Origin of the sequence: Listeria cornellensis FSL F6-0969 (genome assembly GCF_000525855.1) — a bacterium.
Classification (GTDB): Bacteria; Bacillota; Bacilli; order Lactobacillales; family Listeriaceae; genus Listeria_A; species Listeria_A cornellensis.
Genome location: NZ_AODE01000010.1, coordinates 1 through 57671, shown reverse-complemented (window position 1 = coordinate 57671; position 57671 = coordinate 1). Strand labels below are relative to the sequence as shown.

Here is a 57671-nt window from a genome sequence, read left to right as displayed (position 1 = left end):
TTCGCTTAGTTTTTTCGATCAGTTATCGGAGAGTGTGGCGTTTGCGAAGAAATGGCAATTCAGCAAAATCATTGATGTTAGCGAGCATACTGTGCGCGAAATCGATCCAGAAAAGGAGGTTTTGACATGAAATCACTGCAAATTGCCTTAACGAAAGGCCGCTTGGAGAAGTCTGCGGTGGCACTTTTGGAACGGGCTGGCGTGGATTGTGCGATGCTGCATGAGAAAAGTAGGAAGCTGATTTTTAAGCGTGAGGACGCCCCATATTCGTTTATTTTGGCGAAGGCCCCGGATGTGACGACTTATGTGAAACACGGTGTTGCGGATATTGGGATTGTTGGGAAAGATGTGTTGATGGAGCAGGATAAGGAGCATTACGAGATGCTCGATTTGAAAATTGGGCAATGTCAGTTTTGCCTTGCATCGACGCGCAAGTTTGACCCGAGTGACTACAGGCGCAAAATTATCGCGACGAAATACCCGGCGGTGGCGACAAAATATTTTCGCGAACGTGGCGAGGATGTCGAGATTATCAAGATTGAGGGTTCTGTTGAGATGGCGCCTATTTTGGGGCTCGCCGATGCGATTATTGATATCGTAGAAACTGGCTCGACGTTGCGTGAGAATGGCTTGGTTATTTTTGATACGATGTACGATATTTCAGCGCGGCTCATCGTGAATAAGGCCTCATTGAAACGGAATAAAGCGCAAATTTTTGAGTTGATCGATCTGTTGGAGAGAAGATTGGAGGAGGATGCGAAATGAGGTTTATTTCTGGCGATAAGGAGTCGATTTTGGAGCAGTTACATAGCGCGGCGGAATCTGATAATCAGGTGGAAACAGAAGCTGCGGTCAAGGCGATTATCGCGGATGTGAAATTACATGGTGACGCAGCGCTTTTTCGGCTGACGGAGCAATTTGACAACGTGCGATTAAGTGAGCTTCGAGTTCCGCAAGCGTTGTTGGATAATGCGCTAGACCATGTGGAGGCAGATTTTATCGATGCTTTGGAACAGGCGAAGGCGAACATCTTATCCTACCACCAAAAACAGAAACAATCAGGATTTGTGGATACGGAGAAAAAAGGCGTGATGCGTGGTCAGCTCGTTCGTCCGCTTGAAACGGCTGGCATCTATGTTCCTGGTGGCACGGCGGCTTATCCGTCTTCGGTATTGATGAACATTTTGCCCGCCAAAATTGCTGGTGTACCTCGGATTATCATGGTGACGCCACCCGGAAAAGATGGACTGAATCCGTACATTCTAGCTGCTGCCAAGATTGCGGGCGCGGATGAAGTTTACCAAATTGGTGGCGCGCAAGCCGTTGCTGCACTTGCGTTTGGGACAGCAACGATTCCAAAAGTGGATAAAATTGTCGGTCCGGGTAATATTTTTGTGGCATTGGCGAAACGGGAAGTGTTTGGTATCGTGGATATCGATATGATTGCTGGGCCTTCGGAGGTTGTCGTGGTTGCGGATGAAACGGCGAATCCTCGTTTTGTTGCGGCGGATTTATTGTCGCAGGCGGAACATGATACGTTGGCGCGCGCGATTCTTATTACGACGAGTGAAACGTTTGGCCAAGCCGTTGCTTGCGAAGTCGAAAAACAGTTGCAGGCCCTGCCACGTGAGGAGATTGCTCGTGCTTCGATTGCCAATTTTGGACAGGTGATTGTCGCTGAGTCCATGGAAATCGCGTTCGATATTATGAATGAAATCGCGCCGGAGCATCTCGAAATCCAGTTGGAAAACCCGATGGATTATCTGAGTTATGTGAAGAATGCTGGCTCGGTTTTCTTGGGTGCTTATGCCTCTGAGCCGCTTGGTGATTATTTCGCTGGACCGAATCATGTGTTGCCGACGAGTGGAACCGCGCGATTCTTCTCCCCGCTCGGTGTCGCTGATTTTTGCAAACGGACCTCGTTTATTTCTTATACGAAAGACGCGTTGGCGAAGGAAAAAGATGCGATTGTATTGCTCGCTGAAAAAGAAGGCTTGACGGCGCACGCTCGCGCTATCCAAATTCGATTTGAGGAGGACGACGACAATGAGAATAGCTAAAATAGAACGAAAGACTGCGGAAACATCGATTAAAATGGAGGTTTACTTGGACCAACCGGAGAAATGTGAGATTAACACTGGGGTTGGCTTTCTTGATCATATGTTGACTTTATTTGCGAGGCATAGTCGGATTGGATTTGTTTGTGAGGCGATTGGGGATTTGGACGTTGATTCGCATCACACGGTGGAAGATGTCGGGATTGTGCTCGGGCAATGTTTGAAGGAAGCGCTCGGTGATAAAGCCGGGATTAATCGTTACGGTTCGGACTACGTGCCGATGGACGAGTCGCTTGGCTTTGTGGCGCTGGATCTCAGCGGGCGTTCGTATCTTGTTTTTGATGCCGTGTTTGATAATCCGAAACTTGGTGACTTTGATACAGAACTGGTGGAGGAATTTTTCCAAGCGGTGGCGTTTCATACCGCGATAAACCTGCACTGCCGCGTGCTTTATGGCAAAAATACGCATCACAAAATTGAGGCGCTTTTTAAGGCGTTTGGGCGTGCTCTGCGTCAAGCAATCACGGTGAATCCTGATATTCAAGGGGTCAACTCGACGAAGGGTGTGCTGTAAATGCAGATTGCGATTATTGATTATGATGCTGGTAATACGAAAAGTGTGAGCAAGGCGCTCGATTTTATTGGGATTGAAAATACGATAACGGCTGTGAAAAAGACGATTTTGGAGGCGGATGGCATTATTTTGCCGGGTGTTGGTGCATTTCCGCAAGCGATGACGGCACTGGAAGAACGCGATTTAATTGCTGTTTTGCAAGAGGCTGTTGCGCACGGGAAGCCGCTACTTGGTGTTTGTCTTGGGATGCAATTATTGCTTGATTCTAGTGAGGAATTTGGCTATACGCAAGGACTTGGACTCATTCCAGGTCACGCGAAATTGCTACCAGACACGGCGAAAATTCCGCATATGGGTTGGAATCAGTTGGAAGTGAAGCAGGACTCGCCGTTAACGCGGAATCAAGACGGTCATTTTGTGTATTATGTGCATTCTTATTACGCGGTTTGCGATGCCAAATACGTGATGGCGTCCAGTGATTATTCTGTGGAAATTCCCGGGATCATTGCCAATGAGAACGTATATGGCGCCCAGTTTCATCCCGAAAAAAGTGGACAAGCAGGACTCGAAATTTTACAAGGATTTAAGGAGGTAATCACATGCGCATCTTCCCAGCAATAGATTTGAAAAACGGTCGTTGTGTGCGGCTATATCAAGGCGATTTCGCACAGGAAACCGTTGTAAACCCTGACCCTATCGCGCAAGCCACGGCGTTTAGCGAACAAGGCGCAACCTATTTACATATTGTCGATTTAGATGGTGCGCTAGAAGGAAAACCGATGAATCTGGACGTGATTCGCGCGATGAAAAAAGCGGCTGGGCTCCCCGTCCAAGTTGGTGGCGGGATTCGAACGATGAAGCAAATCACGTTTTACCTAGAAGAAGCGGGCATCGATCGTGTTATTATCGGCTCGGCAGCACTCGAAAATCCTGATTTAGTTCGTGACGCGGTGAAGCTTTACGGTGCCAAAATTGCGGTCGGTATTGACGCAAAAAATGGCTTTGTTGCAACATCTGGTTGGATTGACGTGAGCAAAGCGGATTACCTTACTTTTGCAAAAGAAGTCGAAAAAAGTGGCGTACAAACGATCATTTTTACCGATATCGCAAAAGACGGCACGCTAGCAGGTCCGAATTTGGAGCAACTTCAAGCGCTGCAAAAGGCAGTGGACGTTGCTATTATCGCATCTGGTGGCGTAAGTAATAAACAGGATTTGGAGCAACTTTCTGAGCTCGGTTTATATGGCGCAATTTGCGGTAAAGCTTTGTATAACGGCAATATTTCGATGGCAGAAATCACGGAGGTGGAGAATCTTGCTGACTAAACGAATCATTCCATGCTTAGACGTGACCGATGGACGCGTCGTGAAAGGCATCAACTTCGTGTCGCTAACCGATGTTGGTGACCCTGTTGAAATCGCCAAAGCTTACAATGAAGCTGGCGCGGACGAACTTGTTTTCTTGGATATCACGGCAACGCATGAGGAACGCCGCACGATGATCGATGTCGTCGCACGCACCGCGGAACAAGTCTTCATCCCGCTAACCGTCGGCGGTGGCATCCATTCTGTCGCAAATATGAAAGCCTTACTTCAAGCCGGTGCGGACAAAATTTCACTGAATTCAGCCGCCCTTAAAAATCCGGACTTAATCGCAGAAGGCGCTGCTAAATTCGGCAACCAATGCATCGTTGTCGCGATTGACGCCAAATATCACGCTGAAGATGATTCCTGGCATGTTTACAGTCGTGGCGGACGTGATGATACCGGTCTTGACGCTATCCAATGGGCAAAAAAAAGCCGTCTCACTCGGCGCCGGCGAAATCCTGTTAACGAGCATGGACGGCGATGGCACCAAAGACGGTTACGACATCGCGCTTACCGACGCCATCTGTAACGCCGTCCCAGTGCCTGTCATCGCGTCAGGCGGCTGTGGAAACGCCGATCACATGGCAGAAGTCTTCGCCAAAACGAGTGCTGACGCCGCACTCGCCGCATCGATTTTCCATTACGGCGAAATGACGATTCCAGAAGTCAAACAAATTTTGCAAGAGAAAGGAGTTGCGATTCGGCCATGACACTCGATTTTTCCAAAGGCCTCATCCCCGCGATTATCGTGGAAGACACGACCGGTGACGTCCTCATGCTCGCCTATATGAACGCCCAAAGCTATCAAAAAACGCTCGATACAGACACGACTTGGTTTTTCTCACGTTCACGTAACGAACTCTGGAATAAAGGCGCGACATCTGGCCATTTCCAGCACGTCAAAGAAATCCGCTCCGACTGCGACAACGACACGCTCCTGATCCGCGTCGACCAAATCGGAGCCGCCTGCCATACTGGCGCGCATAGCTGCTTCTTCAATCTAGAAAAGGAAGTGACCGACAAATGACGATTCTAACCGAGCTTTACAACCAAATCAACGACCGCAAAACTACGCCAAAAGAAGGCTCCTACACCAATTACCTATTCGACCGCGGACTCGATAAAATTTTGAAAAAAGTGGGCGAAGAGACGACCGAAGTAGTCATTGCCGCGAAAAATAACGATAACGCAGAACTTACATCTGAGCTCGCCGATCTGACCTACCACGTCCTCGTATTGCTAGCCCAGCAAGGCCTAACACCAGACGATATCGCACGCGAACTCGAAAAACGTGAAGGCAAAATCAGCGTCACCAAAGACCGCAACCCAATCGACGAATTATAAGGAGGCCCACCATGGTAAAATCATCCCTAAACACCCTATCTGCCTATAAACCAGGCAAACCACTAGAAGAAGTCCGCCGCGAACTCGGACTCAAAAAAAATCATTAAACTCGCATCCAATGAAAATCCGTTTGGCACATCCAAAGCCGTCACGCGCATCCTCAAAGAAGGCGCGATCGACCTGTCCTACTATCCCGACGGCGCCGGCCGAATTTTGCGCGAAAACATCGCTACTTTTCACGGCGTTCCGACAGATAATATCTTGCTCGGTTCCGGCCTCGACGACGTTATCCAAATCATCTCACGCGCCATCCTAGAACCTGGCGACAACATCATCGAAGCCGCGCCGACCTTCTCCCAATACTCCCTACACGCCACAATCGAAGGCGCCAAAACGCAGCGCATCCCAGTCGATGAAACAACCGGGAAATCCGATCTCACTGCCATGGCAAGCGCCGTCAATCCGCGCACAAAAATCATCTGGCTTTGCAATCCAAACAACCCGACAGGTACGATTTCCACCCAACAAGAAGTCCTAGCCCTACTCGAATCCGTGCCTAAAGACGTCCTCATAATCAGCGACGAAGCCTATTTCGAATACGCCACAACCGCAGAATATCCAGACACATTCGCGCTACTAGACCAATTTCCAAATCTCATCATCATGCGCACCTTCTCCAAAATTTACGGCTTAGCAGGCTTGCGCATCGGATACGCGATTATCCCAGACGCACTAAAAGAGCCCCTCAATATCGTGCGTCTCCCATTCAACACATCCAGCGTCGCCCAATCCGCCGCGACCGCCGCACTCGCCGACCAAGCCTTCATCGAAAAATGCGTCACGGCCAACACCGAAGGCCTAAAACAGTGGTACGACTTCCTAGACGCGCGCGGCCTAGCCTACTACAAATCCGACGCCAACTTCATCTTTTTCGACACCGAGCGCGACGCCACCGACCTATTCAACCAACTACTCCAAAAAGGCTTCATCGTACGCGCCGGCCTCAAACCCAATTGGCTACGAATCACCATCGGATCCAACAAAGAAAACCAAGATTGCATCCAAACTCTAGCATCCATTTTGGACAACAAATAACGCACTCTAACACGTCTCTAAGCCTGCTCTCATCACATTCTCATCAAAACAAGCCAACCTGACAAAACTGTCACATTACCGTTTCAAATTGTAAGCCAAAGCGATGTTACAACTCCCCATTTAAAGTTATACTTGTTTTATTGGAGCAAGTCATCTTTTCCCCAAGATGATGTGGCGGCGACGATAAATAAAAATGAGCTTTCTTTTAAAGACCTAATACACGCTTCAAAAGAAAACTCATTTCCTATTCAAAATAGACGAGCATTACTCGCTTTGCTCCATATGGAGAATACACCCTATACCTTAAAATTTCCCTGATATCCCTTTTATATCGTCGCCACCACACACTCCTGAAAAACTCCCTACAGGCGCACGCGGTTCCCCCCGTGTGTGCTTTTTGTTGTGGCTCTTATGAAGCGTACTTTGCTGAATTAGAGCCTCAATATGCATGCGAGCGCAGCGAGCATGTAATCCCCCAGTGGCTCTTACACTCCAAACCACGAACCACACCAATACCAGCCACAAGCCAGTTAGAGCCTCAATATGCATGCGAACGTAGTGAGCATGTAATCCCCCAGTGGCTCTTACACTCCAAACCACGAACCAAGCACCACACCAATACCAGCCACAAGCCAGTTAGAGCATGTAATCCCCCAGTGGCTGTTATGCACCAATCCACAAACCTAGTCACCCTAAACTCCACAGCGACACCAGCCAAACCAAGAACCCACTACCGCTTCCTACTAGCCACAAAGTAAAACACAAAATTCAACACCAAGCCCACCACTGCAACAATAACAACAACCAATATCAATTCTGATTTCGTATTTACATAATTAATCAAATTCAATACCAGAAGTAACGCCCACATGACTGTCAACATAACCAGATTTAATTTTGATGCATATAATCGCTTCATACCGCGCTCACATCCTTACCTAATTCTCTATCCTAAAATGTTTTCCCCGTGTTCTCCTCCACCCATTTATCTAATCCAGTCTTCGGATAATACATATAACCATCAATAGTAATACTAGGCAAATTCCCAACCTTTTGCAGTCGTTGCATCTCTTTTTCATCGATGCCTAAGTAGGACAGCAAACCATCCTCATCCAACAATTTCGTATCCGAATTTTCTATATTAACACCTATAGACGATCCATCATCCGACAGCTCGATTGGATTTGGGCTATCTTCTGAACCGGCTAAACCACTTCCAATCATAAACCCCGCTACAATCACACAAATCCCAATAATCCACGCATGCTTATTTTCCATATCATTTGTTCTCCTTATTCTAATATTTCAATTTCCGAGACAGACTTATCCACATCATATTTAGCCAAGTCACCTAGTTCTGCTGACATAACTATCCCATTTTCAAAATGTTTATCGTAAACACTAGCGCTAAAATTCAATTTTTCATCCCCGTTAGCATAGCCATCAATATAATCTGTCCCCATTGGATTTTTTCCTACATCCGTTATGGTGATATTATGTATATCTTTGTAATTATATTTAAAATATATTTCGATTCTATTTTTTTCAACTGCAATCCGATCGCTTTGTTTTTTTTTCAATTTTGTTGTTAACCATAAACACTCCCCCTATTACTATAGCTATCAGTACGCATACAAAAATACAGATCAATAACCTTTTTTTCATCTCCTCACCTCTCAGATAATTATACCATATTCCTCAATCTTCTGTTATAATAAAAATAATTGCCATGAAATGCTAACAAATTTGTCAAAGGAGAATCTGTTCAAATGATTACAGATGAAATGAATTTCGAACTTTCCAGCACAATTTATGGAAATAAATTACTAAAAATTGGCGCTAATATCAACTTGAAAAACGAAAAATGGGTCACACTAGACTCAATAAACACCAAAGATAGCCTACAAGGTGTTGCAGTTGTCCGATTAAACGAATATAAAGACTGGAAATCAGGAAAACTTAACGAATTCTCCCATATTATTTTCGCATCAAGAGGTTCTCAGGAAGCCAAGGATTTTGTTGTCGATGCAAAATTAGTTACGCAATCAAAGCCAAAAGCAGGGGATCAATTTTATGACTATAACCAATTTGTCAACAAAACCATTAAAAAATACACAACGAAAGACTACAGTTTTACTGGTCATAGTTTAGGCGGTGCACTTGCTCAATACGAATCCGTAAAGCATTTAAAACCCGCAACTACATTCGCAGCAGCCAGAATTTTCAATAAGTTAACAGATGAGGAGCAAGCAAAAGCAACAAAAGGCGACTATTGGTCTTTAATCAAAGACTACAGTCATACCGATGATTGGGTTGGGGCTCTACCGCCAAATGCTTCCGTTTTCTATCAGCAATTTTCCATGGGGCGCAATGATACGAAGCACTCTATTCTAGATATTCTCAACTTATCTGGACATATGCCTGACACTTTTACAGGCCATTTCAATTCTAACGGCTCTGCAAAACTGGCCATTTCACCCGATGATATTCAACAACTAGGAACCCGCATTAAAAATTTATCACTACATATAGACGACATGATATGTTCGCTCGATGAAGCCCGTGCGTTTGAGGAAAGTGAAATTCGCTCACTCGAAAATAAAATGTACCATGAAACATATAGCGGAAAATATAATCATTTAACAGAATATGATATCGATGATAGTTTACGCGACTTATCAAAAAATAAAGCTGGTGGTGTTTATCGACTACATGATGACGAAGAATTGCTCGATTTTGTCTATCGTTTGAGAAAAATAAAGCAAGAGCTATATGAATTCGGTGATAACGTCGGCTATGCTGGGTATAAATTCAAAGAACAAGATGCTGATCTTGGCAATGTTTTATCAAGAATTCTAATGTAGAATGGAGAGTTAGTAATGGATTATTCAAATATGTTAGCCGATATAAATAAAGCACTGGATAGCGCAATTAAGCTCGGTTCTAAACACGCTATTGACAGCTTGCAATCTGAGAAAAAATACATTGAACGTCAAGCACAATTAACTCTATTACGTGCGGAACTCGAGCAAAAAACAAATGAAATTTCAACTAAAACTAAAGAAATACTTAGTGGCAACACTCGACTTTTTGAAGAATGGTTCCATGAACTGACAAACATAGAAAACCAACTAAAAATTTCTTTTGAAAGCAAAACTGGACAAGCCATTGGAACCTCACTGATGAACAAGCGCAACACACTTTGTCAATACTATGGGCAAGACTATCGAGAGTTGCAAAATGGCTTTAAAGTTAGACCAATTTCATAATTGACATCCCTTGCAATCCCACGACTTTCAGAGGTAAAAAATCGCTAACTCCCCAGATTAGATAGCTTCTTCTATGAACAGAAATATTGCAAAACGATTGATTCAATATAGATGAAAAATAAATAAATGGGGGAATGAAATGAATTTTTATGATTGTAATGGGAAGGCAATAGCATACCTAAGTGACGATAAGTATATCTTCTTATTTTCAGGTAAGCCAGTTGCATATTTTTCTGATGATGCAATATATGGATTTAACGGGAAATATCTCGGATGGTTTCAAGATGGTTGGATGATTGCTCTAGATGGTACTAGAGTATTCTTTACAGAAAATGCTACTGGAGGACCTATGAAGCCTATGAAACAAATGAAACAAATGAAACCTATGAAATCTATGCAACAAATGAAGCCCATGAGATCTATGAAAAGCATGCTTTCTTTGTCTTGGTCTTCTCTATCTGGAACATTATTTTTTGAACAATAATTGCATTAGAAATATTTGATTGGGCTATCTAATCTGGGAAGTTAGCGATTTTCTTTTCTATAAAAACCATTAGATTGCAAAACCTTTGAATTATGAATTTGATTCAGTTAGGTAAAGATTTTAAATTTTTATACTCAAAAAATAAAACTTCATGAAACGCTAGGCATCCAAAAAAAAAATGGCCTATCCGTTTTTTGGATAGGACTAAAATTTTGTTTACATAAATCGAGAAAATGTGTCTGTATTATTGAAACTTGGATTGGTTTAGCTGTTTACTATGATCCATTGTGGCTAAAGAAAATCCTTGATTAGAGTTAGATTCTATTTCAGTTCAAAGCGGCTTCACAACAGTCGGCTGATAATCAATCAAAATCATCGACCGTTCTCCATCCTCGTCGCCACTCCCCTTACAAACCGCACTCACATAATGGCTCACCGCCACATCCGCAACCCCGTAGGACTCCAAGCCTTTCGTCAACGCAAAATCCGCAAAAATATGCCCCGCGTCAATATTTTCCGGGAACTGATCCACATCATCCACCGTCGCAATCACGTTCTCGCCGCCAACGACATTCTGGCGCTTCACCAAATGCGCAAACGTAAACGGCTCGCCATCCCGATGCAAACAATTCGGCGACGAAACCGCCTCGTCCACATCCTGCTCCACCTTCAACTTCACAAAATGCACGCCCACATTCACCGGCATCACCATATCCCGCGCCTCCCAATACGTCTGCGCAAAATCAAACTGAATAATCCGCTTCAAAAGCTCATTTTCAAGCATCTCCTGCTGCAACATCGGAAAACTACGATACGCGTCCTTAAACTCTGGATTAAACGCACCCTGAAAATACTCCGCAACCGCTTCCCCATCCTCATTCAGCATCGCCGGCAACCATTCCACCTGACTCGACCACGGCAAAATAACCGCACGCGAAAAACGGCGATAACGATGAAGTCCAGCCGCATAAACATCGACCGGCAAATCCTCAAAAGCCCTCTCAATCTCAGCAAACTGTTCCTCAATCCAAGCCGCATCCTTCTTATATAAACGACCAATATCCGCCCCTGCATCAAACCGAATAAAGCCCTTTTCTAACATATCATTTTTGTACACTATCCATTCCCTCATTTCTTTTCAAAACTCCCTCTCATTGTAACATTCCGAAGCCACTCAAAGAAAGCGTTTGTAAATTGCGCACCTTGTTAAAAAAATCAGAAAAGTCGTTTTTTTTACCTTGTATACTTGACGTTTTTCATGTAAACTAACATTATAAGTGAATTTTTCGAAGGCTAGCAACTCGAAATAAAAGAAAAGTGAACATTTGATGTATACCTTTTATGTCACATTTATTCTCACTTAAAATAAAACCACGAGGAGCGATTCAATATGGCACAACCAACAACAGTGACAAAAGAAGTCGAGGCAGCAGAAAGTTACACAGCACGTATCTTTGAAACAGTAAAACAACGTAACCCTTCTGAGAATGAATTTCACCAAGCCGTCGAAGAATTTTTACAATCCTTAGTCCCAGTTTTAGCGAAAGAGCCGAAATATGAGGCAGCTGGAATTCTAGAAAGATTGACCGAGCCAGAACGACTCATCACATTCCGTGTCCCTTGGGTAGACGATAACGGCAATGTCAAAGTTAACCGTGGGTTCCGCGTACAATTCAATAGCGCTATCGGTCCATATAAAGGCGGACTTCGTTTCCATCCATCGGTAAACGGCAGTATCGTCAAATTTCTTGGATTCGAGCAGATTTTCAAAAACTCCTTAACTGGCTTGCCAATCGGTGGCGGTAAAGGTGGTTCCGACTTTGATCCTAAAGGGAAAACAGACAATGAAGTGATGCGTTTCTGCCAAAGCTTCATGTCCGAATTGCAGAAATATATCGGCCCAAATACCGACGTTCCAGCTGGTGACATCGGTGTCGGCGCCCGCGAAATCGGCTTCCTATTCGGCCAATACAAACGCCTAAACGCCTTCGATGCCGGCACGCTAACAGGTAAAGGCCTGAACTATGGCGGAAGTTTAACACGTACCGAAGCAACAGGTTACGGCGTAGTCTACTTCACCCAAGAAATGCTCCAAGACAAAAATGATTCCCTAAAAGGCAAAAAAGTCACTGTTTCCGGTTCAGGTAACGTCGCGATTTATGCCATCGAAAAAGCCCACGAACTCGGCGCAACTGTCATTGCATGTAGCGATTCAAGCGGCTACATCCTAGACGAAAACGGCATCAACGTCGCAACCGTCAAGCAATTAAAAGAACAAGAACGCAAACGCATCAGCGAATACACCAAACACCATCCCAATGCTACTTTTGTGGCAAATGGAGATATTTGGTCCCTACCCGCTGACATCGCCCTACCTTGCGCGACACAAAACGAAATCAACGCAGACCAAGCCTCAACACTCGTTAACAATGGCGTTATCGCAGTAGCAGAAGGCGCAAACATGCCATCCACGCTCGATGCTGTTGCCGTGTTCCAAGAAAACAACGTATTATTCGGACCTGCAAAAGCCGCAAACGCTGGCGGAGTTGCCGTATCAGCCCTAGAAATGGCCCAAAACAGCATCCGGATGAGTTGGACTTTTGAAGAAGTGGATTCTCACTTGAAATCGATCATGAAAAACATCTACAAAAACGCTAGCGCCACAGCATCCGCTTACGATGCATCTGGAAATCTAGTCGTTGGTTCCAACATCGCCGGTTTCCTCAAAGTTGCCGATAGCATGTTGACAGAAGGTATTATCTAAACAACGAAAAGACCGAATTAGGATGGGCTACTTCCCTCACTATTCGGTCTTTTTTTCTGCTATATTCTAACGTATTCGACTCGATATGACGCGTCAGTGTACTCCCGGCACCAACAACGACATTCGCTCCAATACTTATATTTGGCACCACCACACTCCCAGCACCAATCAACACATTATCGCCTACTGTACACCCACCAGTCACAACACTTCCTGGAGCAAAATGAACAAAATTCCCAACCGAAATGTCATGTTCCACAGTCGCGCCACTGTTTACAATAACATGTTTCCCAAGCACCGTATTCGCCTGAACAATCGATCCGGCCATCACCAAACTGCCCTCGCCGATTTCCACCGTTGCCTCGACAAACGCCGTCGGATGAACAATCACCGCAAATTTTTTTCCCAGCTAAAGCCAACGTCCGAGCGATTTTTTTCCGAATTTCATTATCTCCAATCGCTACAAAAAAGGCAACATCGGCATTCATTTGCGTCAAGCCCTGCAATTTTTCATCCAATGCTGTGTAGATAATTCCTTCTCGCGCCACAGGTTCACGATGCTTATCATCCCATACCTCGGTCAGCCGATACGTCCCACTCTCCCGAACGATATTCTGAACCATTTTACTATGCCCGCCGTCGCCAATAATAATAAGCGATTCTACCGATGCTTTTTTCCTAAATAAAAATGGCATCACCTTCTGTATATCCCCCCATTTCACAAACAATACATCCCGAAACGGCACGTTATATTTCCGCTTAAACCAAAGCAACATCGTTACACCACAAAAAGCATACGAGATCACCGAAGCAAACGCAGAACCATAAATATGAAAAGATGGAATGAGCGCCACGTTCAAGCCGATGTTCAGTAGCACACTAATGAGCAAGGTGATGAAGTAAAAACGCCACCCACCATTTGCCGAAAACAGCGTCCCAATAATTTTCGTATAGACCATAAAAGGAACCGCCAAAAACATCAACACGACAATCGGATACGCCGCTACAAAATCAGCTCCAAATAAGAATCCCAATATCGGCTTCCCAAAAGCAATGACCAGAATCGCAACGGAAACAACCGCCGTGAAACCTAACCGAATCGAAAACGTCATCCGCTTCACATCATCTTTACGTGCATTATGATGAAACATAACCTCTTTAAAAATATCCGGAATCATCCACGAATACTCCGCAAGCGCCACACCCGTGCTGTACAACCCAATATGATAAAAATCAACGGACATCATTTTCAAAATAATTATATCTGCTTGGTAATTAATCGCGATCAAAAAAGAGGTTAACAACGGAAGAAACGCGAGTGCTGTCATCTTCTTATATTTGACAGGAACAATCGTAAACTTAAAATCCTTATCCCACAACGACGCTAAAGAAAAGACCATCGATACATAGCTTTTCAATCCGAAAATAATCAAAATCAGATACAAATTTTCACTCGTCAGAAAAAAAAGCGAGAGTAATCAAAGCCGTATTGATTAGCGATGAAATAATAATAATCATCGACTGCTGCTTCAAATTTTCTACTAGATTAATCTGTGTCACTTGCAGATTCAACACATTCACACTAATCAGCAACGCACTGATACCTAAAATCACATTCTTCGTGAAAATCAGAATCAGCAAAGAAATGAGCAAATACAGAAAAAAATTGAAGAAAAGAGTAGCTGACAAAGAGATTTTTCGCACGCTTATCTTGTTTTCTAAAATGCGGGTAAATGAGTGAAATACCTAAATTCAGAATCGTCGTCCCTACAATCACCACATTGACGATAAACATATATTCCCCACGCATCGCAGGCCCAAAGTACCTCGCCACCAGCATCAAACTAATGATACCATTAAGAACAACAAACCCCTTTTTAACAAAGGTCAGGAAGAACGCATTATTGAACATTCGCGCGGTAAAACTCATAGTGCCGTTTCCTGCGTGCGAATCACACGAGCTGGTACCCCACCAAGAATCGTATGCGGCTCGAAGTTCTTCGTTACCACCGCGTTCGCCCCAACAGTCGTTCCTTCCGCCACCGTGACTCCCGCATTAATAACCGCATGACTCGCAAGCCACGAACCTTCTCCAATCACAACACGGCTTGCCTTAGATTCCATCGAAACCGCACCATTTTGATACACATGTTTCGATGTCACAATCACGCACATCGGCCCAACCGAAACATTCCGCTCAATCTTCAAACCGCCCGTACCGTTCAAATAACATTGGTGCGCAATATACACATTATCACCAATACTAATCAAATCCGGTCGATTAATAATAACTCGCGTTCCAATCCGGAAATTAGACCCACATTGCTTGAAAAACGGACGCATCAACCGACCACGAATTTTCGTCGTGATATCTGTATTCGGCATCCACACAGTCAATAATTGAATACAGTGCATTGGCAAAACATATCGGAAAAACAATTTTTTCTTATTCATAATGAACATCTCCTAAACGTTTCTTGTAAACAATTTTGCGATTCACATAATACACAATTAAAAACAGCGCCAAGTTATAACTCAAATCATTAATAATATTCATCGTATTCTGCCCCATCAACATCCCCATTCGCGTACAAACTAATGTAAGGAAGTAGAACATCTCGATAGAACGCGTCTGATCAATTTTCGATTGAATGAAATACGCTAGACACACCACTAACACAGATAATAGCGGCGACAATAGATAACCGAAAAACAAGTTCCCTTGCCCGATCATTGGCAAAATTTGCGTCGCATGATCCGAATAAAAATAGCGTTGATTAAAGAAAATATTCGAATACTCAAACGGCAAGTCTTTCACCAACATATTAACCCCAATCATCGGCCTGAAAATATCGAAAAACAACACACTCCAATTTTGCGCTTCCGGATAAATTAGCTTCGTTTCAAGCGCCATCGCCACATTATACGGTCCGCCAAAATACACTTGTAAATTATCCGTGAAATCTGTAACCCCACTCGTGCCACCAGATATCGAGGCAATATTTCGCACTGTGCTCATAATCAAAAGAATTCCAACGAGCATACCGACAACAAGGAGCACAACGAGTTTAAAATACTTCGGAAACAGCAATCGAAATGTCACTAAACTAACAATCGCAACTAACACAATATCTGAACGATTCGTACCGATAAATATGCCAATATTAGCAAATAAAGCACCTATCGCAATCCACACATAGAGTAACTGACTTGTTGCCCGATGTCTCTTATGCGCCCACCACGTAACCATAATGAAAACAAGCTGCTTCGCTAAAATAAACATATAGCCACCGAGCATAACCATCACATTACTATCTTCCATCACATCCACCAAATCTGATTTTGGAATAAAGAAGCTAATCGATGAAATGACGTTAGGGATTCCTAGCGCCGCCACAATAGCCACGACGATAAATACCACATAACCAAAATAGCTTTTCGTTTCATCAAATGGTTGCTGCGTATTTCTCGGCTTGTATTTCTTATTTTGCAAATAATCAAGTATCCCAATGACAATCGTCACGACAATCAGCTCATATACCATTAAATAAATCGCGGTTTCCATCGAGCCTGCAAGCGGTGGTTCTGGTGATCTGCCTCCATAATAATCATTAAATACGATAAAATACGGTAACACGACAAATCTAGCAAATCCAATCCCCGTAAACACAATGATAAATACTTTGAATCGCTGAAATAAGACTCTTGAAAAGACTAACAAGAAGCTGACCGTAAACGTCAATGGTAATAAATAGAGTCGACCATAGCCACTCGCATTGGTATTACCGGCCACATAGAAAGTGACAAAACCACCGATGGCAAGCATGATTACATTGACTGCTATAACGTAGAATTGTTTTGGAATTTTTATTGGCATATTTATTCATACATCCTTCAAATTATTTGATGAGTATTTCCTTTACTGTATCGATCACATATTCCTGTTCTTCTTGCGTCATCTGCGTACTGGATGGTAGGCATAATCCTGTTTCGTACAACTTTGTCGCCACATCTCCTGCTTCATCCGCATAAAACAGCGCATCTTGGAAAAGTGGTTGCTGATGCATTGGCTTCCACAATAAGCGACTATCAATACCTCGTGCCTTCAATAACTCCATCACATCTTCTGGCGTTTTCCCAACCTCATCCACACAATATGTCATGGTCGAAAGCCAGCGATTTCCTTTTGCTACATCCAATTCTGGCATCATGACTATACTCGGAACATCCGCTAATCCTTTTTCATAGGTTGCAAATATCTCCTGTTTTTTAGCCACCCGATCATTCAAAACGTCCATTTGAGCGATACCAATCCCAGCAAGTACATTACTCAAGCGATAATTATAGCCAACTTGGTGATGTAAATAATACGGCGCATCTTCTTTCGACTGACTAGCTAAAAAGCGAGCTTCTGCGATTTTCTCAGGTTGCTTAGCCACTAAAGCACCACCACCCGATGTCGTAATGATTTTATTCCCATTAAAAGAGAAAATACCAAAGTCACCAAGCGTTCCAAGTGGGGCGTTTCGATACGTGCCTCCAAGTGACTCCGCCGCATCTTCCACGACTGGAACACCATACTCCTTAGCCAAAGCGATGATTTCATCCATTTTAGCGGACTGCCCATAAATATGAACAACGATGATTGCTTTTGGTAGTTGATTCTTTTTTCGTGCCTCTTCTAGTGCCGTTTTGAGAGCAAATGGGGACATGCACCACGTCTCTTGCTCCGAATCGATAAATACTGGTTTGGCACCTAGGTACAACGCTGGGTTGATGCTAGCAACAAACGTAAAGCTGGAACAAAATACTGTATCTCCCGCACCAACACCTAAGAGTTGAAGCGCTAAATGGATGGCTGCTGTTCCAGAAGAAACAACTGCTGACTCTGAAACGTGATTATAAGATGCGATACTTGCTTCAAATTCGTCTACATTCGAGCCCAATGGTGCAATCCAATTTTCCTGAAAAGCCTTCTGAATATATTTCTCTTCCTCACCACTCATGTGAGGTACTGCTAACGGAATCATCTTTTTTGTTTTAAGCATGTTTAATCTCGTCCAACCTTTCCATTGTCACTTGCTCTGACGTATTCACATCTTCTCGACGAATCACTTTCAACATCGTTTTTTTTGTAGATGAGCATATCTAGCTTCAGCGACTGATTTTCGACATAATAGAGGTCTAATTGAAACTTTTCCTGCCAGCTGATGCTATTGCGTCCGTTCACTTGTGCCCAACCGCTGAGGCCAGGCTTAACATTATGACGTTGTTTCTCTTCTTCTGAATAAAAAGCGAGGTATTCTTTTAACAGCGGTCGTGGTCCGATAAAATTCATATCGCCCTTGATAACATTCATTAATTGTGGCAACTCATCCAAACTCAGCTTCCGTAATGCGTTTCCAAATGGATGAAGTCGTTCGTTATCTGGTAACAATTGACCTTCCGCGTCCCGTTCATCTGTCATCGTTTTAAATTTATATATGTTGAAAATCTTTTCGTTCAAACCTACGCGTTCTTGCGAAAAGATGATTTTCCTGTCTAATTTCACCCATACGAGTAAGGCGATAACTCCTAACAAAGGCGCTAACAACAATAACATCACGACAGCTATGCACCGGTCCATCTTATTTTTCCATTTCATATACATTTCGCTTATCGACCTCCGTTTCTCTATACACCTTATCTAACTGTTGCCAAATAATTTCAGATCTAAATTCTCTACCCACTCGCATGCGCCCGTTTCCGCTAAGCTTCTCGGCCAACTCGTTATCTTCCAGTAGCGTCATCAATGCTTTTTTCATAGCCGCTATATGACCCGCTTCGACCAGTAATCCCGTTTCATTCGGAATAATTGCATCTTTTGCCCCCGTCACATTCGTTGTAATCACAGGGACATTCGCTGCCGCCGCCTCTAAAATGACATTTCCAAAGCCCTCACGATAAGTCGGTAAAATAAACACGTCCATCAGGCGATAATAGGAAGCTGTTTTAGGGACAAAGCCGGTTTTTACGATATGTGGATTTTCCTCGATTCGCTTTTGCGTTAGCGGCGTAACCATATCACCCGCTTCAAAATCACCAACTAAGAGTAGCTTAAGATTCGTGTGTTCTGTAGCAAGTTCCGTAAAAGCGGCTACCAAATCATCGATACCTTTATCTTTCGTCAAGCGTCCTACGTAACCAATGACCTTGCGCTGGTTATCCGGCAAGTATTGTTTCTTCAAACGCGCCACTTCCGCCGCGTCTAACTGGAATTCCGCTAAGTCTAAGCCGTTATAGCTCCCAGATCCCAACACGCGAATTTTCTCTCGCGATGCTAGCCTTTCTTCTACTAAAACTTCCTTCAAGCTAGGGCTGACCGCGAGGCATGTCGTGCTCAGTTTACATACTAATTTTTCAATGAAGTGTAGTAGCTTTCGTTTTTTTTCCTGTGCAGGTTTCAAATCTCAGTCCAATTACCGAGTAAATGCGTGTCGGCGTACGTGTTAGAAATGCTGCTATCATGCAGAGTAAGCTTGCTTTTGGTGTGGATACGTTGGTGATATCTGGTCTTACTTTTAAATAGATCATGATAATTCGGAGTAAGGAGAACAAATCAGCAAACGGTGATATTTCGCGCGTCATTCGTACGTTATGCACGGTGATATTCTCTGGTAGCATCCGATCTATCTCCCCACTTGGCGAGCAAATCAGATGAATGTCGTACCCTTGTTTGCTAAAGTATTCTAGCTGTCCTCGGAGAAGTTGTAGGCTAATCGATGACGTCACGCCCATGAGTAATTTGGCCATATTATAGTCTCCAGTAGTCGATATGACTTGGTTTTTCTGCGCTATTTAACGCACCTTTCACATCCATGAAAATCCCACCTGGCGTGACTAAATCTGCTAGTCCTTCCCAACCTGTTGTCAAGAACTCTGCATGTGGTACTGCCATAATTACCGCGTGGCTTGGTTTCAACTCCGCAAATGGTACGAGTTCATCGTCAAGCTTCGTTCCTTCTGCTGCCAATACAGTATCTGAAAGTTGCACTTCGATTCCAAACTGCTTTAATTCGGAGATAATATCCATCACTTTGGAGTTTCTCATATCGGGAACGTTCTCTTTAAAAGTCACACCTAGAATCGTAACCACGCTATTTTTAATCGGTAAATCAGCGCCGATCATTTTTTTGATGAGAGCAGACACGATAAAGTGGCTCATACCGTCATTAATTCGGCGACCAGCTAAAATCATATGTGGATCGTAGCCAAGCATCTGCGCCTTATGTGTTAAATAATAAGGATCCACGCTGATACAATGCCCACCAACAAGACCTGGCGCAAAGGGTAGGAAATTCCATTTCGTTTTCGCTGCGGCTAAAACTTCCGATGTATCAATGTCTAACCGATCAAATATCATCGCAAATTCGTTCATGAGTGCGATATTTAAATCTCGTTGCGTATTCTCAATCACTTTCGCGGCTTCTGCTACCTTAATGCTGCTTGCTTTATAGACATCCGCCTGAATCACAGACTTATACGTTTCATAAATAATTTCTGTTACCGCTTCTGTTTGGCCAGATACAATTTTGTTAATAGAGGAGAAAGTATTTTTCTTATCGCCGGGGTTAATTCGCTCTGGGGAATAGCCTACATAAAAGCCTTGACCTGCTTTTAGTTGGGAGTATTTTTCGAGGACTGGCACACATTCTTCTTCGGTCACGCCTGGGTATACGGTAGATTCATACACGACAATCGTTCCCTCCGTTAAGTTCTCACCAATAGTTTGGGAGACGCTGATTAACGGCGCTAAATTCGGTTGTTTATCGTTGGTAATCGGGGTTGGTACAGCCACAATAATAAAATCGCATGCTTGTAATTTTGCTGCATCTGACGTAAAATCAATCTTTGCTTTTTTCAGGTTTTCCGTGGTTACTTCTTTTGTCGTATCAATATTATTTTGAAGTGCTTGGATGCGCTCTTCGTTAATATCGAATCCGATGACGTTTTCCTTCTGTCCAAATGCTACTGCTACTGGCAAGCCAACATAGCCTAGGCCTACGACTGCAATTTTCCTAGCCATTATTATAATTCCTCATTTCGTTTGTTGTGTATGGTCCTTTTAAAATCCTGAAAGAATTGTTGTCTCATTTCCTGTAATCGATCACTCTGAAAAGTCGCAGCTCGTTCAAAAGCCGACTTGGCGTATCGTTGTCGTTGTTCTGGGTTGGTTGCGAGTTTGACTAATTTGTCCGCTAGCCCGGCCGTGTCATTCGGTTCGTGCAGTTGTTCTTTTGCGATGAGTTCTGGAATGCCGCCGACGTTCGATCCTAAGCAACTGCAACCTCTTGATAGGGCTTCGATTAAAGCTCTTCCTTGTCCTTCTGTTTTACTTGGCATCAGGAAAATATCGATATCATCCAACCACTCGTAGACGCCTTGATGAGGCAATGTGCCCGAAAAAACGACGTGTTCTGTTAAACCTAGTTGCTCAATCGTTTCAAGCCAATCTTCTTTCGACCCACGCCCTAAAATTCGAAACTCGAACGGCGGTAAGTCCGATTTAATGCTTGCAAGCGCTTGGAAGGCTGTTTCAAAACCTTTGTAAGGCGAAGATAACGAGCCGTTCATGCCGATAATCAACTTTTCTGCTGGCTTCGCATTTCTTTCTTGACGTCGCTCGATGGTTTCTATTGCAAGTATGGGAAGTTCTACATTGGAACAAGAGACGCTGTGAGCCTTCGTCGGGTAACGTTCTTGTAAGTGTCTGTCCGTGATATAAAGCGTATGTTGGGATTTACTAACACTTCGTTTCATTTTCCATTCTGCAAAAGGAGCATATAATTTCCCTTTCCAATCGCCGTACGTTGCCATCGCGTTATAAGCATCACCAACGACTTCGATACAGTATGGCGTCTTCGTTTTTCGAGCTGCTTTGACTGCCATATAGCCGATTTCTGAAGGCAAGCGGGCGATGACTCCATCGGCTTTTTCAACCGCCGCGAGTACCGTTTTGTATCCACGTGGAAATGGTGTAAAAGCTCTGATTCCATATGGACTTGGCATGCCTTCAAACGCGACATTTTCTCCACTTGAAAGATTTAAAAACGTGGTATCCAAATCCCCCAATGGCTCCATCCGCGCAATGACGGTGAGCTGATCGACATGCTTCACATAGCGCTCCCAATTGCTGTACGAGAAGGCCACTTCCGAGTAGACTTGCCCATCCTTTGCTTCTAAAAATCGATTATCGTGTGCAAACAACCAGTTCAAACGACTCACCACCTAGACTCTCAAATTATTTTTTCTTGCGTTACGTGCTTACTATTCGCGAGCGCTATCATCTCTTTGCGCAGTTCCGCTTTTGTCCACGTGTCACTCTTTTCTAAAATTGTGTGCAATATTTCAAAACTCACAAATTTGGTCTTACCTACGTAGATTTTGGGGTATATTTGTTGAGGTTCCAGTTCATTCTCTAGCAATAATTCTTCATATAGTTTTTCGCCTGGACGTAAACCGGTGAATTTAATTTCGATGTCATCTAAGGAATAGCCTGATAATCGGATGATATTTTTTGCTAAATCTAAAATTTTGACTTCCTCACCCATATCTAAGACAAAGATTTCGCCACCTTGTGAGAAAACCCCAGCTTGTAAAACGAGGCTCGCCGCTTCAGGGATGGTCATGAAGAATCGCGTCATATCCGGATCTGTTACCGTTACTGGACCGCCTTTAGCAATTTGTTTTTTGAACATCGGGACAACACTGCCACGACTACCAAGTACATTTCCAAAACGGACCGCCGCGAATTTTGTATCGCTTTTCTGTGCGAATTCTTGGATAACCATTTCACACATTCGTTTAGAAGCGCCCATTACGCCGGTCGGGTTAACTGCTTTGTCTGAGGAAATCATCACAAACGATTGTACGCCGAATCGATCAGCCGCTTCACTAATGTTTCTTGTTCCAATCACGTTGTTGCTAATGGCCTCGTGCGGATTTGTCTCCATCAACGATACATGTTTATGCGCTGCCGCGTGATAGATTGCATTTGGAGCATATTCTTCCACGATTTCGTGCATTTGTTCCCGATTTTTGATGTCCGCGATAACCGGAATAAGTGTTGTATTCCCAGCGATTTCGCGCAACTCTTGCTCAATCAGATAGATACTATTCTCGCCATGGCCAAGCAATATCAGCGATTTTGGTTCATATTTTAGCAGCTGGCGACACATCTCCGAACCGATGGAACCTCCAGCACCAGTGATTAGTACCGTTTGCTGATGCAATTGTTGTTTTATCGCCGCATCATTTAACTGAATTGGTTCACGATTTAATAAAGATTGTGTTGGAATATCTGCTAAATCGATGAGCGGCTCATTTTTTTAAAAGTAAGTCTTCGATGCATGGAATTCGTCTCAACTCTATATCAGCAAGGTTACAAATCGTTTCTATTTGTGTAAAAGCAACTCGCCCCATGTTCGTAATAGCGACAATAACCAGCTTTATATCATACAGCTTGATCAACTGTCCTAAGTCTGCTAAAGTCCCGATAACTGAAACACCAGCTAGGCTAACGTCTTGTTTCTCTTTTGCATCATCTAGAAAACCAAGTATTTTAAATGTTCCCTCTTGTTCTTTCATGATTTTCTTAGCAATAATATGACCCGTGTCGCCAGCACCTAGTATTAACGTATTTTTTACTTGTTGAAAATTAGTCTGTTCCATTTATAAACGCATCCTTATCATTTAATAGACATAATAATTTTTGCCTTGGCCTTGTTTTTTCACATCGTTTAGTACATATCCCATGATCTTACTATTAGATTGCTCTAGTATTTGTACACTTTTCTGAATCTCTGCTTTATATGTCTTGTATGCTCGTACGATGAGAAACGTTCCATCCACCTTACTTGCCAAAATTGGACCGTCAGCAATATCAATCAGTGGAGGACTATCGATGAAAATGAGATCGTATTTCTGTTTGCATTCTTCAAGGAGTGTCTCAAGCTTGGTCGAGGAAAGTAATTCAGCGGGGTTAGGTGGAACGGGGCCACTTGGCAAAAAGTCGATATTGTATTCTTCAATCGGTTGAATGGCTTCTTCCATTGTGTGTTGGTTAGCGAGTAAAGTACTCAGTCCGACGTTGTTCAACCTGCGAAATAGCTTGTCTTGCGTCGGTCGTCTCATATCTCCATCTATCAACAATACTTTCTTATTCTGTTGACCAAAAGTCATCGCGATGTTCGATGTTATCGTGGACTTGCCTTCTCCTGGAATACTTGATGTGATCAGATACACGTTATTTTGTCCCATGGAGACGAACTCGATATTCGTTCTAATAATGCGAAACTGTTCATTGACTGATTTATTTTCTCCCAACTGAGCTAGTCTATTCACTGGTGGTTTGTTTTTTTTTCCTAGATAGCGAAAGCATACATTTACTCCTATCAAAATTGATTTATATTGCCTAAATGGGTGGCTTTAATGATCGCTCGCAACTCTTTTTCATCTCTGATATGCTGCCTCATCGTTTCTTTGATCACAATAATGGAGATAGCTACGAGGAGCCCGACGATGAATCCCACACCAATTACCAATGTTTTATTCGGTTTAACTGGTGACATATTTTCAGTTGGTTCTGTCAAAACTCGAATATTATTGGCAGACATGATTTTATCGGATTCTTTCGTTGCTGCTTTGATCAGTTGCTGATTTATTTGTTTTGCTAGTTCACGATCTGCATTTAATACGTTAACAGTAAGCACTTGAGAGTCTTTCGAGTTCTCGATTAATATTTGTTTTGCTAGTTGCTCTGTTGTTTCTGGTAAGTCTAAATTTTTTATTACTGTTCCTAAGACAGTTGGGCTTACTAGGATGATTTTGTAGGTGTTGACGAGTTGGATATTACTTTGCGTTTCTGATGTTGTCGTTGTGTCATTTTTGTGTTGTTCTTGCTTAATGACTAGTTGTGATTGAGATTCATAGATTGGAGTCATAAACTCTTTTGAAATAACAAATCCGCTCGCAGCACCTACGATACATAGAATAACAATGAGCCAGAACCATTTTTTTAACACATATAAAAAGTCTGCTAGTTCAATTGTTTTTTGTTCCAATGCTATTTAACCTCCACTTTCCATGAAGCTTTTTTATCTGAATCTTGGTCCTTGTAAGTGATTGTGTACGGGCCGTTGCCGTTTACTGTAAAATAGCCTGAACCGCTGATTGACTTGCCTGGCTTTATTTTTTCACCTAGATTTTCGCCTGGATAAATCGCTAATTTCTTTCCTTTACTGTCTTTAATCTCCATATCGATTGTTGTAAAGCCACGTGATGCTGCTGATTTATTTTCTACTTTCATATCTATTTTCATCACACTATTCTTGACGCCTTTGTCATTTTCTAAATAGGTGGCTTTTTCAAATGTAACAATCAGCCCTAGAAAATCTACATGATCGCCTAGTTTGAATGTTTTTTGGTCTGTTGCTTTTACTGTTTCTTGTTGTGCTACTTGTTTTGTTTCTGTTTGGTCTTTTTCTGATGATGGATTGCCGCATCCTGTAAGTGCTGATGTGAGTCCGATTACTGCTACGAGTCCGATTGCTAATTTTTTCATTCTATTACCTCGCTTATTTTTATATGCTAGGACGGAAAAAACTGTGTTTCCCGCCCTAGCTCATTTTTTATTATTTTGTTAAAACCTTGGCTGTATTGACTGCTTTGCTGTTCTTGCTGTTAACTCTATTAAACCATTTTTGAGAATGGATTAGAAATCAGATTTGGCTTCAACATCCGCCATTCTGTTATGTTACTGATTTCATATACTGGGACGGAAAACCGTTTTCTCATCCCAGCTCGTTTTTTATTATTTTGTTACAACTTTTTCTGCAGAAATCCAAGTTCCAGTAGCATCTTTATAATCTACTTTAACTGTATCGCCGGCTTTTAGATTTGCTTTTGTCCATGTGAAGTTACCGTTTGTTGCAGCCACAATTGTTTGTGCAACATCGTTTACCCATACTCTGACTTGTACGATGCTCGTTGGTACTGTACCAGTAACTACACCTTGGCCTTCTGTGATTGTATTAATGACTGGTGCCAATGTTGCATTACCTGTTCCAGTTGTAACTGTTACTGATTGTGGTGCTGTATATTGGTTTGTGTTTTCATTTAAAAGCTCTACGCTAACGACTGCGCCGGCTTTTTGTTTACCAATAAATTTGCTGTAATTTCCTGATGCGTCTGCTGTGATAACACTAACTAGGTTACCATTGATAGAGAATCTTAGTTTTGCTCCTGCTGGGGCTTTACCTGTAAGAGTATCGCCGTCTGTTGTCAATTCGTTCACTGTATATTCCGTGCTTTTTGGCGCTCCTGTTACCGTGGTTGTTTTCGCAAGTTCGTATTTTCCTGTTTCAGGGTTCAGCATTTCTACCGCTACCGTTGTTCCTACAAGTTGTGTTCCTACATATTTGCTGTAGTTACCACTCGCATCGGCTGTTCCTACGTTTACTGCTACACCGTTGATTAAGAACCTTAGTTTTGCATTCGCAGGGGCTGTGCCTGTTACTGTGTCATTTGCGTTTGTCATTGGTTGAATCGTAACATTCACTGCTAGTACGGTTGTTGTTACTGCTGCTTTGTATTTGTTTGCTGCTGGGTCAAATACTTCTACACCAACAACTGTTCCTACTTTTTGTTTGCCGATATACATCGAGTAATTACCGTTTGCATCTGCATAACCAACATTTACTGCTTGACCATTGACAACATATCTTACTTTTGCATTTGGTGCTACTTTACCAGTAACTGTGTCATCATTTTCTGTCATTTTGTTGATAGTTACGTTGCTAGTTATTGGTGTTACCGTAATCGATGTTTTTGTATTGGCATTGTATTGACCAGTACGATCTTTGTAATCTACGCCGATAACATCACCAGCTTTACGGTTTCCAATGTTATATGAGAAGTTACCGTTAGCGTCAACCGCCACAACTGTGGCCGGTGCATTATTGATATAAATACGAATCGTTCCAGGATTGTATTGCGAAACATCTAATTTACCGCTAAATACTGTGTCTGCTTCTGTCATTGGGTTCAATTGTGGGATAGCAAGTATAATCGTGTTGCGATCATTTAGCTGTTGTTGTGCTTTATCTAAATCTTTTTGTAGGGCTGCCTTCTTATCTGCATCTGTGACTTTTTCGATTGCTGTCTTGGCATCATCAATTGCTTTTTGATTTGTCGCATCTTTGATTGTGTTTGCTGGATTATTATTGTTGAACAATTCGTTCACTGCTTTATCTGCTGCGTCTTGTGCTGCTTTTTTAGCATCTAATAAGCTTTGAGCTTTGTCCAAATCGGCTGTCAATGCTGCTTTTTTCGCCGGATCTGTGACTTTTTGTACCGCTGCTCTTGCGCTGTCAATTGCTGCTTGATTTGTCGTGTCTTTGATGGCATTGCTTGCTGGATTGTTATTGCTAAACAATTCCTTCACAGCTTTTTCGGCTGCATCTTGGATAGCTTTATCTCCTGCTTGCTTAGCATTCAATAGTTCTTGGGCTCTGTCTAAATCTTTTTGAAGAGCTGCTTTAATTGTTGGATCCTTCACTGCATTAATTTCTGCTTGCGCATCATCAATTTTTGCTTGTGTTGTCGTATCTTTGATAGCATCTGATGCTGGTGTATTATTTTGGAATAATTGATTTACAGCATATTTCGCTGCACCTTGTTGTCTTAACTCTGCTGCTTCTGCCGCTTGACGTGCATCTAGTAATTCTTGGGCACGGTCTAAATCTTTTTGCAACGCTACTTTGGCTGGACCTTCTGCTAAAATATCAATTGTTTTTTGTGCATTATCAATCGATTGTTGTTTGGTTGTATCTTTGATCGCATCACTTGCAGGATCATTGTTTGTGAATAGTTCTTTTACTGCTTGATTTGCTGCTGTTTGTTTTTGTTGTTCCGTTTGCGCTGCATTACGTTGGTCTAGTAACTCTTGTGCTTTATCTAAATCTTTTTGTAATGCTGTTTTTACAGCGCCATCAGCTAAAGTATTAATCGCATCTTGGGCTTTGTCAATCGCTGCTTGATTCGTTGGATCTTTGATAGCATTAGTTGTTGGGTCATTACTTGTGAATAATTCTTTTACAGCTTTAGTTGCCGCGTCTTGTTTTTTCTTTTTTCGGCTTGTGTTGCTGTTTTTTGATCTAATAGCTCTTGCGCACGATCTAAGTCACTTTGCAAGGCTGTTTTCATGTCTCCATCGGGTAAAATGTTGATTAAATCTTGTACTTTATCAATAGCTACTTGATCTACTGTGTCCTTTATTTTATCGCTTGTTGGATCGTTATTTGCGAATAGTTCATTCACTGCTTTTTTCATATCTAATAATTCTTGTGCACGATCTAGGTCTTTTTGTAGTTCTTTCTTCACGTCTTCTGTCTTCACTAAATCAATTTGTTTTTGTGCATCGTCAATTTTTGCTTGAGTTGTTGTATCTTTGATGACATCTGTGATTGGCGAGTTGTCTTGGAATAATTGTTCCACCGCATAAGTTGCTGCACCTTGTTGTTTTAATTCTGCGTCTGCTGCTGCTTGACGTGCATTTAATAATTCTTGCGCACGATCCAAATCTTTTTGCATCGCTGTTTTAGCTGGACCATCTGCTAATAAATCAATCGCTTTTTGTGCATTATCGATTGTTTGTTGTTTTGTCGTGTCTTTGATGGCATCACTTGCAGGTGTATCATTGATGAATAGTTCTTTTACAGCCTTATCTGCTGCATCTTTTTTAGCTTGTTCTGCTTGTGCGGCTGTTTTTTGATTTAGCAATTCTTGGGCGCGGTCTAAATCTTTTTGTAACGCTGTTTTTGAATCTCCATCAGGCAAGCCTTGAATCAATTCTTGGGCTTTATCAATCGCTGCTTGATTCGTCGTATCTTTGATGGTATCCCCAGCCGGGCTGTTGTTCGTGAATAATTCATTCACTGCCTTCTCTGCTGCTTGTTTCGCATTCAATAATTCTTGCGCACGATCTAGATCTTTTTGCAGTGCTTTTTTTTACATTTGCATTTGTTACTAAATCAATTTGTTCTTGCGCATCATCAATTCTTGCTTGTGTTGTCGTATCTTTGATGATATCTGTTGCGGGTGAGTTATTTTGGAATAGTTGGTTAACCGCATATTTTGCTGCACCTTGTTGTTCTAACTCTGCATCAGCAGCTGCTTGACGTGCATCTAGTAATTCTTGCGCACGGTCCAAATCTTTTTGCAATGACACTTTCAATGGACTATCTGCTAAAAGGTTGATTCCTTTTTGGGCATTGTCAATCGTTGTTTGTTTCGTTGCGTCTTTAATTGCATCTGTCGCTGGATCGTCATTTGTGAATAATTCTTTGACTACTTTTGTTGCTGCATCTTGTTTTTCTTTTTCCGTTTGTGCCGTATTTTTTTGATCTAAAAGTTCTTGAGCACGATCTAAGTCTTTTTGCATCACTGCTTTAGTTGGCTCGTCCGTCACTGCGTCAATAGTATTCTGCGCGTTGTTGATTGCTGTTTGATCTGTTGTCGTTTTAATAGTATCTGTTGCCGGATCATTATTTGTGAAAAGTTCTTTTATTGCTTTGTTCGCCGCATCTTGCTTAGCTTTTTCTGCTTCTGCTGCGATTTTTTGATTTAATAATTCTTGTGCTCTGTTAAGATCTTTTTGCATTTCCGTTTTGATTGGACCAGCTGTTAAAAGATCAATTGCTTTTTGGGCGTTATCAATCGCTGCTTGATTTGTCGTATCTTTGATTGTATCTGTTGCTGGATCATCATTTGTGAATAATTCTTTCACTGCTTTTGTTGCTGCATCTTGTTTGTCTTTTTCCGCTTGTGCTGCTGCATTTTTTTGATCTAGTTGTTGTTGTGCTTTTGCAATGTCCTTGTTTAATGCATCTTTTTGCGTTTGGTCTGTTACTTTGTTAACAAGGGTTTTCGCGTTATCAATCTCTGCTTGCGTTAGTGTGTCTGTAATATCATTAATTGGGTTACTTCCCTTGAATAGATCATTTACTGCTTTTTTCGCTTGATCTAATGTTTCAACATCTTTCGTTAACACAGAGTAGCTTCCTGAAGCAATTTTACTTGCCGTTTTTGTATCAAAATTGCTTTGGAATGCTGTATTATTTGAAGTTACATTACTCTTCACTTGGTTTAGTACTTGGTAAGAAGCATTGAAGGGCCCATTGTAAGGTGTACCTGGTGCATCCAATTTTAAATCTGATGCCGTCCATGTTGTAATTCCTGTTGCGCTTTGGATTTTAACTGTTTGGCTTGTACTATAGCCATCAATCGCTGTTTTCCCATTATTTGTAGTGATAGAGAAATTAGATTTTGGTTCTGCAGTAAACCCTTGTGTATTTTGTGTTTGACTAAGTGTAACAGCACTATGACTTCCCGCTGTTGAAGTTGCTTCTATCTCAACATCTGAATTATCTCGCAAAATCATCGTACCTATAGTTAACGGCCAAGTTGTAGAGGCTGAACTAATCTTACTCTTACTTCCTTCTAAAAATTCCAGTTTAGATATGTCACCAAGAATTGCCTTATCTTGAGAGTCAATATTCATTTCTCCAGATACCGTTATTGTTGCTGATTCAGCACCTTTTTGAACATTTATTCCATGCAACTTAGTTTTCAAATCTAAAGTACCGTCAACAATCATGTTACTCCCTTGGTATAACCATATTCCAGACCAAGTGGTAGCAGCTGTATCTATATTCAGATAGCCCCCCTTTTTCAATGAGAAGCGTAGATGGCCCGTACGTCGCATTCATGTCGATAGAAGAATATGCTCCTGAAGTTGGGTTGGTGAGTTGGACGTTTGCGCCGCTAGCAATGGTTAGGTTACGACCTTCGAAGCTATTATTTCCACCAGTAGTTGAATGTGTGATATTTCCCTCTAGCCTAAGCTCTCCTGCCATACGTGGCAAGTACCCACCTGATTGATTAATATCACGGTATACTAATTTCGTGCTTGTATTTTCAGAATAAAATAAACTATAGTTATTCCCTGATGCACTTGTAATTGTCGCATTTTCTACTAAACCTGAAGCCCCATCTGCTAAAAGTACTTTATAGCCTTTTAAGTCTATCAAGTTACCGTTACCATGGATATTTTTGATAGCCCCTTTTGTTGTTATAATAGATGCTGTCAGTGTGAGACTATTTTTCAGCTGAATATCTGTAACTGTTGCATCCTCTAAAGCTGTTTTAAATTGGGCAAATGTTGCTACATCCACGGATTTCGTTAACTCGGCTGCACTTGCCATCATAGCCTCAGTTGTCATTAGGTTATATGGTAAAGATGCTAAACTAGATAATGTAATTGCTGTAGCAGCTGTGATTTTAATGATCTTACTTTTGTAATTTTTTTTTGGTTGATTGTTGCATGTTTATCTCCTTAGATTTGTATTTTGTTCACCTGATTTCGCTAGCCTCTAATCCTTTCTAACTCTGAATTTAAGTTTTTTAGGTGAGGTGGGATATACTAATAAACCCAGAATTACTATATTTTAGTTTTACTAAAAGTCAGAATACCATTGTTATTATTTTTTTAATATATCCATTTTTTTTTAGTTCTCTTATTATTCTGCTTGCGCTTGTTCTGCTTGTTCCGCAATATGCTGCGATATAATAACTATCGAGTCCTCTGGGTAAAGCGTATCTATTAATACTAACCTGTACCGCCATTTGTTCAAACAGCTTGATAACTCGCTCTCGCAATTCATATTGAAATTGCTGTGCATATAATTTGGCAAGTTCCTCGTTTCGATTCAGTGATTCTATCAGGACGTCTGTAAAGAATGGATGTGTTGCTAATATATTAAAAAATGTGTTTGCATCTATTTTAGTCACAATCGCTGAACTAAGCGGTTCGTAAATAACACCCACCTCACCAGAAAACTGATTCCCCCAGACGATATCCGATGTGCTCAAGAAAGCCTGACAGACCATTTTATCAGCGCCTTTTTCGTGAGCAATCATTTTAGCTAAATAGCCTTCTTTGATTATATAAATATTATTATCCGTATTTTGTATAATCCGTTCGCCCTTTCTAATGACGACCTTTTGTAGAGTATTTTCTTCAAAATCACTAGAATTTATAATACTCTGTAGAACGGTCTTATCACGAATGAGCAGCTTGTTTATTGTAAGGTAATCCACTACATCCCTCCATTCCGTGTTGGGATTACTAGAACTAATATTACTACCTTCTGTTCATTTTTTTTTATATGAAAATATGGTCAAAAAACACTTTTCCAGATATTTTCAACTTAAGACTATACTGCTAATGATTCTTTCTTCCTTCTGTACTCATCGTATTCCTTGTTAAAACACGGTTAAGCCAACGTCACAATTCCGACTTTTTTTTTATGACTTCTGGGTGTCTTTGTTTATTAATTTACACTATAATTTATTTTTATTGGTGAGTTTATTACACTTATTAGCTCTTGTTGTTAATTCTATTAAACCATTTTTAGTTTTCGATTAGAAATCAAATTTGGCTTCAACATCCGCCATTCCATTTTCAAATAAAAAAACTCTAGTATCCGCAATTGCCGGCACTAGAGTTTCTCTCTACTATTTTATTATCTACATGATTTCACCCATATAAAAAACGATACTCCTAATTTGCTCCCAATCATATTCTGTCGGTACCCGCTCAGTCTTATACATTTCACAATTCAGAATTTCATTGTCATCCTTATAATTGCAGACAACAACATCCACATTAAGTTCTTCCACATTCTTATTAGTAGCATGATGATTCGTAATAAGCGTAATTTCAACATTTTTAATATTGAACTTTTCTACTAATGTTGTTAAATAATTCAGGTAAGCGTTTGGACCATCGAATGTAAATAAAATATGTCGTTTACGTTCCTTGAGTTGTTGATTATATGCAAAATAATGAGTAAACATCGCCAGGTTCACTGCGACATCTTCTATATACTCTATTTTAGCGATTTGTTTGATCGGGTCATTTGCCAATAACTCTGTCCATTTATAAAACAAAGCCGAATGCCTACTTTTTATAAACCGATTCACTTCAAAAACATTTTTTTTGAAATAGTGGTGTTAGTTTAGATAGCAATATTTGATTACGTAGATAAGCAATAAAAACGGTTAATTCGGATTTTTCAGGCGAACCTAGACCCAACTCTTGAAAAGATTTCATTAGAAAAGTATCGACCGCATCCATTTCCGTCTCTGTATGAAAACCGCTTAACACCTTGTCTTCCGAATATACATATGTGTCCATTGTCAACAAATCCATATAAACAATCTCATCTTCTGGTACACCAGCAGCAGCTAATATCGGAATTAAAATTTCTGCTAATTGCGCTATAACCCGATAGGTATCCATTTGCGTTTGCAGTTTTTTTAGCTCTGGATTTATTTTGACGAAATGCCCTTGTTTAATTCGTGTATTTACTACCATAATCCAGTATAGTGCCCTTCTATGCTGCAAAGTATTACTGATTTTTGTGATTTCGTCATATCCAGCTAATGCTTTCTTATGCAACTCATACTCAGCTTCTGTTGGGTGGCTTATCGTTGAAATATCATTCATATTATAGAAAAAGTTGAAAAAAAAAATGTCGAATATTTACTTCCTCACCAAGGAATACTATCGGTGTTAACGATAATTCAAGCTTAAATTCCTTTAACAGATTTTTCAAGTAAGTTAAATATCTGTGTAACGTCGAGGTTGATATAAACAATTCATCTGCCCACTCATCAATACTTTTGAACTCTCCCTGGAAAACACCGTTCACGATAAGAAGCAACGGCGATTCCTCAGAAATTCTAACAATCAGATCATCGACGTAATGTGTGTGATTAATGGAATAGCCATACACCGTGTTTAGTTCTAATACTTCTTGTTCTGGAAACGAGTGCTCAATATCCTTTATGTCTCTGGATAGCGTCCTTTTGGAAATATCCAAATCCTCTGCGATTTCGTCCACCGTAAGCGGGAATTTAGCATCGTAAATTTTCTGCAATACCTTAATTTGTCGCCTAACCTTTTTTTTCTGCAATTAACTGTAAAAAGAAATGATTCATACACAGCACCCCCATAAAATAACTACAACAGTTTACGTGTTCTTGCATCTCATTATACCCAGCCGATACAAAAAAGCAATTCACAGCTCTTTTTCTGCGTAACAAAATAGGACGCGAACTGATCTGTAAAACCAGTTCGCGTCCTATTTCGTACTTCGTGGGGGAGTTTATGCAAAAATATATGTGATAAGTTACTCATTTTTGTGATGCAATCCTACTTACCTCACAACTTTCACTCTTGTTGCAGAAAACTTATTTTAGGTTTAAAAATTGTTTACCTACATAGCCTGTTTCACCTTTTTTAAGTTTGCCTAGATTTTTGAATTTGTGCTTTCACCTGCGCGAACGTTCACTGCTGATTTCGCTGTTACCATTTGAGGTTTCGCTGTATAGTGTGTTGTTTGTGCTGATGCATCTACTGCGAATACGCCTGTTACTACTGTTGTGAATGCTAGTGTCAATCCTGTTGCGGCTACCAATTTAGTTGTTTTTTTTACTCATTTCATTGTTCATCATAATCGCTTCTTCAAATTTAGTTTTTCATAAGGATAGTTGCAGTTTTACAAGTTTTCTAAGGGGCGCCCTTTCGATATCTTTATATCACACTATAAATATTTCTAAATCAACATTTTTATTACGTTTACATCACAATTATTTTATATGTATATCATGATTACGCGAAAAAAGTTCTTATTTTTTACATTAAACGCACTTTTTTCGCTAAAATTGTGTTTTCAATCTCTAAAATAAGTACTTATACAGAAATATTTGTAACACAGTTTTATAAGCCTATACTTTTCTCCAGCTGTGCTATAATAATAAAGAAGATAACGCTTAAAGGAGGAAAAGATTTATGGCTAACAAAGAAGCAATTGCCTACATTGGTACATACACCAAAGTAGAAAGTGAAGGAATTTATCGCCTTCATATTGATAAAAAAACAGGTGAAATTACGCAAAATAAACTTGCTGGAAAAATGGATAATCCGACTTACCTGAAATTAACAGACGATCAAAAACATCTTTATTCCGTTGCAAAAGACGGTGAAAATGGCGGAGTTGCGGCTTTTGCGATTAAAGAAGATGGTTCTCTTGATTATTTGAACCAAGAAGTCCAAGCTGGAAATCCTCCTTGTTATGTCGATGCATCGAAAGACGGCGCATTTGTCGTATCAGCGAACTATCATTTAGGAACGATTGTGGCCTACCCAACCGAGAAAAACGGTGCACTGAAAGCTCCAAGTTCGTCGGTTCAGCACATCGGTACTGGCCCGAACACAGCGCGTCAAGAAAAAGCACATGCCCATTTTGCAGGCTTCACGCCGGATGAGAAATTTGTCATTACGTGTGATCTTGGAACGGACTATGTGACAACGTATGCGCTAAACGATGGTGTTCTTGAAAAAGTGAGCGATTTGAAAGTCAAAGGTGGAAGCGGTCCTCGTAACCTTGTTTTCCATCCGAACGACAAAATGGCTTATATCATGACGGAAATGGCGGCTGATGTTGTCGTTGCAGCTTATGATGAAGCCACTGGCGCGTTAACTGAGATTCAAAGCATTGCTTCTTTACCAGCTGATTTTAGTGGTGAAAATAAAGGCAGCGCGATTCACATTTCCAACGACGGTCGCTTCCTATATGTTTCTAATCGCGGACAAGATGCGGTTGTGACTTTTGCGATTGATGCAGAAGGTAAATTGAGTTTGGCGGCTACTACTCCTGTGGAAGGCGTTGGTCCTCGTGACTTCGACCTTGATCCGAGCGGCGAAATTTTGCTAGTATCCAACGAAAACACGAACAACGTAACAGTATTTGGCGTGAATAAAGAAACTGGCGCACTAACTTTACTTCAAAAAGATATCCACGTTCCAGAACCAGTTTGCGTGAAATTTATTAACGAGTAATAAAACAAGAGGCCTTGGGGAAATTCGGAATAAGTGAAAAGAGCTCACCATACTTTAGATAAAAAGTATTTATGGCTTTACACAAATCGAGCGAAAGCGTTTGTATTTAAGGAGTTTTGCGGAAGCCGGAAGCGGAGTGTACGACTGTACATGAGAACCGGAAGTTCGTGAAACTCCTTAAATGCGAGCGCTTGTCGCCGATTTATTTGGCCCAAGCATCTCTCTAGGAGGAAATATAATGACATTGACTATTGGTTATATCGGATTTGGAAAAAGTACGACGCGTTATCATATGCCTTACACGCTAATCCGCGACAATATCCGCATTAAAACGATTTATAATCACCGCCGGAAGCCAGAACTTGAGGCCGAATATGCGCAACATCAGATTGAATTTACGGATAATCTTGATGTGCTTTTACAAGACGGCGACATTCAGTTAGTCAGCATCTGTACGCCAGCAAGTACGCACTATGATCTCGCTAAAAAAGCATTGGAAAACGGCAAAAATGTGCTGGTCGAAAAACCGTTCTGCACGACTTCGGAGGAAGCGGAAGAACTATTCGCGCTCGCTAAATCGAAAGGCTTAATCGCGATGGCCTATCAAAATCGTCGTTTCGATAGTGATTTCTTGGCTGTCAAAGAAGTACTAGCTAGCGGGAAATTAGGCGAACTTGTCGAGCTCGAATCTCATATGGATTATTACCGCCCAGAAGCTCCCGATGCGCCTGGAAAATATTACGACGGTGCTTTCTACGGACTCGGCGTTCACATGATGGATCAAATTATCGATCTATTCGGCCGTCCGGAAGAAGTCAGCTACGACATTCGTTCCGTCCGTAATCCGAACAATCCTGATGACACATTTGAAGTCCAATTCTTCTATCCAACGTTGAAAGTTATCGTCAAAACGAGCCATTTAGTGAACATTCCTTATCCAAAATTCACTCTTCACGGCACAAAAGGCAGCTTTGTCAAATACGGTATCGATCAACAGGAAACGTATCTTAAGGCTGGCGTGATGCCCGGCGAGACGGATTTCGGCGTTGACCCAGAAAGCAGTTATGGCACGCTCGTTTATGTCGATGCAAATGGCGAAACAAGGGAAGAAATCGTACCAACACCGCTTGGCGACTACGGTCGACTTTACGATCAGCTCCACGACGCCATTCTAAACGGCACATCAAAATTAGTCAGCGATGAAGAAACGCTAACCAACATGACTATTCTAGAACAAGGCTTCACCGCCAAAAATCCACGCGTGATAACTTTATAAAAAATAAGGCCCACCGCTCCTATTTTCTAGAGACGGTGGACCTTTTTACATTACCAAACTAATTGCCATGTTACGCCGAATTTATCGGTTACCCACGTTACTTTTTTTAAACGGTGCCATCTCGATAGGACCCATCATAACGGAGCCACCCTCAGAAAATGCTGCGAATAAGCGATCAAATGCTGCTTCCTCTTCGCATTGCACTAAAATCGTCGTTGCCCATGAAAATGGCGTTGCGTACTCGGCTTCCATATCCATAACCATAAATGATTGACCGCGAATCTCAAATGTACCATTGAGTAATTTGCCGGTTTCGCCACGATCGTTTTCACCGATATACGTCTTCCCAAACGTCTTCGCATCTTCGCCAAACAATCCCACGTAGAAATCCATCGCCGCTTCTGCCTCACCACTAAACGTTAAAAAAGTAGAAATTAATCTGTTTGTTTTATTCATCATTCTCATTCCTCCATCTCACTTATTTATTACATCACGCCGATTAATATCAACAGGAAGAAAATAATCCAGAACACGATATACGCCATCGAAATAATAAATCCGATAATTGGGAAAAAATTGCGTTCTCGCTCGCTGGCAATTCCTGAAATCGATAAAATCAGCGTTAAAACCGCCACACCAAAAATCACAATAAACCAGTTACTCGCCGTTACGAATCCAATCTCCACTGGCTTCATAAAAATCATAACAATACATAGAATTCCTAGTAAAAACGCCATAAAGCCTAAGAAAGTTGTTCTTTTTTTTGATCGGTACTTCTTCCATGTCATCCATTGTTCTTCATCCCTTTATCTTAATTTTTAACGACACCACGTGCTACGTATTGCATATCATTCGCCGATTCCACCGTGTATTTGCCGTTTTCATAACTGATTTTAGTCACACTCGCATTTTCAATTGGACCGTCGACTCGCGTTGGATCAAGCAGCGAAAGCAAGATATTAATGACCATACCGTGACAAATCACGAGCACATTGCCATCTTTTTGCTCACTACAAATCAAATCCAGCGACTGCAACAACCGCTCCGTGAAAATATCCCAATTCTCCGCCATGCCAGTCTCATCCATGTCGGTTACTGCATCAATCATAACCCGCGGCGCATCGTGCTTATGTACGTCAAAAAACGCCTCCACAGAATCAAATCCGTGCATTTTACTCACCGTTTCCCACATAAACAGATTGTATTCGCCTTCAAATTTACCAAAACCGAATTCGCGCAACCCTTTCAATTGATTCACAGGCAATTCAAAAGCCCCATGTCGCATCACAATATCCGCTGTTTCAAGCGTCCGTCCGCGATCACTCGTGTAAAGCGCTTCAAACTTCGTATCCGTGAGGCCTCGTCCCAACTGTTCCGCCACCAGAACGCCCTCCGTTGTAAGTGGCGAATCCGCCCAACCTTGCACACGCTCCGTCGTATTCAGCATCGTTTTTCCGTGTCGCGTCACATATAAAGTCACTTTCCCAGCCATTTTCACAAGCACCACCGTTTCTTAAAAGATACCCTTAGTGTATCAAGCTATTGGCTGTTTTGCAATGAAACAAGGCGCCTTTCTTGCAATAAGAAAAACGCCAAGTCGTGTGAATTAGTCTACTCCACGCATATTCTTTTTAAGTAGCGGCGCACATAGGAATAGTAACACGGCAAACGCCACCGCGCCAAATCCGAAAATCCCGAAATATATGATCTCCGTATCTGCATTAAAAAATTGCGTTGTTTGCGCGTTAAACGCCTGTGCCATCGCGTCAGATAGGAACCAAACACTCATCGTTTGCGAGGCGAACGCCGCTGGTGCTAGCTTTGTCGTAGCCGATAAGCCGACCGGTGACAAGCACATCTCACCCACGATACAAATAAAGAAGCTGAGCACGAGCCACATCGGACTTACTGCGGTCGTTGTGTTTCCCGCTAGAATCCCTGGTAACATCATAATCACAAAGGATAATCCCGCAAAAAACAGGCCCAACGCAAATTTTCGTGGTGTTCCTGGCTGCCGTTTTCCAAGCTTCGTCCAAATCCAAGCAAAAATCGGTGATAAAATAATGATAAACATCGGATTTAGGGATTGAAATAGCCCTGGATCGAGTTCAAAACTGCCGATACTCAGATCCGTTCGATTTGCCGCGAATAACGCAAGCGTCGTTGATCCCTGCTCCTCAATCATCCAAAACATAACCGAAATCAAGAACAAAGGTATGTATGCCGTAAGTCGCGAACGCTCATCTTTCGTCGTTTTCTTACTCGTCATCATCACAATAAAGTAAATAAGTGGGATAATAACACCTAAAATCGTCACCGTCATGATAACTGTTTGCAATGTGAATTCCCCTTGAAGAAGCGCCACAATCGTTCCAATCATAGTTATCCCAGCCGCCAAAGCGAGTACTAAACCAGACATTTTCTTTTTTTTCCGAGCTTTTCAATGGATTTGGTACTTTTTTGCCGGTATCACGCAAGTACATTTTCCCTGTAATCACGTACACAATCAAGCCAACCGCCATCCCGACTGCCGCCACACCAAAACCAGCGTGATAACTATTAGCCGAATTCGACACGTTCGTCACGATAAACGGCGCGATAAAAGCCCCAAGTTAATCCCCATGTAAAAAATACTAAACCCAGCATCGCGTTTTTGATCTCCTTTTGGATAAAGGTCACCAACAACGTTCGACACATTCGGTTTCAAAAAGCCAGTTCCGATAATAATGAAGAACATCGATACGAAAAGTGCCGTCGCACCTCCTGGAAACGACAAAGCAATGTGCCCAACCATAATCAGGACACCACCGTAAAAAATCGTGCGACGCGGCCCTAAAATTCGATCAGCCGTCCAACCGCCAATAACCCCAGACATGTAAACAAGCGAACCGTAAATCGACATGATCGCCGTCGCTGTCGCCTGAGAAAAACCAAGCCCGCCATCGACAACCGCCGTGTACATGTAGTAAATAAGAATAGCGCGCATGCCATAATAAGAAAAACGTTCCCAAAATTCCGTGAAGAACAGCGTCGCAAGGCCGCGCGGATGTCCAAAAAATGTTTTAGCACTACTATCCTTGATCTCCCTCATCGTAACTCCCCACTTCCCTATCAAAATATATATACAGGACGCCAAACCGATAAAAGTCTAGCGTCCTATACATCATAAAAAATTAGCCGATTTTACAACGCATTTTTATAAATTTCACGACTAACATCAAGCGTTTGATCGCCACGTTCGGAAACAGCCGTCAAACCATGTTTTTCAAGCTGCGAAACGAGCGCGTCAACGACTTCCTCGCCAAGCTCATAATCACTGAAATGCGTCGGAGCACCTAGTGACTCAAAGAAAGTACGCGTCTTATCGATGGCTGCTTGCATTTTCTCGTCATCCGTCCCATCCGTAATATGCCAAACACGCTCCGCATATTGCAACAACTTCGCGCCCTTCTGCTCTTTCCGAATCTCAAGCAGCGAAGGCAACACAATCGCCAGCGTCCGCGCATGGTCAATATGGTACAGCGCCGTAATCTCATGGCCCAAACCGTGGCTCGACCAGTCACCAGGAACCCCTTTGTTCAGCGTCCCGTTCAGCGCATAAGTCGCCGCCCACATAAAGTTAGCACGCAGATTGTAGTCATGATTCGACTCATCCACCACGTCTGGCCCAATCTCGATCAGCGTCTCAAGCAAGCCTTCCGCAAACCGATCCTGCACCATTCCGCCGACCGGATACGTCATATATTGCTCCATAATGTGCACAAACGAATCAATCACACCGTTCGCCAATTGGCGCTTCGGCAACGTATACGTCAACTGCGGATCAAGAATCGAGAACTGAGGGAACGTCACAGCGCTACCAAAACCAAGTTTCGCCTTCTTCTCCACAATACTCACGACACCGCCACTATTCATCTCAGAACCAGTCGCAGGAAGCGTCAACACCGTACCAAACGGCAAAGCTCCTTAATCGGAAGTCCCTCACCAATCCCACTACCAAAAATATTAATCGGCTCACTATCAAAAAGCGCGCCCGCTGCTACGAATTTTGTTCCATCAATAACAGAACCACCGCCGACAGCCAGCAAATAATTATAGCCATCCTTCTTCACGAGTTCAATCGCACGTAAAAGCGTCGCGTATGTAGGATTCGCTTCAATCCCACCAAACTCACCAAACGTGTGCCCAGTAAGCGCCTCACGAACCTTCGCAAGCGTCCCAAAACGCTCCACACTTCCGCCACCGTAAAGCACTAAAACCTTCTTATCCGTCGGAATCAGTGTCGCTAGTTCGCCAATCCGGTCTTTTCCAAACACGATGTGCGTTGGGTTATAATAATCAAAATTTGCAATTCCTTTATTCATTGTATAAAGTCCCCGCTTTCTTTTTGCCTTAGATTTTGTCACATATCCATATTATCACAATTCCCACCATCTGTAACGAATGGACCACTATACTGTAAATACACCTTTTTAAAACAATTCAAACAAAAAACAGAAACCTCGAAAGATTCCTGCGCAATATCGGTTTATTTCACCTTTCGCTTTTTTCTAAATAACAAATACTGAAATAATGTCGGGTGATAGAAAACTTTTCCCGTTCGCTCCTTGTCAGCGATCTTTTGTACTGGTGGTTCCATTTTCTCCTCTGAAAGAAACCGTTCGAGTAGCTGGATGCCTTTTGCGAGTTGTAAATAAGGATACGTAACAAAATTATCTTGGGATGTCACAGCGATTTTTTCTTGCGCAATAATACTTCCCGTATCGATCCCAGTATCCAGGTAGTGTAGCGTAACCCCACAGTTTCTTTTATCCTGATTCACGAGTGCCCAATATCCTCCGTGGCTGCCCCGGTAATATGGCGTAATCCCCGCATGAATATTGACAAAAGGAGCATCTGTTGCCTCTAATACTTGCTTGCTAATGATCCGCGTTCCACAAACAATAATGAGCTCTGGCGCTTCTGCTCGTATCCATTCGATCGTTTTTTCATCGTTCACAGACGGTACCCGCTGGATTTGAGATTTAGATATTGGTGCCTCGCGCATGTCTTCATTTCTAATAATTTGCTTCACACGGTCACGCGCCTCCTGTTTTAAAACGGGCATTCCCAAAAGTTGAAATAACACCTGTCCTACAACTGTTCGGAGTCCTAAACGCTTTCGCCGTCTTTTCAACATTCCTTTTTTAGATAGCGGTTCTTCCATGACTACCATGCTGATTGGAAATGCCGCATTTATTTTTTGATAGACGAAATGGGTACTCGCCTTATCGCCTGCAAGCATCATTATTTTCATGCGGTAACTTCCTTTCTTCTCACTTTTTGTGCTAGCTCCTGCATCGTTACGCTCTCAAAGCCGAACTCATTTTGCAGATCCTCGTAATACTGGCAAATTTCTTGCAGCATGTGTATATTTTCTTCGATATTCAGGCCAAAATTGTGCGGATGGAACCAAAGATGGAATACTTCTCCGTTTTTACTAGCATGGCGCATCGCTTTTTTGATGCGGTGTAACTTGAGCGGCTCCAAGAAACTAGCTTGTTTCGCATACGGTCTTAAAAAGCGACTCGATGGGATGTTAATCATGTCCCGGTCCAAACAAGAATCAGGCGTGAAAGTATGATGACCCGAGATGTTGATATAGGAATCCATGAGTCTTAAAGCACGGTGTAGTTTGCGCTCGCGCCCCTCGCGTTCCCGATATAAGCTATGATTTTCATTCCCACGAACAACGTCCAGACCATGATCTTTCAACGTACTTAAAAGTGCCGGATTAAATTGATTACGCGGAAAAACAAAGCTCTTAGGCTGAATATTTTGCGCCTCCATCATTGCTAGTGCCGCACGCGTATCGCTCTCAAATGTTTCTTTTGCGCCCTTATTATCTAGACAATAAAAATGGGAAAAAGTATGCAATCCAATTTCTTGATATTGTGTGGCGCTTATTTGTTCGATCAAAGAAAGACCGTAATGACCCGGATCCTCAAACTCATTTTCCCCGAGCGCCGTACATTCCTTTAAAAACTGGGCTAGATGGTCCGCTGATGCCGTCTCATCAAAATGTTGCTTATTTGCGTCTGAAATCGCTGTTTTGGATGGCGCAAATAATGCTCCAACTGTCGCCCATGTGGCATGAATCTGATATGCTTCGAATGTCCGCAACATATCTGGAATCGCCTTCCTAGCACCTAAAATATTGTTGTCGTATGTGTGATCTGTATCCCAAGAATAACTTCCCCATCGTAATTCAAAATCAAGGGATATGACGAAATAACCGTTTTTCACGAGGCCTTACCTACCTTTTCTAGTTTACTTTTGATTTTTTTGTGTAATAGACCGTTTTGTAGCTGTCGCCTCGATTTTTTCTGCCGTTTAGCACCGCACCGATCATTTTAATTTTGGATTGTTTAATTTTATCTAGCGTCTGTACCGCGTCACTTTGGTCGGTGTGCTCACTTCGCAAGACTAAGATAAGACCGTCTACCATGTTTCCGATGATCAGTGGGTCAACAACTGGCAACACTGGCGGAGCATCAAATATCACGATATCGAACATATTCGAGACGATTTGCACAAACTCTTTCATCTTGTTAGAGGACAGTAATTCAGCGGGATTCGGCGGGATGATGCCACTGCTAATCACGAACAGATTTTCATGCATAGTGATTTCTTGGAGGCATTCTTCTAACTTGCCTTGCCCAGCCAAATAGTTACTCAGTCCAAGCTCATTGGATAGTCGCAAGGTCGTATGCACGGTCGGTCTTCTCAAATCGGCATCAATCAGCAAAACTTTATTTCCTTGTTCCGCGAATGAGATTGCTAAATTCATCGAGATGAACGACTTTCCAGCACCTGGTTCTGGGGATGTGACAACCATCGTGCGCAATTTTTCCGTGGAGGCGAATTGAATACTCGTTCGAATCGTACGCAGTTGCTCTGATGAGATTGAGTTGGATTCTTTTTGCATAATCGAGATATTTTGCTTCTTTTTTGACCTTAGTTTTATTGGCATCATTTATTTCCCTTCTCTATTTGATTCACCGTTCCGAGGATTGGCAGTTTTAAAAGTTGTTCAATTTCATCTTGTGTTTTAATCGTATTATCAAACACTTCTTTGAGCACGATAATGATAAAACTTAGGAATAAAGCGGCCAGCAACCCAATTGCGAGATGCATGTTGTGATTCGGACTGGATGGCTTTTGGCTGTCCTCCATGTAGGCTTTAGATAAAATCGAGACATTGTTCGACTTAATGCGATCGCTCGTGTAGTCCACAAACTTGCTAGTTACTGTATTCGCAATATCCACTGCAACATGTGGGTCTTTGTTGTTCACTTTGAGATTAATAACTTGGGAATTCGAATCACTGGTCACCATCATCATTTTTTCAATATCATTGGATGTATATTGGGGATATTCTTTCGCTACTTCTTTCAAGAGCTGCTTGCTTTTTAAAATGACGGAGTAGGTGTTTACCATCTGAATGTTGGCCTGCACCTCCGAGCTTTGGGCATTGTCGCTTTCTTTTGCTTGCGTGACTAGGATTTGTGTCGTGGCGCTATAGCCTTTTGGAATGACGAAGAAAGTCAAGGCACCTGCTAGTAAAATCCCGATGAAAGCTAAACTGATGATCAGTCGACTATTTCTTTTTATCGTTTGGAAAATAAGTTTTATATCCATAGTATCGATTCGTTCTCCTTTATCTCTTAATAATTTGCCGTATCTGGACGACATCTTGTTTTTTGATGAGTATTGCGTCGTACCATTTTGCTTCGGTGTTTCGGACTAGCCAGATGAGGAAAACACCGCCAGAAACGCTGTAGGAAACAATGGATGCGAGTGCGGAACCCATCGTTCCAAAGAAAGGCACCAGCGCAAAATTGAGTGCGATGTTGAGTAGAACCGTGATGAGTAGCGTCACAAAGTAGAAACGCCATTTCCCGTTTGCGATAAATAATGTCCCGATGATTTTCGTGTATACCATTGAAGGTACCGCTAAAAACATGAGGACGGTGATCCCGTAAGCGCCGATGAAGCTTGCGCCAAACATAAATTCGATCAACCATTTACCGCCTATAATCATCAGAACTCCGAAGAATAAGACCGAAGTTGTCGCCATCCGCAACGAGAAAAGTAAGCTTTTGATATCATCGCGCCGTGCATTTTTATGCAGCATGACTTCTTTAAAAATATCTGGAATCATCCACGCGTATTCGGCTAACTGTACGCCGGTACTATAAAGCCCGATATCGTAGAAGGAAACATTCATCCAACCGAGCAGCACGATATCAATCCGGTAGTTTATCGAAATCAGGAACGTCGTCAACATCGGTAACATACCCGCTGCCAAAATGGTTTGAAAAGCTTTTTTCGAGCCGCTAAACTGAAAATTTTTCAGGAGAACTTTGAGCGTGCAGGCTATTAAAATCAGGTTTTTGATTAGAAAAACCAGCAAGACAAGGCTCACATTACTGTTGAAAAAGTAAAACAGGACGATCGTGAAAAGAAGATTGGATACGGCGCCGATAATCGTAATCACGCTATGGGAACGAATGTCTTCTACTAAATTCAGTTGGGAAAGTTGCAGGTTCAAAATGCTGACGGAAATGAGGATCGCTACAAGTCCGTAGTTTCCCATACCAGACAGGAAGAAAAACAAGAGTGACAGCGCGATATACATCACAAATTGAAGTAAAGACAACGTGATAAATACGTTCCGATAATCGCGCCCTTTTCGCTTATATTCTGGATAGACGAGCGATATACCTAAATTGAGAATTGTCATGCCAATCGTCACCAAGTTGAAGAGATAACTATATTCGCCCTTTAGCTCTGGGCCTAGAAACCGGGTAAGGAGAATCATCGATAGCAAGCCGGTGATAATCACGATACCTTTTTTAATGATCGTGATGCCGTATGCGTTTTTGGCGATATTTCGTAGGGCTCTAAGCATCGCCTGGTTTTCCAATGAGTTTCGCCGGAACGCCGCCAATCTTGCTTTGTGCTGGGAACGATTTCGTAACAACCGCCCCTGCTGCAACAATTGAATCGGAGCCAATTTCCACACCATCCGTGATCACGGTTTTACTAGCTAACCAACAACCAGAGTGAATTCGGACGGGCGCTGGAATATAACCACTCGTCATTTTGCCATTTTCAAAGGCGTGTTGCGATGTTACAATCACGCTCATCGGGCCAATGCGGACGTTGGCATCAATTTTCAAACCACCGACGCCATTGATCCAGTTATTATGCGCGATGTAGACGTTATCGCCGATTTCAATGCGTTCTGGGTTATTAATGATGACACCACTCGCAATCCGAAATCCTTTGCCACATTTTTTAAAGAACGGGCGCATCAAGAAACCGCGAATCGCAACGGTCGGTGTACAGTTCGGCAATATTGCCGTGACGAGATTAATCAAATGAATCGGTACAGAATAGCGAAGAAAACGACCTGCTTGGTCTAACTTTTTATTCATATAAGGAGCTCCTTTGTTTGCGTTTATAGATAATTTTTTGATTTAGGAAGTAAATGATCAAGAATAAAACGAGGTTATAGCTAATATCATTCACCAGATTCATCGTGTTCTGCCCCATCAAGAAACCGATACGCGCGGTTGAAATAGTCAGAAAATAGACGAGTTCAAGGTTCCCGACACGCTCAATTTGCGATTGGAAAAAGTAAGCCAAGGCCACAAAACTAACCGTAATAACTGGCGCAAAAAGGTAACCAAAGTAGAGGTTCCCCTGCCCAATCATCGGTAAAATTTGTGAGACATTATCTTTAAAGAAATAGCGCTCATTGAAGTACAGTACAGAGAAATCAATTGGCAAATCTTTAATGAAAATATTGACGCCAATCATCGGCCTAAAAATATCATAGAACAAGACGGACAAATGGCTTGCCTCAGGAAACATGGCTTTCATTTCGATTGCCATCGCCACATTATACGGACCACCGAGGTAAACTTGTAGCGTATCCGTGAAATCAATAAGCTGGCTTGCGTCCCCCGATACAGAAACGATTTGCCGAACAGAAGCGATCAAGACGACCACAAATGTCACGACAGAAACGATGAGAATCGCGGCTTTCTTGAAGTGACTCGGAAATAGCTTTTTGAAAACGAACAGAGAAGTGATGGTACAAAGAATGATATCCGTTCGATTCGTCCCCGCAAAAATTCCGATATTAAGCACCATCACGCCGACTGCTGCGTACACATAATATACCTGTCCTAGCGCTTTATATTTTTCGCAACAAAACCAGATAATCAGGAGGGCAACGATTTGTTTCGCAATCATAAACATGTATAGTGCGAAGTAAGATGGAAGAGATAACGTTTGGAGAACACCAACAACCCGGTCGGTCGGTACAAGAAACGATATACTACGCAAGGCCCCTGGCACAATGAAAACGCCGAGAAAACCGATAATCGCAAATAGTATATAGAAAAAGATCGATGGACTGCGTGTTAAGGTTTTTTCAGGTAATGGATTTTGCTGTTTTCGTTTTTTTCGGATTGCGTCAAATATGACAATCGCGATCGTCACAACCACAAGCTCATACAACATTAGTTTTAAAGCTAAGTCGTAACTATGCGCAGTCGGTGGTACGGGTGATCTTCCGCCATAATAACTCGCGTATACGATGAAAAATGGAAGCACCACATAGCGCATAAAAGCAAGCCCTGTAAAAACGAGATTAAACATTTTAAAATCGTAGACAAGCGAGCGAACGAAGACAAAACTAGCAGCAAAGAGAAATAGTAGTGGTAACAGTGGTAACAAGTCATATCCAGGCTCTCTTTCATGCAAACTAATAAAGATGAAACTAAAAAGCGAGAGTAAACCAATGATTGTCACACCTGAAAATTCAAGGAGTCGCTTTTTAGAAAAGGACTTCACATGGATTCACCTGCTTGAACTAAAAATCGGGCGACTGTTTGAACAACATAATGCTGCTCACTCGGCGTCATTTGCGTCGCGGATGGTAAACAAAAGCCGTTTTCAAACAAGTGTTGCGCATTACTGATCTTGACATTAGCATCTTCTGCGAAAAAGTGATTCTGTCGGAAAACTGGTTGCAAGTGGAGCGGTTTCCATAACAAGCGTCCTTCAATTCCGCTCGCATCTAACGCTTCCTTCAACTGAAGTGGGTGGACTCCGCGAATTTGAATCGTCGACAACCAGCGATTCGAAAAAGTACCCTCGATTTCATTTTGATACGTGATGCTAGGAAAATTACTAAATGTTTCGGTGTACTTTGCGAAGCCTTCCGCATAGCGATCAAAAATCAGCCGTTTTTGGTCAATCCGCTCCTGTAAAACTTCCATTTGACCACAACCAATACTCGCAGAAACATTGCTCAGTCGGTAGTTATAACCGATTTTTTCGTGTTGATAATACGGCGCCGTTTCTTTCGCTTGTTCGGATAAAAACTTGGCTTCTTGCGTCCATTCTTTGTTTGCCGAGACTAACATACCGCCACCAGAAGTCGTGATAATTTTATTGCCGTTGAAGGAATAGATTCCGATATCACCGATTATTCCAGTCTGCACACCTTGGTACAGTGAGCCTAGTGACTCCGCGGCGTCTTCCACCACCGGAATTTGATACGTTTTTGCAAGCGCCATAATTTCTGTCATTTTTGCAGGTTGCCCGTAAATATGCACGACGATGATAGCTTTTGGAAGTTGACCGTTTTGTTTAGCATCAAGTAATGCCCGTTCTAGTGCGATTGGCGACATATTCCACGTCTCTAGTTCCGAATCGATGAAGACTGCCTCGGCACCTTGATAATGGATTGGATTCGCGGATGCAGCGAATGTGAAGCTTGGACAAAATACCGTATCGCCTTTCGTCACACCGAGCATACGTAAAGCTAGATGGATCGCGGCAGTCCCTGAATTCGTCGCCGTCGCATATCCTGCACCTGTATAATCGCGTACTTTTTCTTCAAACAAATCGACATTAGGACCAACCGGGGCAATCCAATTTTCCGCAAAAGCTTGTTTGATGTAAGCCATTTCTTTCCCACTCATATGGGGAATGGCTAGTGGAATTCTTTTCATTGCATCTTCTCCTTACTTTTTACTACCTTCAAATGGTGGCGTTGTCGCGTAACCATCTCGTGCAATATCCTCAACGAACAGTACTTTTTTGATCGTGCGTATCAAAATGTGGATGTCTTGTTTGATAGAAAGGCCCTGCACATAGCGGATATCCCAGATGAATTTCTCCTGCCAACTAATTGCATTGCGCCCATTCATTTGTGCAAGTCCCGTCATCCCAGGTTTCACAAGATGTCGTTTTCTTTCCTCTTCTGAATAGAGGTCCAAATACTCCACAAGTAACGGTCGTGGCCCAATAAAACTCATATCCCCTTTTAAAATGTTCCAACATTGCGGTAACTCATCCAGACTTGTCTTCCGCAAGAAGTTCCCTAGTTTTGTAATTCGCTGCTCATCTGGCAAAAGTACGCCTTGTTCATCCCGCGCGTCCGTCATCGTTTGAAATTTGTAGATCCAAAAAACGTGATCTGCTTTTCCAACGCGTTGTTGCTTATAAAAAAACGCGCCGTTGTGTCACAAATAGCAACGTTCCAATCGATAGGAGTGGTACCGAAAAGATCAAAAGACAGATACAAGCCCCTACAACATCAAGGATTTGCTTTATATGCCCATACATTTGTGTGTCCCCCTTTTAAATATGCCTCTTTCATTCGCTCCCACATTTGCTCCGACTGGAAATCAAGAATCACTCGTTTCTTCCCGTTAAAAGCATATGTTTCCCGCAAAACCTCGTCGTTCTTTAAAATCATGATCGCTTTTTGAATCGCCGAACTTGATTTTGCTGGAATAAGAATCCCTGTCACCTGATCGACCATCGCATCTTTTATCCCCGTCACGTCTGTTCCAATCACAGGAAGCCCAGCCGCAGCAGCTTCTAAACATACATTCGAGAATCCCTCACGATAGGACGGAATCACGAACACATCCATCATTTGATAATAGGGCGCAGGATTGGGAATAAAGCCCGTAACATGGATATTTGGGTGGCTTTGAATCACGTCCACCGTTTCCTTTTTCAGCCCATGTTGTTCATCGAAATCGCCGACGAGTAATAAATTCATGTCCTCTAATGCAAGAAACGCCGTGATTAACTCCTCAATTCCCTTATCTTTCGTAATCCGCCCTGTAAAACCGACCACAAACTGCTGATTATCAAAAACATAGCGAACCGTTTCGCGACTCTTCTCTTCAAAATTCGCCAAATGAATCCCATTACTGCTCCCTTTTCCTAAAACGCTCATCTTGGAAGTCCCTTGAATATGCAGCTCCCTACATTTCGTAATCAAACTCGGACTAATCGCGATGACTTTCGTGGAAAGCACGATGATAAGCTGTTCAATAAACCACAATAGTTTTCGTAGTCGACCCGTCGCTGTTTCCATTCGCAATCCGCGTAACGTGTAGATCCGCGTTTTTGTTTTCGTGAGGAACGCTGCAATACTGCCTAACAGCGCGGCTTTCGGCGTGCCTACATTCGAAATATCCGGCCGTACTTTTCGAAAAACACGAATCATTTGTATCAATGCTTTCATGTCCTTCCAAACCGAGATTTCCCGCGCCATCTCCACATGATGCACTGTAATCCGACCATCCCGCTTCAATGCCTCCGAACTTTCCCCTTTTGATACGACCAAATGGACATCAAAACCTTGCTTTACCAAGTAATCTAACTGTCCGTTCAAAAGCCTCACACTAATATCTGCTGTCACTGCAATCAGTAACTTCGCCATCACAAGTTCCAGCTATACGAACGCGATTTTTCCAATGCTTTCTTTAAATCAACTAACATGCTTGAATCGTCTTTCAAAATATCGCGTACCCTCTTGCCATTTTCTGCGATAAACGTTTCATGCGGTACTGCCAAAATCACGACATCGGAAGCTTCTAATTCTGGATAGCTTGCCATTTCCAATCCGTATTCTTTGGCAACTTCCTGCTCATTTGCCAACGGATCGTAAGCCTGCACTTGCATCCCGAACGCTTGTAGTTCGCCAATCAGATCAATGACCTTCGAATTCCGGATATCCGGCACGTTTTCTTTAAAAGTCAAACCAAGAACGCTCACTTTTAGCTCACAAATATTTTTCTTTTGTTGTAGTAGCTCTTTCACGATTTCTTGCCCGACAAAGCTTGCCATACTATCGTTTACACGGCGTCCAGCCAAAATGACCTCTGGATGGTAACCAACCGATTCCGCTTTATGCGCCAAGTAATACGGATCAACGCCAATACAATGTCCGCCGACCAAACCCGGTTCAAATTTCAAGAAGTTCCATTTCGTTCCCGCTGCTTGAAGAACTTCGTGCGTATCAATATCCAGCGCGTGGAAAATACGAGACAGTTCGTTCATCAACGCGATATTTAGGTCTCGCTGTGTGTTTTCAATGACTTTAGCGGCTTCTGCAACACGAATCGATGAAGCTTTATACACGCCCGCAGTCACAACCGAAGCATACACATCCGCAATAATATTCGTAATTTCCGCATTTTGCCCTGCTACCACTTTTTGAACGGTCGTAAAGGTGTGGATTTTATCGCCCGGGTTAATTCGTTCTGGAGAATAACCAACGAAGAAGTCCTCGCCACATGTGAGCCCAGAGTAATGTTCCATAATCGGCACACATTCATCTTCAGTCGCGCCTGGGTATACCGTCGATTCAAATACTACGATTGTTCCTTTTTCCATGTTTTCACCGATCATTTGTGATGCCTTGTGTAAAATCGTCATATCCGGCTGATTGCTCTCATTGATTGGCGTTGGCACGGCAACAATGATAAAATTACAGCCACCTAAACGCTCTGCTTGACTCGTGAATGTAATATCGGTAAGAAATAAATCTTCTGGTGAAACTTCTCCCGTATCATCGATTTTATTTTGAAGTGCTGCAATTCGAGTTTCATTAATATCCACACCAACGACTGGCATTTCTTTACCAAACGCTACCGCCACGGGAAGTCCTACATAACCAAGTCCTAGAACACCAAGTTTTAATTCATTCATTTATTTTGTCCCTCAATCCAATTCATAAATTTTTGGTAATGTTGCTCACGTTTTACCGTTAATACTTGTTTGGAAAATTGTAGTGATTTTATATAATTGCGCTCAATTTGTTCACAATACAGCGCATGATTTTCAGATAACCTTGTTATAATTGCGGCTAATTCCGCGTCATTTTCACTTTCAAACTGCATAGCTGGATCCGCCAGTTCTTTCATACCGCCAACCCTAGAGGTAATAACGGGGCATCCCATCGCCATCGCTTCAATTACCGAACGTCCTTGTCCCTCCGTGCGACTCGGTTGGAGATAAATATCCACATCGGATAGCCAATCGTACACTTCATGTGATGGCTTCGTTCCGCAGAAATCAACCATATCTTCCAGACCATTTTGAACAACCATCCGTGTCCATTTACTGCTGGCACCACTTCCAAGGATGCGAAACTCAAAGGCCGGAAGCCCCTTCTTGATACGCGCTAATGCTCGAATAGCCACATCTAGTCCCTTATACTCTGAATCGAGAGATCCCATCATTCCAAATACAATTTTTTTATTTAAATCTCTATTTTTTTCTTTCCATCAATAATACTGCTCTTGAAAAATCCGGCAGCTCCGTGTTGGAACAACTTGTCTCGATGCCTTTCGTCGGATACAGCCTTTGCAGCTCTTTCTCTGTAATATATAAAGCAAATGGTGCTTCTGCAACGGTTTGTTCCATCGTTCTTTTGGCTAGAGGCGCGTATAACTTTGCCTTAAAACTCCCATGTAAACGGTAAGTCTCGCTCGGGTCACCAACTACTTCGACCGCGTACGGCTTTCCTAGTTCTTTCGCTACTTTTACAGCTAGAAAACCAATTTGAGAAGGTAAACGTGCAATGACGGCGTCTGCTTGACGTACCGCTTTTCGCATCGCTTGAATCGCTTTATTATGTGGCATAAAGTAGGCATAACTACTCGGATTAGGAATCGCTGTAAACGACACATTCTCACCACTAGAGACGCTATATCCCTGCGCTTCTTCTGTAAGTGGATATAGCCGACAAGCCACTGTTAACGTGTCACTATGTGTTAAATAACGTTGCCATGTTTCATATGGAAATGCCGTTTTCGACAACACACTCTCTCCATTTGTAAAAAATTTATGATCATATGCGAATAACCAGTTCACTTGCCATCATCTCCTTCATGCTCTCTGTACTTGTTTACTCGTTAATCCACATATCGCATCCAATAACTCGCTTTCAGTAAGTTGTCGATGCTCCTCTGATAAACGGATCAGCTCTTTCACATCGAATGGAACCGTCTTGCCCACATGAATCTTCTCTGATATTTGTTCTTGATGTATCTCGTCTGCATCTAGTAACTCCTCATGTAACTTCTCGCCAGGTCTGATCCCCGACTCTATAATTGCAATATCTTGTAATGAATAACCAGAAAGTGCAATCAGATTTTGCGCCAACTCTATAATTTTCACAGATTCACCCATATCCAAAACGTAGATATCTCCACTTGTTGCAAGTGACCCAGCTTGTAGTACGAGCGATGCCGCTTCTGGAATTGTCATAAAATAGCGTGTCATCTCACAATGCGTCACCGTCACCGGACCACCAGCTTTAATTTGCCTCTTGAAAAGTGGAATCACACTGCCACGACTGCCCAACACGTTCCCAAACCGCACGACTGAAAAATTACAAATAGTTGCTCGTTCCGCCATTGTTTGGATATACATTTCTGCTAAGCGCTTCGTGCGCCCCATATTATTCACAGGTTTAACGGCTTTATCTGTAGATACCATCACACACGTCTCCACTTGAAAAGCTTCCGCCATATCCGCCACGTTCTTAGTTCCAATGAAATTGTTTTTAAACGCGCTTCTGAGTGAACGTTCCATAAGCGGTACATGCTTGTGTGCGGCTGCATGATAGACAATGTCTGGCTCATATATTGCAAAAACATCGCGTAATTCATCACAGTCTTGAATATCCGCAATAACAGGCTCAATTCGATCACTTTCTAAGTCCATTAACAGTTGATAAATACTATTTTCTCCATGTCCTAACGCGATCAGTTTTTTCGGCTCTAGTTTCAATAATTGTTTGCAGAGCTCCGACCCAATCGAACCACCAGCTCCTGTCACTAACACCGTTTTCCCTTTGATTTGCGATACCAAGAGGGCCTCATCTAGTTTTACTTGAGAGCGTCCCAATAATTCTTGCATCGTAACCTCTTCTAACGCTTTAAAAGAATCGTTTTGCGTGATTAATTCGCGAATACCCGGAATCGATTTCACCTGGATCTGTTTGGCTAATCCCGTTTGAATGATAGCCTCACGTTTATCCGCATCTATATCAGAAATTGCGATGACAACCATCTGAATATTCAATCTCGTGATCATATCACCTAATGCTTCTAATCCCCCTAAAACAGGGTAGCCATGAAACACCGCGTTCCATTTCGTTTTATCATCGTCCACAAAACCGGTAAGCGTATATTCTTCTGGATAATCTCTGATAAAAGAAGCGAGAACATTCATACCTAGTTCACCCGCGCCAATAATCAGGATTTTTTTTTCGTGCGCTAAGAATGGTTTTTCATTCGATTTGCACCCTTCACATATTATTTTTGGAGAGCTAATTCCCATGTCGCCGTTACTTCTTTGTGATCAGGATCCATATAAGTCACCGTAAATGGAGCCGAACCCTTCATCATAAAATAACCAGCACCCTTATCCGTTGTTCCCGTTTCGATTTCTTTCCCGTAATTTTCACCTGGGTAGACATCGAGTAAATCGCCTTCTTTGTTCTTCACTTCTAAATTGATCGCAGTAAAACCTTTTTTAATCTGCCGTAGGGTTGGTTAGTTCGAAAGACAATTTCAAAATGCTATCTTTCTTGCCTTCCGCTTCTAGCAATTGCGCTTTTGTAAACTCGATACGCAGACCATTAGCATTTACGACATCCTTAAAACCATATGTGGCTTTATTGTCTGCTTTTAATTCGTTTTTCTTTGTTGTTTCTTGCTTGCTATTCTCATTTTTCTTCGTATCATCCGTATTAGAGCATCCCAGTAAGGTAATACTCGCCACCATGACCGTACACATGAGCGTCATTATTCTTTTCATCTATCCCATTCTCCTTCGTTTAAAAATGGGGAGGTGACTAAAAAAATATCAGCCCCTCCCCCCATTCTTCGTTACTTATATCGTAAAATTCTATCTAGGTGCTTGTTCTTTCTTTATTCAGCCGCTGGAGCTTCTGTAACAGTTGTTTCAGCGAATGAAGTATACGTGCTATTTTCTTTCAGTTCTACTTTGATGACTTCTCCTACTTTTACTCCACTTATGAAGTAGCTGTAGTTTCCTTGTGCATCTGCAGTAACAACTGTCTTCGCTTTACCATCAACGCTAATTCTCAACTTACCAGATGGTATTGTTTTACCAGTAACCATTGTGTCTGCAGTTGTTAACGCGTTAATTGTTACTTGACCAGCATCTGCTGCTGAGATGACTGTTCTTTCTACGAAGTCTTCATATTTACCAGTTTCTGTATTTCTTAATTCGATTTTAATAACATCGCCTACTGCTACAAGTCCAATAAGGTATGTGTAATTACCTGCTGCATCAGCTACTGTGACAGATTTAGGAACGCCATTGATACTAATACGAACTGTTTTACCAGCTGGTGCTTTACCAGTGATTGTACGATCTGTATCTAAGATTGGGTTCAATGAAAATTCTGCTTTAACAATTTTTTCTGTTGCAAGTAGATATTGCGTACCCACACGTACGTCTACTTTAACCACGTCGCCGCCAGTTAGAACGCCTACGTTATAAGAATACTTACCATCGACAGTTGCGACAGTATTTGCTTTAACTACGCCATTCACACTAATACGAACTGTGTATCCAGCTGTAGCTTCACCAGAAACAAGACCCGCTGGTGCTTTCAAATCGTCTAGAGTCAATAGAAGACCTAGTATTTCACCAGATACGACAACTGATTTCGATGTGTCATAAGCTCCTGTAAAGGAATTACGCAACTCTACTTTCACTTCTGTTCCAGATGCTAACGTACCAGTTGTATACGTGTAGTTACCTGCTGCATCTGCTGTTACAACTGCTTTTGCTACACCATTTATGCTAATACGTAATTTTGCGTTTGGTGTTGCTGTCCCTGTTATTGTGCTATCAGCAATCGTCATTTCATTAACTACTAATTCTGTTGCTACTGCATCTGCTACTGTGATAGTTACTGTTTTAGCAACATTCGCACCAAGAAGTACGTCTGCTGTTACAACGTCACCTTTCACTAAATAGCTACTTAGGTAACTGAAATTACCTGTTGCATCCGCTGTTACTGTTGTTTTCAATACACCGTTAATACTTACACGAACACGGTGATCTGCTAGCGTTGTTCCAGTAATATACATATCTGAAACTGTCATTTCATTTAAAACAAGAGAAACCGCTTCTTGTGTAACAACTGTTGTTCCTACGTATTGACTATCTGTTAAATAGGCACCGTTTGGTCCAACATATTGTACTTCGATCGTTGTTCCAGCAGCTAAATTCCCTGTGTAGTAAGAGAATGAACCGTCTGTTCCAACTGTCAAAATTGTTTTAGGAGCGCCATTAATAATTAATTTCACTTTAGACGCTGGGAATTGTGAAACATCGATTGTTCCTGTAACAGTAACGTCAGAGATTGTCATTGGATTAATTACCGGTTGTGGTAAACCAATAACTGTTATTGTAGTTGCTTCACTTGCTACGCCATAAGCATTTTTAAGTGTTACTGCAATTTGAGAATCTGCTGCTTGTGCAAGGATAACGATAGAGAAATCGCCATTCGCATTTACTACACCAGTTTTCTCTGTTCCATCGGCTAATTTGACAACAACTGTCATACCAGCTTGACCTTTACCAGTAACTTTTGTGTCTACTGCTGTTACGCTGTTGACTGTTGGTGCGCTTGGAGCTACTAAATTAGCAGTTAATTGTGCTTGTGCTTTATCTAGGTCAGCTTGTAACGCTGCTTTTTTCGCTGGATCTGTTACTTTGTCGATTAAAGCTTGCGCTGCATCGATTTCTGCTTGTGTTAATCCAATTTTCGTATCACCAGCTGGGTTTTGATAAGCAAACAGGGCGTTTACTGCCGCACGTGCTTTATCTTGCGCTGCTAATTCTGCTGCATTTGCTGCATCTAGTTGGTCTTGTGCTTTATTTAAGTCTGCTTGTAGTTCTGCTTTTTTCGTTGGATCTGTTACTTTGTCGATTAAAGCTTGCGCTGCATCGATTTCTGCTTGTGTTAATCCTGTTTTCGCATCACCAGTTGGATCTTGGTTTGCAAATAAGAGCATTTAC

General features: G+C 42.1%; 64 protein-coding genes and 4 pseudogenes (1 of these 68 running past the window's edge). 16 read left to right on the top strand and 52 right to left on the bottom strand.

What is annotated here, in order from left to right; all coding sequences use genetic code 11:
- The 10 genes and pseudogenes from hisZ to hisC form a co-directional block, all read left to right on the top strand.
- Window positions 1-130, top strand: the end of a protein-coding gene (hisZ, locus tag PCORN_RS04030; RefSeq protein WP_036077763.1) for an ATP phosphoribosyltransferase regulatory subunit. The gene continues 1043 nt to the left of window position 1, outside the view; only the last 130 of its 1173 coding nucleotides appear in the window; its start codon lies off the left edge, out of view; the stop codon is at window positions 128-130.
- Window positions 127-765, top strand: coding sequence for an ATP phosphoribosyltransferase (hisG, locus tag PCORN_RS04025; protein WP_036077762.1), 639 nt, complete (start codon window positions 127-129; stop codon window positions 763-765). Before hisZ ends, hisG begins: the two co-directional genes overlap by 4 nt.
- On the top strand, window positions 762-2060 hold the full coding sequence (gene hisD / locus PCORN_RS04020) for a histidinol dehydrogenase (RefSeq protein ID WP_036077760.1): 1299 nt from the start codon (window positions 762-764) through the stop codon (window positions 2058-2060). The genes hisG and hisD overlap by 4 nt, the downstream gene beginning before the upstream one ends.
- On the top strand, window positions 2047-2631 hold the full coding sequence (hisB, locus tag PCORN_RS04015) for an imidazoleglycerol-phosphate dehydratase HisB (protein ID WP_036077756.1): 585 nt from the start codon (window positions 2047-2049) through the stop codon (window positions 2629-2631). Before hisD ends, hisB begins: the two co-directional genes overlap by 14 nt.
- On the top strand, window positions 2632-3252 hold the full coding sequence (hisH, locus tag PCORN_RS04010; protein WP_036077755.1) for an imidazole glycerol phosphate synthase subunit HisH: 621 nt from the start codon (window positions 2632-2634) through the stop codon (window positions 3250-3252).
- A complete protein-coding gene (hisA, locus tag PCORN_RS04005) occupies window positions 3231-3956 on the top strand; it encodes a 1-(5-phosphoribosyl)-5-[(5-phosphoribosylamino)methylideneamino]imidazole-4-carboxamide isomerase (protein ID WP_036077754.1) in 726 nt (241 codons plus the stop codon). The genes hisH and hisA overlap by 22 nt, the downstream gene beginning before the upstream one ends.
- Window positions 3946-4708: pseudogene (gene hisF / locus PCORN_RS04000) on the top strand (imidazole glycerol phosphate synthase subunit HisF). The gene hisA and the pseudogene hisF overlap by 11 nt, the downstream one beginning before the upstream one ends.
- Window positions 4705-5025: a phosphoribosyl-AMP cyclohydrolase gene (gene hisI / locus PCORN_RS03995; protein WP_036077752.1), complete on the top strand. Its 321-nt coding sequence runs from the start codon at window positions 4705-4707 to the stop codon at window positions 5023-5025. Before hisF ends, hisI begins: the two are co-directional and overlap by 4 nt.
- A 2-nt stretch (window positions 5026-5027) precedes the next feature.
- Window positions 5028-5342, top strand: coding sequence for a phosphoribosyl-ATP diphosphatase (hisE, locus tag PCORN_RS03990; protein WP_149024252.1), 315 nt, complete (start codon window positions 5028-5030; stop codon window positions 5340-5342).
- Window positions 5343-5353: 11 nt separating this feature from the next.
- Window positions 5354-6437, top strand: a pseudogene (hisC, locus tag PCORN_RS03985) (histidinol-phosphate transaminase).
- Window positions 6438-7167: 730 nt separating this feature from the next.
- On the opposite strand, the gene PCORN_RS03975 reads toward hisC, so the two are convergent.
- Genes PCORN_RS03975 through PCORN_RS03965 form a run of 3 tightly spaced genes read right to left on the bottom strand, consistent with a single transcriptional unit; the run spans window position 7168 to window position 8017 of the window.
- Window positions 7168-7356, bottom strand: a complete 189-nt coding sequence (locus PCORN_RS03975) for a hypothetical protein (RefSeq protein WP_036077749.1) — start codon at window positions 7354-7356, stop codon at window positions 7168-7170.
- A gap of 32 nt (window positions 7357-7388) precedes the next feature.
- Window positions 7389-7715, bottom strand: coding sequence for a MerR family transcriptional regulator (locus tag PCORN_RS03970; RefSeq protein ID WP_036077748.1), 327 nt, complete (start codon window positions 7713-7715; stop codon window positions 7389-7391).
- 14 nt (window positions 7716-7729) lie between these two features.
- Window positions 7730-8017, bottom strand: coding sequence for a DUF1433 domain-containing protein (locus PCORN_RS03965; protein ID WP_036077747.1), 288 nt, complete (start codon window positions 8015-8017; stop codon window positions 7730-7732).
- A 189-nt stretch (window positions 8018-8206) separates the two neighbouring features.
- Between PCORN_RS03965 and PCORN_RS03960 the strand changes: the two genes are divergently transcribed.
- From PCORN_RS03960 to PCORN_RS03950, 3 genes are all read left to right on the top strand, one after another.
- Window positions 8207-9301, top strand: a complete 1095-nt coding sequence (locus tag PCORN_RS03960) for a lipase family protein (RefSeq protein WP_036077745.1) — start codon at window positions 8207-8209, stop codon at window positions 9299-9301.
- A gap of 15 nt (window positions 9302-9316) precedes the next feature.
- Window positions 9317-9706 carry a hypothetical protein gene (locus PCORN_RS03955; protein WP_036077743.1) on the top strand — a complete coding sequence of 130 codons (390 nt, stop codon included), beginning with the start codon at window positions 9317-9319 and terminating at the stop codon, window positions 9704-9706.
- Between the two features lie 139 nt (window positions 9707-9845).
- Window positions 9846-10190 (top strand): 4-fold beta flower protein, encoded by a 345-nt coding sequence (locus PCORN_RS03950; RefSeq protein ID WP_036077740.1) that lies wholly within the window; start codon window positions 9846-9848, stop codon window positions 10188-10190.
- A gap of 331 nt (window positions 10191-10521) precedes the next feature.
- Here PCORN_RS03950 and PCORN_RS03945 read toward each other — a convergent pair whose 3' ends face one another.
- On the bottom strand, window positions 10522-11322 hold the full coding sequence (locus tag PCORN_RS03945) for a 2OG-Fe dioxygenase family protein (RefSeq protein ID WP_051999240.1): 801 nt from the start codon (window positions 11320-11322) through the stop codon (window positions 10522-10524).
- Window positions 11323-11580: 258 nt separating this feature from the next.
- Here PCORN_RS03945 and gdhA point away from each other — a divergent pair, with 258 nt between their 5' ends.
- The gene (gene gdhA / locus PCORN_RS03940; protein ID WP_051999239.1) at window positions 11581-12954 is read left to right on the top strand and encodes an NADP-specific glutamate dehydrogenase; all 1374 of its coding nucleotides are present in this window, start codon (window positions 11581-11583) and stop codon (window positions 12952-12954) included.
- Here gdhA and PCORN_RS03935 read toward each other — a convergent pair.
- From PCORN_RS03935 to PCORN_RS19235, 26 genes are all read right to left on the bottom strand, one after another.
- Window positions 12947-13282 carry a DapH/DapD/GlmU-related protein gene (locus PCORN_RS03935; RefSeq protein ID WP_077913776.1) on the bottom strand — a complete coding sequence of 112 codons (336 nt, stop codon included), beginning with the start codon at window positions 13280-13282 and terminating at the stop codon, window positions 12947-12949. The two genes, gdhA and PCORN_RS03935, sit on opposite strands and share 8 nt — an antisense overlap.
- Window positions 13203-14399, bottom strand: coding sequence for a PglD-related sugar-binding protein (locus tag PCORN_RS03930; protein WP_036077738.1), 1197 nt, complete (start codon window positions 14397-14399; stop codon window positions 13203-13205). The genes PCORN_RS03935 and PCORN_RS03930 overlap by 80 nt, the downstream gene beginning before the upstream one ends.
- Before the next feature lie 4 nt (window positions 14400-14403).
- Window positions 14404-14568, bottom strand: a complete 165-nt coding sequence (locus PCORN_RS19245) for a hypothetical protein (protein ID WP_206537421.1) — start codon at window positions 14566-14568, stop codon at window positions 14404-14406.
- Window positions 14537-14884, bottom strand: coding sequence for a polysaccharide biosynthesis protein (locus PCORN_RS03925; protein ID WP_036077735.1), 348 nt, complete (start codon window positions 14882-14884; stop codon window positions 14537-14539). Before PCORN_RS03925 ends, PCORN_RS19245 begins: the two co-directional genes overlap by 32 nt.
- A complete protein-coding gene (locus PCORN_RS17115) occupies window positions 14881-15408 on the bottom strand; it encodes an acyltransferase (protein WP_051999237.1) in 528 nt (175 codons plus the stop codon). Before PCORN_RS17115 ends, PCORN_RS03925 begins: the two co-directional genes overlap by 4 nt.
- Window positions 15401-16831, bottom strand: coding sequence for a hypothetical protein (locus PCORN_RS03915; RefSeq protein WP_036077733.1), 1431 nt, complete (start codon window positions 16829-16831; stop codon window positions 15401-15403). The genes PCORN_RS17115 and PCORN_RS03915 overlap by 8 nt, the downstream gene beginning before the upstream one ends.
- A gap of 22 nt (window positions 16832-16853) precedes the next feature.
- Complete coding sequence (locus PCORN_RS03910) at window positions 16854-18002, bottom strand: DegT/DnrJ/EryC1/StrS family aminotransferase (RefSeq protein ID WP_036077732.1); 1149 nt, start codon at window positions 18000-18002, stop codon at window positions 16854-16856.
- Between the two features lie 2 nt (window positions 18003-18004).
- Window positions 18005-18604, bottom strand: a complete 600-nt coding sequence (locus PCORN_RS03905; RefSeq protein WP_277620152.1) for a sugar transferase — start codon at window positions 18602-18604, stop codon at window positions 18005-18007.
- Window positions 18582-19304, bottom strand: a complete 723-nt coding sequence (locus PCORN_RS17790; protein ID WP_051999236.1) for a glycosyltransferase — start codon at window positions 19302-19304, stop codon at window positions 18582-18584. The genes PCORN_RS03905 and PCORN_RS17790 overlap by 23 nt, the downstream gene beginning before the upstream one ends.
- 49 nt (window positions 19305-19353) lie before the next feature.
- Complete coding sequence (locus PCORN_RS18190) at window positions 19354-19746, bottom strand: glycosyltransferase (RefSeq protein ID WP_051999235.1); 393 nt, start codon at window positions 19744-19746, stop codon at window positions 19354-19356.
- A 1-nt stretch (window position 19747) separates the two neighbouring features.
- On the bottom strand, window positions 19748-21019 hold the full coding sequence (locus PCORN_RS03895; RefSeq protein WP_036077729.1) for a nucleotide sugar dehydrogenase: 1272 nt from the start codon (window positions 21017-21019) through the stop codon (window positions 19748-19750).
- A gap of 2 nt (window positions 21020-21021) precedes the next feature.
- Window positions 21022-22209: a glycosyltransferase family 4 protein gene (locus PCORN_RS03890; protein WP_036077728.1), complete on the bottom strand. Its 1188-nt coding sequence runs from the start codon at window positions 22207-22209 to the stop codon at window positions 21022-21024.
- Window positions 22210-22229: 20 nt separating this feature from the next.
- Window positions 22230-23225 carry a UDP-N-acetylglucosamine 4,6-dehydratase family protein gene (locus PCORN_RS03885; RefSeq protein WP_149024248.1) on the bottom strand — a complete coding sequence of 332 codons (996 nt, stop codon included), beginning with the start codon at window positions 23223-23225 and terminating at the stop codon, window positions 22230-22232.
- A gap of 88 nt (window positions 23226-23313) precedes the next feature.
- Complete coding sequence (locus PCORN_RS17100) at window positions 23314-23664, bottom strand: nucleoside-diphosphate sugar epimerase/dehydratase (RefSeq protein WP_051999233.1); 351 nt, start codon at window positions 23662-23664, stop codon at window positions 23314-23316.
- Window positions 23665-23685: 21 nt separating this feature from the next.
- Complete coding sequence (locus tag PCORN_RS03880) at window positions 23686-24336, bottom strand: CpsD/CapB family tyrosine-protein kinase (protein WP_065520112.1); 651 nt, start codon at window positions 24334-24336, stop codon at window positions 23686-23688.
- Between the two features lie 50 nt (window positions 24337-24386).
- Window positions 24387-25055: a YveK family protein gene (locus tag PCORN_RS03875; RefSeq protein ID WP_036077727.1), complete on the bottom strand. Its 669-nt coding sequence runs from the start codon at window positions 25053-25055 to the stop codon at window positions 24387-24389.
- A 2-nt stretch (window positions 25056-25057) separates the two neighbouring features.
- On the bottom strand, window positions 25058-25555 hold the full coding sequence (locus PCORN_RS03870) for a DUF4352 domain-containing protein (RefSeq protein WP_036077726.1): 498 nt from the start codon (window positions 25553-25555) through the stop codon (window positions 25058-25060).
- 249 nt (window positions 25556-25804) lie between these two features.
- A complete protein-coding gene (locus PCORN_RS19740; protein ID WP_420912013.1) occupies window positions 25805-28153 on the bottom strand; it encodes a toxin Cry1Ac domain D-VI-related protein in 2349 nt (782 codons plus the stop codon).
- Window positions 28087-28959, bottom strand: coding sequence for a toxin Cry1Ac domain D-VI-related protein (locus PCORN_RS03860; protein ID WP_149024246.1), 873 nt, complete (start codon window positions 28957-28959; stop codon window positions 28087-28089). Before PCORN_RS03860 ends, PCORN_RS19740 begins: the two co-directional genes overlap by 67 nt.
- Complete coding sequence (locus PCORN_RS03855) at window positions 28922-30649, bottom strand: toxin Cry1Ac domain D-VI-related protein (RefSeq protein WP_036077723.1); 1728 nt, start codon at window positions 30647-30649, stop codon at window positions 28922-28924. The genes PCORN_RS03860 and PCORN_RS03855 overlap by 38 nt, the downstream gene beginning before the upstream one ends.
- A gap of 1 nt (window position 30650) precedes the next feature.
- Window positions 30651-31259, bottom strand: coding sequence for a pectate lyase-like adhesive domain-containing protein (locus tag PCORN_RS03850; protein ID WP_149024245.1), 609 nt, complete (start codon window positions 31257-31259; stop codon window positions 30651-30653).
- Between the two features lie 256 nt (window positions 31260-31515).
- The gene (locus PCORN_RS03845) at window positions 31516-32151 is read right to left on the bottom strand and encodes a Crp/Fnr family transcriptional regulator (RefSeq protein WP_036077720.1); all 636 of its coding nucleotides are present in this window, start codon (window positions 32149-32151) and stop codon (window positions 31516-31518) included.
- Window positions 32152-32580: 429 nt separating this feature from the next.
- A complete protein-coding gene (locus tag PCORN_RS03840; protein WP_036077717.1) occupies window positions 32581-33003 on the bottom strand; it encodes a hypothetical protein in 423 nt (140 codons plus the stop codon).
- Between the two features lie 34 nt (window positions 33004-33037).
- Window positions 33038-33514: a hypothetical protein gene (locus PCORN_RS03835; protein WP_149024243.1), complete on the bottom strand. Its 477-nt coding sequence runs from the start codon at window positions 33512-33514 to the stop codon at window positions 33038-33040.
- A 49-nt stretch (window positions 33515-33563) separates the two neighbouring features.
- A complete protein-coding gene (locus PCORN_RS03830) occupies window positions 33564-34031 on the bottom strand; it encodes a helix-turn-helix domain containing protein (protein WP_036077713.1) in 468 nt (155 codons plus the stop codon).
- 336 nt (window positions 34032-34367) lie between these two features.
- Window positions 34368-34517, bottom strand: a complete 150-nt coding sequence (locus tag PCORN_RS19235) for a hypothetical protein (RefSeq protein WP_159102523.1) — start codon at window positions 34515-34517, stop codon at window positions 34368-34370.
- Window positions 34518-34909: 392 nt separating this feature from the next.
- Here PCORN_RS19235 and PCORN_RS03825 point away from each other — a divergent pair, with 392 nt between their 5' ends.
- Window positions 34910-35959, top strand: a complete 1050-nt coding sequence (locus tag PCORN_RS03825; RefSeq protein WP_036077710.1) for a lactonase family protein — start codon at window positions 34910-34912, stop codon at window positions 35957-35959.
- A 238-nt stretch (window positions 35960-36197) separates the two neighbouring features.
- Window positions 36198-37235, top strand: coding sequence for an oxidoreductase (locus PCORN_RS03820; protein ID WP_036077708.1), 1038 nt, complete (start codon window positions 36198-36200; stop codon window positions 37233-37235).
- Between the two features lie 81 nt (window positions 37236-37316).
- Here the strand turns inward: PCORN_RS03820 and PCORN_RS03815 are convergent, their stop codons facing one another.
- The 22 genes and pseudogenes from PCORN_RS03815 to PCORN_RS19730 all read right to left on the bottom strand — a co-directional run bounded on the left by PCORN_RS03815 (window position 37317) and on the right by PCORN_RS19730 (window position 57667).
- Window positions 37317-37694: a VOC family protein gene (locus tag PCORN_RS03815; RefSeq protein WP_241433060.1), complete on the bottom strand. Its 378-nt coding sequence runs from the start codon at window positions 37692-37694 to the stop codon at window positions 37317-37319.
- 26 nt (window positions 37695-37720) lie between these two features.
- On the bottom strand, window positions 37721-38023 hold the full coding sequence (locus tag PCORN_RS03810; protein WP_036077706.1) for a hypothetical protein: 303 nt from the start codon (window positions 38021-38023) through the stop codon (window positions 37721-37723).
- A 23-nt stretch (window positions 38024-38046) separates the two neighbouring features.
- The gene (locus tag PCORN_RS03805; RefSeq protein WP_036077875.1) at window positions 38047-38733 is read right to left on the bottom strand and encodes a histidine phosphatase family protein; all 687 of its coding nucleotides are present in this window, start codon (window positions 38731-38733) and stop codon (window positions 38047-38049) included.
- 108 nt (window positions 38734-38841) lie between these two features.
- A pseudogene (locus PCORN_RS03800) lies at window positions 38842-40326 on the bottom strand (peptide MFS transporter).
- Window positions 40327-40418: 92 nt separating this feature from the next.
- Window positions 40419-41599 (bottom strand): annotated as a pseudogene (locus tag PCORN_RS03795) (iron-containing alcohol dehydrogenase).
- A 164-nt stretch (window positions 41600-41763) separates the two neighbouring features.
- Window positions 41764-42531 (bottom strand): formyl transferase, encoded by a 768-nt coding sequence (locus PCORN_RS03790; RefSeq protein ID WP_036077705.1) that lies wholly within the window; start codon window positions 42529-42531, stop codon window positions 41764-41766.
- A complete protein-coding gene (locus tag PCORN_RS03785; RefSeq protein WP_036077703.1) occupies window positions 42528-43520 on the bottom strand; it encodes a polysaccharide deacetylase family protein in 993 nt (330 codons plus the stop codon). Before PCORN_RS03785 ends, PCORN_RS03790 begins: the two co-directional genes overlap by 4 nt.
- Window positions 43521-43539: 19 nt before the next feature.
- Window positions 43540-44250: a CpsD/CapB family tyrosine-protein kinase gene (locus PCORN_RS03780; protein ID WP_036077702.1), complete on the bottom strand. Its 711-nt coding sequence runs from the start codon at window positions 44248-44250 to the stop codon at window positions 43540-43542.
- Window positions 44247-44915 carry a YveK family protein gene (locus PCORN_RS03775; protein ID WP_036077700.1) on the bottom strand — a complete coding sequence of 223 codons (669 nt, stop codon included), beginning with the start codon at window positions 44913-44915 and terminating at the stop codon, window positions 44247-44249. Before PCORN_RS03775 ends, PCORN_RS03780 begins: the two co-directional genes overlap by 4 nt.
- Before the next feature lie 19 nt (window positions 44916-44934).
- Entirely contained in the window at window positions 44935-46188 is a 1254-nt protein-coding gene (locus tag PCORN_RS18185; RefSeq protein ID WP_036077698.1) for an MATE family efflux transporter, read from the bottom strand.
- The gene (locus PCORN_RS17095; protein ID WP_051999231.1) at window positions 46181-46717 is read right to left on the bottom strand and encodes an acyltransferase; all 537 of its coding nucleotides are present in this window, start codon (window positions 46715-46717) and stop codon (window positions 46181-46183) included. Before PCORN_RS17095 ends, PCORN_RS18185 begins: the two co-directional genes overlap by 8 nt.
- Window positions 46710-48143 (bottom strand): hypothetical protein, encoded by a 1434-nt coding sequence (locus PCORN_RS03760; protein ID WP_036077696.1) that lies wholly within the window; start codon window positions 48141-48143, stop codon window positions 46710-46712. The genes PCORN_RS17095 and PCORN_RS03760 overlap by 8 nt, the downstream gene beginning before the upstream one ends.
- Window positions 48140-49309 carry an aminotransferase class I/II-fold pyridoxal phosphate-dependent enzyme gene (locus PCORN_RS03755; RefSeq protein WP_036077694.1) on the bottom strand — a complete coding sequence of 390 codons (1170 nt, stop codon included), beginning with the start codon at window positions 49307-49309 and terminating at the stop codon, window positions 48140-48142. Before PCORN_RS03755 ends, PCORN_RS03760 begins: the two co-directional genes overlap by 4 nt.
- Before the next feature lie 12 nt (window positions 49310-49321).
- A complete protein-coding gene (locus tag PCORN_RS03750; protein WP_338151758.1) occupies window positions 49322-49762 on the bottom strand; it encodes a sugar transferase in 441 nt (146 codons plus the stop codon).
- A 134-nt stretch (window positions 49763-49896) separates the two neighbouring features.
- Window positions 49897-51039, bottom strand: coding sequence for a glycosyltransferase family 4 protein (locus PCORN_RS03745; RefSeq protein ID WP_051999230.1), 1143 nt, complete (start codon window positions 51037-51039; stop codon window positions 49897-49899).
- Complete coding sequence (locus PCORN_RS03740; protein WP_036077691.1) at window positions 51039-52310, bottom strand: nucleotide sugar dehydrogenase; 1272 nt, start codon at window positions 52308-52310, stop codon at window positions 51039-51041. The genes PCORN_RS03745 and PCORN_RS03740 overlap by 1 nt, the downstream gene beginning before the upstream one ends.
- Window positions 52307-52843, bottom strand: coding sequence for a glycosyltransferase (locus PCORN_RS18180; RefSeq protein ID WP_077913772.1), 537 nt, complete (start codon window positions 52841-52843; stop codon window positions 52307-52309). Before PCORN_RS18180 ends, PCORN_RS03740 begins: the two co-directional genes overlap by 4 nt.
- Window positions 52844-52871: 28 nt before the next feature.
- Window positions 52872-53423 (bottom strand): MDR/zinc-dependent alcohol dehydrogenase-like family protein, encoded by a 552-nt coding sequence (locus PCORN_RS18175; RefSeq protein ID WP_149024241.1) that lies wholly within the window; start codon window positions 53421-53423, stop codon window positions 52872-52874.
- Between the two features lie 69 nt (window positions 53424-53492).
- Window positions 53493-54950: a polysaccharide biosynthesis protein gene (locus tag PCORN_RS03730; RefSeq protein WP_051999227.1), complete on the bottom strand. Its 1458-nt coding sequence runs from the start codon at window positions 54948-54950 to the stop codon at window positions 53493-53495.
- Window positions 54926-55117, bottom strand: coding sequence for a hypothetical protein (locus PCORN_RS03725; RefSeq protein WP_036077689.1), 192 nt, complete (start codon window positions 55115-55117; stop codon window positions 54926-54928). Before PCORN_RS03725 ends, PCORN_RS03730 begins: the two co-directional genes overlap by 25 nt.
- Window positions 55118-55145: 28 nt before the next feature.
- Window positions 55146-55430: a hypothetical protein gene (locus PCORN_RS03720; RefSeq protein ID WP_036077687.1), complete on the bottom strand. Its 285-nt coding sequence runs from the start codon at window positions 55428-55430 to the stop codon at window positions 55146-55148.
- A 113-nt stretch (window positions 55431-55543) separates the two neighbouring features.
- Window positions 55544-57667 (bottom strand): Ig-like domain-containing protein, encoded by a 2124-nt coding sequence (locus tag PCORN_RS19730; protein ID WP_036077684.1) that lies wholly within the window; start codon window positions 57665-57667, stop codon window positions 55544-55546.
- Window positions 57668-57671 lie beyond the last annotated feature (4 nt).

Excerpts from the sequence above, each read along its gene's own strand:
- hisG (WP_036077762.1), top strand. The coding sequence starts at position 127 with ATGAAATCACTGCAAATTGCCTTAACGAAAGGCCGCTTGGAGAAGTCT.
- hisD (WP_036077760.1), top strand. The coding sequence starts at position 762 with ATGAGGTTTATTTCTGGCGATAAGGAGTCGATTTTGGAGCAGTTACAT.
- hisB (WP_036077756.1), top strand. The coding sequence starts at position 2,047 with ATGAGAATAGCTAAAATAGAACGAAAGACTGCGGAAACATCGATTAAA.
- hisH (WP_036077755.1), top strand. The coding sequence starts at position 2,632 with ATGCAGATTGCGATTATTGATTATGATGCTGGTAATACGAAAAGTGTG.
- hisA (WP_036077754.1), top strand. The coding sequence starts at position 3,231 with ATGCGCATCTTCCCAGCAATAGATTTGAAAAACGGTCGTTGTGTGCGG.
- hisI (WP_036077752.1), top strand. The coding sequence starts at position 4,705 with ATGACACTCGATTTTTCCAAAGGCCTCATCCCCGCGATTATCGTGGAA.
- PCORN_RS03975 (WP_036077749.1), bottom strand. The coding sequence starts at position 7,356 with ATGAAGCGATTATATGCATCAAAATTAAATCTGGTTATGTTGACAGTC.
- PCORN_RS03970 (WP_036077748.1), bottom strand. The coding sequence starts at position 7,715 with ATGGAAAATAAGCATGCGTGGATTATTGGGATTTGTGTGATTGTAGCG.
- PCORN_RS03960 (WP_036077745.1), top strand. The coding sequence starts at position 8,207 with ATGATTACAGATGAAATGAATTTCGAACTTTCCAGCACAATTTATGGA.
- PCORN_RS03955 (WP_036077743.1), top strand. The coding sequence starts at position 9,317 with ATGGATTATTCAAATATGTTAGCCGATATAAATAAAGCACTGGATAGC.
- PCORN_RS03950 (WP_036077740.1), top strand. The coding sequence starts at position 9,846 with ATGAATTTTTATGATTGTAATGGGAAGGCAATAGCATACCTAAGTGAC.
- PCORN_RS03945 (WP_051999240.1), bottom strand. The coding sequence starts at position 11,322 with ATGAGGGAATGGATAGTGTACAAAAATGATATGTTAGAAAAGGGCTTT.
- gdhA (WP_051999239.1), top strand. The coding sequence starts at position 11,581 with ATGGCACAACCAACAACAGTGACAAAAGAAGTCGAGGCAGCAGAAAGT.
- PCORN_RS03935 (WP_077913776.1), bottom strand. The coding sequence starts at position 13,282 with ATGGCCGGATCGATTGTTCAGGCGAATACGGTGCTTGGGAAACATGTT.
- PCORN_RS03925 (WP_036077735.1), bottom strand. The coding sequence starts at position 14,884 with ATGAGTTTTACCGCGCGAATGTTCAATAATGCGTTCTTCCTGACCTTT.
- PCORN_RS17115 (WP_051999237.1), bottom strand. The coding sequence starts at position 15,408 with ATGAATAAGAAAAAATTGTTTTTCCGATATGTTTTGCCAATGCACTGT.
- PCORN_RS03915 (WP_036077733.1), bottom strand. The coding sequence starts at position 16,831 with ATGCCAATAAAAATTCCAAAACAATTCTACGTTATAGCAGTCAATGTA.
- PCORN_RS03910 (WP_036077732.1), bottom strand. The coding sequence starts at position 18,002 with ATGCTTAAAACAAAAAAGATGATTCCGTTAGCAGTACCTCACATGAGT.
- PCORN_RS03905 (WP_277620152.1), bottom strand. The coding sequence starts at position 18,604 with ATGTATATGAAATGGAAAAATAAGATGGACCGGTGCATAGCTGTCGTG.
- PCORN_RS18190 (WP_051999235.1), bottom strand. The coding sequence starts at position 19,746 with ATGGCCAAATTACTCATGGGCGTGACGTCATCGATTAGCCTACAACTT.
- PCORN_RS03895 (WP_036077729.1), bottom strand. The coding sequence starts at position 21,019 with ATGGCTAGGAAAATTGCAGTCGTAGGCCTAGGCTATGTTGGCTTGCCA.
- PCORN_RS17100 (WP_051999233.1), bottom strand. The coding sequence starts at position 23,664 with ATGGAACAGACTAATTTTCAACAAGTAAAAAATACGTTAATACTAGGT.
- PCORN_RS03870 (WP_036077726.1), bottom strand. The coding sequence starts at position 25,555 with ATGAAAAAATTAGCAATCGGACTCGTAGCAGTAATCGGACTCACATCA.
- PCORN_RS03855 (WP_036077723.1), bottom strand. The coding sequence starts at position 30,649 with ATGATTGTTGACGGTACTTTAGATTTGAAAACTAAGTTGCATGGAATA.
- PCORN_RS03850 (WP_149024245.1), bottom strand. The coding sequence starts at position 31,259 with ATGATGGCAAGTGCAGCCGAGTTAACGAAATCCGTGGATGTAGCAACA.
- PCORN_RS03825 (WP_036077710.1), top strand. The coding sequence starts at position 34,910 with ATGGCTAACAAAGAAGCAATTGCCTACATTGGTACATACACCAAAGTA.
- PCORN_RS03820 (WP_036077708.1), top strand. The coding sequence starts at position 36,198 with ATGACATTGACTATTGGTTATATCGGATTTGGAAAAAGTACGACGCGT.
- PCORN_RS03815 (WP_241433060.1), bottom strand. The coding sequence starts at position 37,694 with ATGATGAATAAAACAAACAGATTAATTTCTACTTTTTTAACGTTTAGT.
- PCORN_RS03810 (WP_036077706.1), bottom strand. The coding sequence starts at position 38,023 with ATGACATGGAAGAAGTACCGATCAAAAAAAAGAACAACTTTCTTAGGC.
- PCORN_RS03790 (WP_036077705.1), bottom strand. The coding sequence starts at position 42,531 with ATGAAAATAATGATGCTTGCAGGCGATAAGGCGAGTACCCATTTCGTC.
- PCORN_RS03780 (WP_036077702.1), bottom strand. The coding sequence starts at position 44,250 with ATGATGCCAATAAAACTAAGGTCAAAAAAGAAGCAAAATATCTCGATT.
- PCORN_RS03775 (WP_036077700.1), bottom strand. The coding sequence starts at position 44,915 with ATGGATATAAAACTTATTTTCCAAACGATAAAAAGAAATAGTCGACTG.
- PCORN_RS18185 (WP_036077698.1), bottom strand. The coding sequence starts at position 46,188 with ATGCTTAGAGCCCTACGAAATATCGCCAAAAACGCATACGGCATCACG.
- PCORN_RS17095 (WP_051999231.1), bottom strand. The coding sequence starts at position 46,717 with ATGAATAAAAAGTTAGACCAAGCAGGTCGTTTTCTTCGCTATTCTGTA.
- PCORN_RS03755 (WP_036077694.1), bottom strand. The coding sequence starts at position 49,309 with ATGAAAAGAATTCCACTAGCCATTCCCCATATGAGTGGGAAAGAAATG.
- PCORN_RS03745 (WP_051999230.1), bottom strand. The coding sequence starts at position 51,039 with ATGGCGAAGTTACTGATTGCAGTGACAGCAGATATTAGTGTGAGGCTT.
- PCORN_RS03740 (WP_036077691.1), bottom strand. The coding sequence starts at position 52,310 with ATGAATGAATTAAAACTTGGTGTTCTAGGACTTGGTTATGTAGGACTT.
- PCORN_RS18180 (WP_077913772.1), bottom strand. The coding sequence starts at position 52,843 with ATGATGGGATCTCTCGATTCAGAGTATAAGGGACTAGATGTGGCTATT.
- PCORN_RS03730 (WP_051999227.1), bottom strand. The coding sequence starts at position 54,950 with ATGGGAATTAGCTCTCCAAAAATAATATGTGAAGGGTGCAAATCGAAT.
- PCORN_RS03720 (WP_036077687.1), bottom strand. The coding sequence starts at position 55,430 with ATGAAAAGAATAATGACGCTCATGTGTACGGTCATGGTGGCGAGTATT.
- PCORN_RS19730 (WP_036077684.1), bottom strand. The coding sequence starts at position 57,667 with ATGCTCTTATTTGCAAACCAAGATCCAACTGGTGATGCGAAAACAGGA.